52 protein-coding genes (2 of these 52 running past the window's edge) are annotated in these 55,997 nt (G+C 71.0%); 16 read left to right on the forward strand and 36 right to left on the reverse strand.

The window, feature by feature from the left end:
• Positions 1–690: the 3' portion of a UbiA family prenyltransferase gene (locus ACIG5F_RS37115; protein WP_396524685.1), read on the forward strand. It extends 63 nt beyond the left edge of the window; the window shows 690 of its 753 coding nt (coding positions 64–753); its start codon lies beyond the left edge, outside the window; the stop codon is at positions 688–690.
• Between the two features lie 391 nt (positions 691–1,081).
• Here the strand turns inward: ACIG5F_RS37115 and pafA are convergent, their stop codons facing one another.
• Positions 1,082–2,440, reverse strand: coding sequence for a Pup--protein ligase (gene pafA, locus ACIG5F_RS37120; RefSeq protein WP_396524686.1), 1,359 nt, complete (start codon positions 2,438–2,440; stop codon positions 1,082–1,084).
• A 115-nt stretch (positions 2,441–2,555) separates the two neighbouring features.
• Here pafA and ACIG5F_RS37125 point away from each other — a divergent pair, with 115 nt between their 5' ends.
• From ACIG5F_RS37125 to ACIG5F_RS37135, 3 genes are all read left to right on the forward strand, one after another.
• Positions 2,556–3,941, forward strand: a complete 1,386-nt coding sequence (locus ACIG5F_RS37125; protein ID WP_396524759.1) for a bifunctional phosphatase PAP2/diacylglycerol kinase family protein — start codon at positions 2,556–2,558, stop codon at positions 3,939–3,941.
• Positions 3,942–3,989: 48 nt separating this feature from the next.
• On the forward strand, positions 3,990–4,484 hold the full coding sequence (locus ACIG5F_RS37130) for a hypothetical protein (RefSeq protein ID WP_396524687.1): 495 nt from the start codon (positions 3,990–3,992) through the stop codon (positions 4,482–4,484).
• A 64-nt stretch (positions 4,485–4,548) separates the two neighbouring features.
• Complete coding sequence (locus tag ACIG5F_RS37135; RefSeq protein ID WP_396524688.1) at positions 4,549–5,355, forward strand: hypothetical protein; 807 nt, start codon at positions 4,549–4,551, stop codon at positions 5,353–5,355.
• Between the two features lie 9 nt (positions 5,356–5,364).
• Here ACIG5F_RS37135 and ACIG5F_RS37140 read toward each other — a convergent pair whose 3' ends face one another.
• From ACIG5F_RS37140 to ACIG5F_RS37175, 8 genes are all read right to left on the reverse strand, one after another.
• Positions 5,365–5,904, reverse strand: a complete 540-nt coding sequence (locus tag ACIG5F_RS37140; RefSeq protein WP_396524689.1) for a DUF1707 domain-containing protein — start codon at positions 5,902–5,904, stop codon at positions 5,365–5,367.
• Positions 5,905–5,977: 73 nt separating this feature from the next.
• Positions 5,978–6,721, reverse strand: coding sequence for a proteasome subunit alpha (prcA, locus tag ACIG5F_RS37145; RefSeq protein ID WP_396524690.1), 744 nt, complete (start codon positions 6,719–6,721; stop codon positions 5,978–5,980).
• A gap of 36 nt (positions 6,722–6,757) precedes the next feature.
• The gene (prcB, locus tag ACIG5F_RS37150) at positions 6,758–7,591 is read right to left on the reverse strand and encodes a proteasome subunit beta (protein ID WP_396524691.1); all 834 of its coding nucleotides are present in this window, start codon (positions 7,589–7,591) and stop codon (positions 6,758–6,760) included.
• Between the two features lie 55 nt (positions 7,592–7,646).
• Positions 7,647–7,841 carry a ubiquitin-like protein Pup gene (locus tag ACIG5F_RS37155; protein ID WP_184867474.1) on the reverse strand — a complete coding sequence of 65 codons (195 nt, stop codon included), beginning with the start codon at positions 7,839–7,841 and terminating at the stop codon, positions 7,647–7,649.
• A gap of 93 nt (positions 7,842–7,934) precedes the next feature.
• Complete coding sequence (dop, locus tag ACIG5F_RS37160) at positions 7,935–9,437, reverse strand: depupylase/deamidase Dop (protein ID WP_396524692.1); 1,503 nt, start codon at positions 9,435–9,437, stop codon at positions 7,935–7,937.
• A 48-nt stretch (positions 9,438–9,485) separates the two neighbouring features.
• Positions 9,486–11,990 (reverse strand): FtsX-like permease family protein, encoded by a 2,505-nt coding sequence (locus ACIG5F_RS37165; RefSeq protein WP_396524693.1) that lies wholly within the window; start codon positions 11,988–11,990, stop codon positions 9,486–9,488.
• 140 nt (positions 11,991–12,130) lie between these two features.
• Entirely contained in the window at positions 12,131–12,679 is a 549-nt protein-coding gene (locus tag ACIG5F_RS37170; protein WP_396524694.1) for a hypothetical protein, read from the reverse strand.
• Between the two features lie 32 nt (positions 12,680–12,711).
• The gene (locus ACIG5F_RS37175) at positions 12,712–16,791 is read right to left on the reverse strand and encodes a HAMP domain-containing protein (protein ID WP_396524695.1); all 4,080 of its coding nucleotides are present in this window, start codon (positions 16,789–16,791) and stop codon (positions 12,712–12,714) included.
• Positions 16,792–16,974: 183 nt separating this feature from the next.
• On the opposite strand from ACIG5F_RS37175, the gene ACIG5F_RS37180 reads away from it, so the two are divergent.
• Positions 16,975–18,546, forward strand: a complete 1,572-nt coding sequence (locus tag ACIG5F_RS37180) for a PP2C family protein-serine/threonine phosphatase (protein ID WP_396524696.1) — start codon at positions 16,975–16,977, stop codon at positions 18,544–18,546.
• Positions 18,547–18,556: 10 nt separating this feature from the next.
• Here ACIG5F_RS37180 and ACIG5F_RS37185 read toward each other — a convergent pair whose 3' ends face one another.
• The 4 genes from ACIG5F_RS37185 to ACIG5F_RS37200 all read right to left on the reverse strand — a co-directional run bounded on the left by ACIG5F_RS37185 (position 18,557) and on the right by ACIG5F_RS37200 (position 23,460).
• Positions 18,557–19,765: a D-alanyl-D-alanine carboxypeptidase family protein gene (locus tag ACIG5F_RS37185; RefSeq protein ID WP_396524697.1), complete on the reverse strand. Its 1,209-nt coding sequence runs from the start codon at positions 19,763–19,765 to the stop codon at positions 18,557–18,559.
• A 35-nt stretch (positions 19,766–19,800) separates the two neighbouring features.
• Positions 19,801–21,264 (reverse strand): hypothetical protein, encoded by a 1,464-nt coding sequence (locus tag ACIG5F_RS37190; RefSeq protein WP_396524698.1) that lies wholly within the window; start codon positions 21,262–21,264, stop codon positions 19,801–19,803.
• On the reverse strand, positions 21,261–22,316 hold the full coding sequence (locus ACIG5F_RS37195; RefSeq protein ID WP_396524699.1) for a DUF917 domain-containing protein: 1,056 nt from the start codon (positions 22,314–22,316) through the stop codon (positions 21,261–21,263). Before ACIG5F_RS37195 ends, ACIG5F_RS37190 begins: the two co-directional genes overlap by 4 nt.
• Before the next feature lie 100 nt (positions 22,317–22,416).
• Positions 22,417–23,460 (reverse strand): aldo/keto reductase, encoded by a 1,044-nt coding sequence (locus ACIG5F_RS37200; protein ID WP_396524700.1) that lies wholly within the window; start codon positions 23,458–23,460, stop codon positions 22,417–22,419.
• Positions 23,461–23,552: 92 nt separating this feature from the next.
• Here ACIG5F_RS37200 and ACIG5F_RS37205 point away from each other — a divergent pair, with 92 nt between their 5' ends.
• Together ACIG5F_RS37205 and ACIG5F_RS37210 are read left to right on the forward strand one after the other, a co-directional pair.
• The gene (locus ACIG5F_RS37205) at positions 23,553–24,107 is read left to right on the forward strand and encodes a TetR/AcrR family transcriptional regulator (RefSeq protein WP_396524701.1); all 555 of its coding nucleotides are present in this window, start codon (positions 23,553–23,555) and stop codon (positions 24,105–24,107) included.
• A 56-nt stretch (positions 24,108–24,163) separates the two neighbouring features.
• The gene (locus ACIG5F_RS37210) at positions 24,164–26,287 is read left to right on the forward strand and encodes a hypothetical protein (RefSeq protein WP_396524702.1); all 2,124 of its coding nucleotides are present in this window, start codon (positions 24,164–24,166) and stop codon (positions 26,285–26,287) included.
• Positions 26,288–26,406: 119 nt separating this feature from the next.
• Here the strand turns inward: ACIG5F_RS37210 and ACIG5F_RS37215 are convergent, their stop codons facing one another.
• Together ACIG5F_RS37215 and nudC are read right to left on the reverse strand one after the other, a co-directional pair.
• Positions 26,407–26,835, reverse strand: a complete 429-nt coding sequence (locus ACIG5F_RS37215; RefSeq protein ID WP_396524703.1) for a CBS domain-containing protein — start codon at positions 26,833–26,835, stop codon at positions 26,407–26,409.
• Between the two features lie 58 nt (positions 26,836–26,893).
• Positions 26,894–27,694: an NAD(+) diphosphatase gene (gene nudC, locus ACIG5F_RS37220; RefSeq protein WP_396524704.1), complete on the reverse strand. Its 801-nt coding sequence runs from the start codon at positions 27,692–27,694 to the stop codon at positions 26,894–26,896.
• A gap of 24 nt (positions 27,695–27,718) precedes the next feature.
• Between nudC and ACIG5F_RS37225 the strand changes: the two genes are divergently transcribed.
• Positions 27,719–28,726: a DUF2293 domain-containing protein gene (locus ACIG5F_RS37225; RefSeq protein ID WP_396524705.1), complete on the forward strand. Its 1,008-nt coding sequence runs from the start codon at positions 27,719–27,721 to the stop codon at positions 28,724–28,726.
• Here the strand turns inward: ACIG5F_RS37225 and ACIG5F_RS37230 are convergent.
• The 7 genes from ACIG5F_RS37230 to ACIG5F_RS37260 all read right to left on the reverse strand — a co-directional run bounded on the left by ACIG5F_RS37230 (position 28,710) and on the right by ACIG5F_RS37260 (position 33,889).
• Positions 28,710–29,507, reverse strand: coding sequence for a helix-turn-helix domain-containing protein (locus ACIG5F_RS37230; protein WP_396524706.1), 798 nt, complete (start codon positions 29,505–29,507; stop codon positions 28,710–28,712). The two genes, ACIG5F_RS37225 and ACIG5F_RS37230, sit on opposite strands and share 17 nt — an antisense overlap.
• Positions 29,508–29,517: 10 nt before the next feature.
• On the reverse strand, positions 29,518–30,006 hold the full coding sequence (locus ACIG5F_RS37235) for a GNAT family N-acetyltransferase (RefSeq protein ID WP_396524707.1): 489 nt from the start codon (positions 30,004–30,006) through the stop codon (positions 29,518–29,520).
• A complete protein-coding gene (locus ACIG5F_RS37240) occupies positions 30,006–31,076 on the reverse strand; it encodes a nucleotide disphospho-sugar-binding domain-containing protein (protein WP_396524708.1) in 1,071 nt (356 codons plus the stop codon). Before ACIG5F_RS37240 ends, ACIG5F_RS37235 begins: the two co-directional genes overlap by 1 nt.
• 146 nt (positions 31,077–31,222) lie before the next feature.
• Positions 31,223–32,086: an ADP-ribosylglycohydrolase family protein gene (locus ACIG5F_RS37245; RefSeq protein WP_396524709.1), complete on the reverse strand. Its 864-nt coding sequence runs from the start codon at positions 32,084–32,086 to the stop codon at positions 31,223–31,225.
• A complete protein-coding gene (locus ACIG5F_RS37250; protein WP_396524710.1) occupies positions 32,083–32,304 on the reverse strand; it encodes a hypothetical protein in 222 nt (73 codons plus the stop codon). The genes ACIG5F_RS37245 and ACIG5F_RS37250 overlap by 4 nt, the downstream gene beginning before the upstream one ends.
• Positions 32,305–32,416: 112 nt before the next feature.
• Positions 32,417–33,148 carry an SDR family oxidoreductase gene (locus tag ACIG5F_RS37255; protein WP_396524711.1) on the reverse strand — a complete coding sequence of 244 codons (732 nt, stop codon included), beginning with the start codon at positions 33,146–33,148 and terminating at the stop codon, positions 32,417–32,419.
• A 153-nt stretch (positions 33,149–33,301) separates the two neighbouring features.
• Positions 33,302–33,889, reverse strand: coding sequence for a TetR/AcrR family transcriptional regulator (locus ACIG5F_RS37260; protein ID WP_396524712.1), 588 nt, complete (start codon positions 33,887–33,889; stop codon positions 33,302–33,304).
• A gap of 94 nt (positions 33,890–33,983) precedes the next feature.
• Between ACIG5F_RS37260 and ACIG5F_RS37265 the strand changes: the two genes are divergently transcribed.
• The gene (locus tag ACIG5F_RS37265; protein WP_396524713.1) at positions 33,984–34,358 is read left to right on the forward strand and encodes a DUF4267 domain-containing protein; all 375 of its coding nucleotides are present in this window, start codon (positions 33,984–33,986) and stop codon (positions 34,356–34,358) included.
• 3 nt (positions 34,359–34,361) lie between these two features.
• On the opposite strand, the gene ACIG5F_RS37270 is transcribed toward ACIG5F_RS37265, so the two are convergent.
• Positions 34,362–35,522, reverse strand: coding sequence for an NAD-dependent formate dehydrogenase (locus ACIG5F_RS37270; protein WP_396524714.1), 1,161 nt, complete (start codon positions 35,520–35,522; stop codon positions 34,362–34,364).
• A 122-nt stretch (positions 35,523–35,644) separates the two neighbouring features.
• Positions 35,645–36,562 (reverse strand): LysR family transcriptional regulator, encoded by a 918-nt coding sequence (locus ACIG5F_RS37275; RefSeq protein ID WP_396524715.1) that lies wholly within the window; start codon positions 36,560–36,562, stop codon positions 35,645–35,647.
• 59 nt (positions 36,563–36,621) lie between these two features.
• Between ACIG5F_RS37275 and ACIG5F_RS37280 the strand changes: the two genes are divergently transcribed.
• Both ACIG5F_RS37280 and ACIG5F_RS37285 read left to right on the forward strand, forming a co-directional pair.
• Complete coding sequence (locus ACIG5F_RS37280) at positions 36,622–37,599, forward strand: aldo/keto reductase (protein WP_396524716.1); 978 nt, start codon at positions 36,622–36,624, stop codon at positions 37,597–37,599.
• A gap of 61 nt (positions 37,600–37,660) precedes the next feature.
• Complete coding sequence (locus ACIG5F_RS37285; RefSeq protein ID WP_396524717.1) at positions 37,661–38,653, forward strand: glutathione S-transferase family protein; 993 nt, start codon at positions 37,661–37,663, stop codon at positions 38,651–38,653.
• On the opposite strand, the gene ACIG5F_RS37290 is transcribed toward ACIG5F_RS37285, so the two are convergent.
• Both ACIG5F_RS37290 and ACIG5F_RS37295 read right to left on the reverse strand, forming a co-directional pair.
• A complete protein-coding gene (locus ACIG5F_RS37290) occupies positions 38,654–39,766 on the reverse strand; it encodes a phosphotransferase family protein (protein WP_396524718.1) in 1,113 nt (370 codons plus the stop codon). It abuts the gene before it with no gap.
• A 30-nt stretch (positions 39,767–39,796) separates the two neighbouring features.
• A complete protein-coding gene (locus ACIG5F_RS37295) occupies positions 39,797–40,987 on the reverse strand; it encodes an FAD-dependent monooxygenase (RefSeq protein WP_396524719.1) in 1,191 nt (396 codons plus the stop codon).
• Positions 40,988–41,101: 114 nt separating this feature from the next.
• Between ACIG5F_RS37295 and ACIG5F_RS37300 the strand changes: the two genes are divergently transcribed.
• Positions 41,102–41,578, forward strand: a complete 477-nt coding sequence (locus tag ACIG5F_RS37300; RefSeq protein ID WP_396524720.1) for a MarR family winged helix-turn-helix transcriptional regulator — start codon at positions 41,102–41,104, stop codon at positions 41,576–41,578.
• 7 nt (positions 41,579–41,585) lie between these two features.
• Here the strand turns inward: ACIG5F_RS37300 and ACIG5F_RS37305 are convergent, their stop codons facing one another.
• The 6 genes from ACIG5F_RS37305 to ACIG5F_RS37330 form a co-directional block, all read right to left on the reverse strand.
• Positions 41,586–42,572, reverse strand: coding sequence for an ADP-ribosylglycohydrolase family protein (locus ACIG5F_RS37305; RefSeq protein ID WP_396524721.1), 987 nt, complete (start codon positions 42,570–42,572; stop codon positions 41,586–41,588).
• A 40-nt stretch (positions 42,573–42,612) separates the two neighbouring features.
• Positions 42,613–43,161 (reverse strand): hypothetical protein, encoded by a 549-nt coding sequence (locus tag ACIG5F_RS37310; RefSeq protein ID WP_396524722.1) that lies wholly within the window; start codon positions 43,159–43,161, stop codon positions 42,613–42,615.
• The gene (locus tag ACIG5F_RS37315; RefSeq protein ID WP_396524723.1) at positions 43,158–44,249 is read right to left on the reverse strand and encodes a helix-turn-helix domain-containing protein; all 1,092 of its coding nucleotides are present in this window, start codon (positions 44,247–44,249) and stop codon (positions 43,158–43,160) included. The genes ACIG5F_RS37310 and ACIG5F_RS37315 overlap by 4 nt, the downstream gene beginning before the upstream one ends.
• Before the next feature lie 148 nt (positions 44,250–44,397).
• Positions 44,398–47,175, reverse strand: a complete 2,778-nt coding sequence (locus ACIG5F_RS37320; protein ID WP_396524724.1) for a vitamin B12-dependent ribonucleotide reductase — start codon at positions 47,173–47,175, stop codon at positions 44,398–44,400.
• 84 nt (positions 47,176–47,259) lie between these two features.
• The gene (nrdR, locus tag ACIG5F_RS37325) at positions 47,260–47,733 is read right to left on the reverse strand and encodes a transcriptional regulator NrdR (RefSeq protein WP_396524725.1); all 474 of its coding nucleotides are present in this window, start codon (positions 47,731–47,733) and stop codon (positions 47,260–47,262) included.
• 230 nt (positions 47,734–47,963) lie between these two features.
• Positions 47,964–48,389, reverse strand: coding sequence for a LysM peptidoglycan-binding domain-containing protein (locus ACIG5F_RS37330; RefSeq protein ID WP_396524726.1), 426 nt, complete (start codon positions 48,387–48,389; stop codon positions 47,964–47,966).
• Between the two features lie 204 nt (positions 48,390–48,593).
• Between ACIG5F_RS37330 and lexA the strand changes: the two genes are divergently transcribed.
• On the forward strand, positions 48,594–49,304 hold the full coding sequence (gene lexA, locus ACIG5F_RS37335; protein ID WP_396524727.1) for a transcriptional repressor LexA: 711 nt from the start codon (positions 48,594–48,596) through the stop codon (positions 49,302–49,304).
• A 157-nt stretch (positions 49,305–49,461) separates the two neighbouring features.
• Here the strand turns inward: lexA and tatA are convergent, their stop codons facing one another.
• The 3 genes from tatA to ACIG5F_RS37350 form a co-directional block, all read right to left on the reverse strand.
• Positions 49,462–49,740 carry a Sec-independent protein translocase subunit TatA gene (tatA, locus tag ACIG5F_RS37340; RefSeq protein ID WP_396524728.1) on the reverse strand — a complete coding sequence of 93 codons (279 nt, stop codon included), beginning with the start codon at positions 49,738–49,740 and terminating at the stop codon, positions 49,462–49,464.
• A gap of 66 nt (positions 49,741–49,806) precedes the next feature.
• The gene (hflX, locus tag ACIG5F_RS37345; protein ID WP_396524729.1) at positions 49,807–51,252 is read right to left on the reverse strand and encodes a GTPase HflX; all 1,446 of its coding nucleotides are present in this window, start codon (positions 51,250–51,252) and stop codon (positions 49,807–49,809) included.
• A 42-nt stretch (positions 51,253–51,294) separates the two neighbouring features.
• Positions 51,295–51,810: an ArsR/SmtB family transcription factor gene (locus tag ACIG5F_RS37350; RefSeq protein ID WP_396524730.1), complete on the reverse strand. Its 516-nt coding sequence runs from the start codon at positions 51,808–51,810 to the stop codon at positions 51,295–51,297.
• Positions 51,811–51,863: 53 nt separating this feature from the next.
• Here ACIG5F_RS37350 and ACIG5F_RS37355 point away from each other — a divergent pair, with 53 nt between their 5' ends.
• Complete coding sequence (locus tag ACIG5F_RS37355) at positions 51,864–53,093, forward strand: MFS transporter (RefSeq protein ID WP_396524731.1); 1,230 nt, start codon at positions 51,864–51,866, stop codon at positions 53,091–53,093.
• Between the two features lie 67 nt (positions 53,094–53,160).
• Here ACIG5F_RS37355 and ACIG5F_RS37360 read toward each other — a convergent pair whose 3' ends face one another.
• A complete protein-coding gene (locus ACIG5F_RS37360) occupies positions 53,161–53,748 on the reverse strand; it encodes a TetR/AcrR family transcriptional regulator (protein WP_396524732.1) in 588 nt (195 codons plus the stop codon).
• An 83-nt stretch (positions 53,749–53,831) separates the two neighbouring features.
• Here ACIG5F_RS37360 and ACIG5F_RS37365 point away from each other — a divergent pair, with 83 nt between their 5' ends.
• Both ACIG5F_RS37365 and ACIG5F_RS37370 read left to right on the forward strand, forming a co-directional pair.
• Complete coding sequence (locus ACIG5F_RS37365; RefSeq protein ID WP_396524733.1) at positions 53,832–54,686, forward strand: patatin-like phospholipase family protein; 855 nt, start codon at positions 53,832–53,834, stop codon at positions 54,684–54,686.
• Positions 54,683–55,997, forward strand: partial view of a flavin-containing monooxygenase gene (locus ACIG5F_RS37370; protein WP_396524734.1) — the 5' portion only. The gene runs 149 nt beyond the window's last position; 1,315 of the gene's 1,464 nt are visible here — the first part of the coding sequence; the start codon lies at positions 54,683–54,685; the stop codon falls past the right edge of the window. Before ACIG5F_RS37365 ends, ACIG5F_RS37370 begins: the two co-directional genes overlap by 4 nt.

The raw sequence follows: 55,997 nt of genomic DNA on the forward strand, positions 1-55,997 counted from the left end.
ATCGGTGTGGGCCTGGCCGTCGTGTGGGGCCGCTCGCCCGCGGGCATCGCCTCCGTCGGCGCCGCCGTGCTGGCCGGCCAGCTCTCCGTCGGCTGGCTCAACGACTACCTCGACCGGGACCGCGACGCGGCATCGGGCCGCACCGACAAGCCCATCCCCAACGGCCTCATCGCCGCGAAGGCGGTCTTGGTGGCGTATGCGCTGTCAGGGCTGGCCGTCATCCCACTGTCGTTCCTGTCCGGCGTGATCCCCGGCCTCGTGCACCTGCTGGCCGTAGGCAGCGCTTGGGCCTACAACCTGTGGCTGAAGGGCACCGTCGTCTCGGTGCTGCCCTACACCGTCGCCTTCTGCGCCGGGCCCGCCTTTGTCGTCCTCGGCGTCCCCGCGACTCCCCCGTGGTGGCTCCTCACCGCCGGCGCCCTGCTCGGCTCCGGCGCCCACTTCGCCAACGCCCTGCCCGACCTCTCCGCCGACCTCGCCACCGGCATCCGCGGCCTCCCCCAACGCCTCGGCCCCCGCCCCTCCTGGGCCGCCACGGTGGTGCTGCTCCTGGCCGCCGCCGCCGTCCTCAACCCCTACGCCGTCGCCGCCTCGGCCGTCATCCTGCTCTTCGGCCGCCGCCACCCCTTCCAGGCCGCCATCCTGGTGGCACTCCTGGACGTCGTCCTCCTGATCCTCACGACCCCATGACGGCCCTCCCGCTCATCGCGGGTGACTGTCACCGCAGATCGCCGTCACGGGTTGCTGTCCCACCTCACCTGTCGCGGGTCACTGTCACCGCGGCTCCCACCGCAGGCCGCTGTCCCCATCCCGCCCATCTGCCCCCATCCCGCCCATCGCGGATCGCCGTCCCCGCGGCTCCCCATCCCCATGAAGATCAACTTCTCCTGGGATCTCCCAAAATTCAATTCTACTCAGCGAACCTGGCAGCCTCGCCGATCCGCGAACCCGGCCGCCGCCGGAGTGGCCTCGCCGCACATGTCGATCTGTTTGGAGTGATTCGGGGCCTGCTCAGCACGGCCCCGGCGCAACGACAGAAGGCCCGCCCCAGGTCGGGGCGGGCCTTCGAGTCGTCACCCGGTCAGAGGCTGGAGATCAGCCGTTCGACCCGCTCGTCGACCGCGCGGAACGGGTCCTTGCACAGCACGGTGCGCTGGGCCTGGTCGTTGAGCTTGAGGTGCACCCAGTCGACCGTGAAGTCCCGGCCGGCGGCCTGGGCGGCGGCGATGAAGTCGCCGCGCAGCTTGGCCCGGGTGGTCTGGGGCGGGGTGTCCTTGGCCGCCTCGATCTCGCCGTCGTCGGTGACCCGGTGCACCAGGTCCTTGCGCTGCAGCAGGTCGAAGATGCCGCGGCCGCGCCGGATGTCGTGGTAGGCCAGGTCGAGCTGGGCGATGCGGGGGCTGGACAGCTCCAGGCCGTGCTTGGCCTGGTAGCGCTCGATCAGGCGGTGCTTGACCGCCCAGTCGATCTCCCGGTCGATCTTGGACAGGTCCTGCGCCTCGACCGCGTCGAGCACCTTGCCCCACAGGTCCACCACCCGCTGCGAGGTGGGGTCGTTGGTGCGCGAGGCGACGTGCTCGACGGCCTTGGCGTGGTACTCGCGCTGGATGTCCAGCGCCGAGGCCTCGCGGCCGCCGGCCAGCCGGACCAGCCGGCGGCCGGTCAGGTCGTGGCTGATCTCGCGGATGGCCCGGATCGGGTTGTCCAGGCTGAAGTCCCGGAACTGCACGCCCTGCTCGATCATCTCCAGCACCAGGTTGGCGCTGCCCACCTTGAGCAGCGTCGTCACCTCGGACATGTTCGAGTCGCCGACGATCACGTGCAGGCGCCGGTAGCGCTCGGCGTCGGCGTGCGGCTCGTCCCGGGTGTTGATGATCGGACGCGAACGGGTGGTCGCGCTGGACACGCCCTCCCAGATGTGCTCGGCCCGCTGCGACAGGCAGTACACCGCGCCGCGTGGGGTCTGCAGCACCTTGCCGGCGCCGCAGATCAGCTGCCTGGTCACCAGGAACGGCAGCAGCACGTCGGCGACGCGGGAGAACTCCCCGGCCCGGGCCACGCAGTAGTTCTCGTGGCAGCCGTAGGAGTTGCCGGCCGAGTCGGTGTTGTTCTTGAACAGGAAGATGTCCCCGCCGATGCCCTCGTCGGCCAGCCGCCGCTCGGCGTCGACGAGCAGGTCCTCCAGGATCCGCTCGCCGGCCTTGTCGTGCGTGACCAGCTGGGTGAGGTCGTCGCACTCGGCGGTCGCGTACTCGGGGTGGGAGCCGACGTCCAGGTACAGGCGCGAGCCGTTGCGCAGGAAGACGTTCGAGGAGCGTCCCCACGACACGACGCGCCGGAACAGGTACCGCGCCACCTCGTCGGGTGACAACCGACGCTGCCCGTGGAACGTGCAGGTCACCCCGAACTCGGTCTCGATTCCGAAGATCCGCCGCTGCATCCCTTCACATTAGGCGGTCCAGCGCCCGCTGACCGTGCGCCGTTCGGGGATCGGCGCGAAAATTCGGCTACCTTCGCATAACGTGCGCTCCGTGAACCGGCTCGACGAGGCCCTGATGCGCAGGTCGGCAGCCCTGCGCCCGTCCCGGCTCGACGTCTTCGCCAAGAAGCTGTCGACATCGGCGAATCACAGTCTGCTCTGGTTCGGCGCCGCCGCCGTGCTGGCCACCATCCGCGGCCGGGGCCGCCGGGCGGCGCTGCGCGGCGTCGTGGCGGTGGCCGGGGCCAGCTTCACCGCCAACGCCCTGGCCAAACAGGTGTTCCCGCGTCGGCGGCCGGCCGCCGACCTGGTGCCGGTCGCCCGCCGCCTCAGCCGGCGGCCCACCTCCTCCTCGTTCCCCTCCGGCCACTCCGCCTCGGCCGCCGCCTTCGCCACCGCCGTCGCGCTGGAGTCCCCCACCGCCGCCGCGATCGTGGCCCCGGTCGCCGCCGCCGTGGCGTACTCGCGGGTGCACACCGGCGTGCACTGGCCCTCCGACGTGGCCTGCGGCGCGGCCCTCGGGATCGGGGTCGGGCTGCTCACCCAGCGCTGGTGGCCGCTGGGCGTCGGCGAGCCGGCCGAGGTCGCCGTCCAGGTGCGGACGCCCGTGCTCCAGGACGGGGAGGGGCTGACCATCGTCGCCAACCCCAACTCCGGGCCCGACGACACCGACCCCGCCGTCGAGATCAAGGCCGCGTGGCCGCGGGCCACCGTGATCCGCATCGACGACCTCGCCGGCCAGGACCTCACGAACGTGCGGGCCCTCGGTGCCGCCGGCGGGGACGGCACCGTGGCCGCCGTCGCCGCCCACGCCAGCGCCGCCGACCTGCCGCTGGCCGTCGTGCCCGCCGGCACCCTCAACCACTTCGCCCGCGACGTCGGTGTGGCGAGCCTGGAGCACACCCGCACCGCCACCGAATCCGGCGACGGCATCCCCATCGGCCTCGGTTCCGTGTCCGTCGACGGCGCGGAGCCGTCGATCTTCCTGAACACCGCCAGCCTCGGCGGCTACCCCGATCTCGTGCGGCTACGAGACAAGCACGCCCGCCGCTGGGGCAAGTGGCCCGCCGGCGCCTACGCCCTGGTCCGCGTCCTGCACTCAGCCGAGCCCCTCGCCGTCACCCTCGACGGCCGCCGCCGGACCGTGTGGATGATCTTCGTCGGCAACAACCCGTACCTGCCCAAGGGCTTCGCCCCCGCCACCCGCCAGCGCCTCGACTCGGGCCTGCTCGACGTCCGCTACATCCGCGCCGACCTGCCCTTCTCCCGCACCCGCTTCGTCATCGCCGCCGTGGCCGGCGCCCTGCACCGCAGCCGCACCTACCACCAGCTCGACCTGCCCGCCTTCACCGTCCGCGTCCACGGCCGCCCCGTCGCCATCGCCACCGACGGCGAAGTCGGCCCCGACGGCACCACCTTCGCCTTCAAGGCCCGCCGCGCCGCCCTCACCGTGTATCGCTGACCAAGGTCGCCGCGGCGAGAGCGGCTCGACTCGACGGGAGTGCGCCTCATGCTGACGCCCTTCATCGCCGGCCTGTTCGCGCTGGCCGGCGTGCTGCTCGGAGTGTTCCTGGAGCCGGTCAAGGCCAAGGTGGCGGCCCGAACGCGGTTACGAGAGGACCGCGCGTCGCGGTGCGCGGAGCTGGTGGAGGCGGCGACCGCGTCCCGGGAGGAAGTGAAGTGGCTGCTCCGGACGATTCGCGAGGACGAGGAGCCCGTGCCGGCCACCGCGGAGATGACCGCCGCGGCAGAGCAGCGGTATTGGCAGGCCCGCAGCAGCCTCAAGAAGATGGTGATGCTGATCCGGCTCATCGGACCTGACCGGTTGATCGCGAGCGCGGAGGCGGTGAGCGACACGGATCGGGCCGTGCGCAAGCTGTGGTTCGGCCCCCGGCCCGCCGAGCGGCGGTCGCATTCCGCGGAGATCGCCGAGACGTTGCGGGCCAGCCGGCGGGCCCTGGAGGAGTTCACCGATCTGGCCCGCCGAATCACCACGTCACGGTGACAGCGCACGGAAGACCGACGCCAAAACGTCCACCCGCCGGGTGGAGATCACCTAGGCTCCGGCCGTGACCGTCAACGCGGCGCTCGCCGACATCCTCGACCGCCAGGCCGCCGAGGCGGAGCCGGAGCGGCTGCTGGGGGCATTGGTCGACGGCGGGGTGTTCGTTCCCGTGCTGGAGAACGGCTCGGTGCTGTTCCTCAAGGGCAAGGACGGCCGGCCCGACCTGCCCGGCTTCGTCAGCGAGGCGTGCTGCGCCGAGAAGCTGCCGGCGGCCGCCGCGGCGGTGCACTGCGATGCCTTGAGGCTGCTGGACATCGTCGGCAAGACCGGGGTCGAGGTCATGTCCGTGCACTCCGGCAACGGATGGGCCCGCGTGCCGGTGCCGCTGGTGCGGCAGACCCTGAGCGACCGGGGAGTCAAGGGCACGGGCCAGCGGCTCAAGCTGAGCTGGTCGACGCATCCGACGGCGATCGCGCTGCGCGACGCGCTGGTGCGGCGGATCCGGGAGTTCCCGGCGATCCAGGCGGTCTGGGTGTCGCAGGCGCGCTGGGTCGACACCGGCATGGAGAACCTGATGCTGCACGTCGCCGTGGACGAGCCGCTCCCTTCGTCCTCGGCCCAGCGGATGATGGAGGTCCTGCTGCGCGAGGAGGTGCGGCTCGGCGACGGGGACCCCAAGGTCAGCATGCTGGCCCTCGACCCCACCGCCCACGCCGCCACCATCGCCGAGCTGGAAACCAAGGGCCTGGACACGATTCGCCTGGACGCCGCGTCCGGGCGGGTCGAGGTGATCTCCCGCGAGTACGACGACCCCGCCGTGGCCGAGAACGCGGAGCAGGGCAAGCCGAAACGGTGGTGGCGGCGCTCCTGACCCGTCAGGTCAACGACGAGCCCGTTTGGCCAGCACTGTTCCGAACACGGCGCTCCCCCGAAGCGCTATCGAGATGAAATGCTCCGTTTCGGGATGCGCACGATTGACCATGTGACAGTACATCTTGTTGAGCTGCGCCAGATCGACGGCGACGTCATTGGGGACGATAATCTTCAGGCGCGTCGATTTCAGGTTGACATCCACCGCAACGGTCATCGAGCGAAACCTGGCCCGCGAGAAATCCAGCAGAACCCGGCCGTTCTCGCCGCTGAGGGCGATCTCGCCCGGCACCGCCCAGTCGCCGCGCCGCACCAGCGTGCGACCGGTGAGTTGCAGCGTCAACGGCCGATCGTCGAACGCCTTCGCCGAAATGCCAGGGACTTCTGCCAATAAGACCTCAAGGTCGTTCACCGTGGCGACGGAGAGGACACGGGTGCTGTTATCGGTGAACTCCGCCACGGATAACATGCCATGACCGACCGCCATCTCCAGCAACCGCAGCGCCCGCTCCCGTTCGGCGTCCGTGACCGGTCGATCCCCCTGATCCATGACCCCACCCTAGTGGTCCACGCAATGCGGAAGGCCCCGATCCGGGGATCGGGGCCTTCTACGGAACGAGAACCTATTCGGCCGGCTTTTCCGGTTCCTCGGTCGGCTCCGGCTCCGCCTCGGGGGCGGGCTTGGTGGCGGCCAGGAGCTGCTCCAGGGCGGCGCCCTGGATGCGGCGGAAGGCGCGGCGGGAGCGCTTGCGGTCCAGGACGGCGACCTCGAGGGAGCGGTCGCCGTTGCTGGCGGGGCTGCCGGCGTCGAAGGCGGCGACGGCGAAGCGCAGGGCGTCGGTCAGGGACGGGTTGTCCTGGTACGACTCCTTGAGGGCGTTGGAGATGGCCTCGGCCTGCCCGCCCATGACCACGTACTTGGGCTCGTCGAAGATGGAGCCGTCGTAGGTGAGCCGGTAGAGCTGGTCGGTGCCGTAGGTGGACCCGACCTCGGCCAGGCAGACCTCGACCTCGAACGGCTTGATCTGCTCGGTGAAGATCGAGCCGAGCAGGCCGGCGAAGGCGTTGGCCAGGGAGCGGGCGTTCACGTCCCGCCGGTCGTACTGGTAGCCCCGAAGGTCGGCATGGCGGACGCCGGCCACCCGCAGGCTCTCGAACTCGCTGTAGCGGCCGACGGCGGCGAAGCCGATGCGGTCGTAGATCTCGGAGACCTTGCGTAGCGTGGACGAGGTGTTCTCGGCGACGAACAGCACGCCGTCGGTGTAGGTGAGCACGACGACGCTGCGGCCCCTGGCGATCCCCTTGCGGGCGAGCTCCGAGCGGTCCCGCATCACCTGCTCGGCGGATGCGTACAACGGCAACGTCACTGTGCGGCTCCTGTGGTTCGTGGGGACGTCATCAGCTCACCCGCGGGTGCGGTCCGCGACGACCGCCTCGGACACGGCGGCGGTGGTCTCGTCGGCCACCCGCACGGCGCCGTTGACGCCGTCGACGGTGATGACGACCGGGAAGATCCGGCGAACCAGGTCGGGGCCGCTGGTGGCGGAGTCGTCGTCGGCGGCGTCGTAGAGCGCCTCGATGGCGGTGCGCACGGCGGCGTCCTGGTCGGCGTCCGGGTCGTACAGCTTCTTCAGCGAGCCCTTGGCGAACACCGAGCCGGAGCCGATCGAGTGGTAGCCAGCGTGCTCGTCGAAGCGGCCGCCGGTGACGTCGTAGGTGACGATGCGCCCGGCCCGGTCGGGGTCGGGGGCGTCGACGTCGTAGCCGACGAACAGGGGCAGCACGACCAGGCCGGCCATGGCCGCCTCGAGGTTGCCCTTGATCATCGCGCCGAGCCGGTTGGCCTTGCCGTCGAGCGTGATGGTCACGCCCTCGAGCTTCTCGTAGTGCTCCAGCTCCAGCTGGTAGAGCCGGACCATCTCCACCGCGAGCCCGGCGGTGCCGGCGATGCCGACCGCGGAGTACTCGTCGGTGACGTACACCTTGTCCATGTCCCGGTGCGCGATCACGTTGCCCGCGGTGGCCCGCCGGTCACCGGCGATCAGCACGCCGCCCTTGTAGGCGACGGCCACGATCGTGGTGCCGTGGGCCAGCTCCAGCGGCCGTGCGCCGGGCGCGACCCGGTTGAACGGCAGCAGTTCGGGCGCCTGTGCGCGCAGGAAGTCCACGAACGAGGACGTACCCGGCGAAAGGTAGGCCGCCGGCAGCGCCGCGCCCGTGTTCGAGTTGTGCTCCATGTAGTGCTGTTTCTCCTGCCGCCTCTGGAGTCCTGTCACGGGTTGGCCCGGGGGCCTACTCGCCGCCCTTCTGCACGTAGGCGCGCACGAAGTCCTCGGCGTTCTCCTCGAGCACGTCGTCGATCTCGTCGAGGATCGCGTCGACGTCCTCGCCGAGCTTCTCCCGGCGCTCCTGACCCGCGGCGGCGGCGCCGTCGGCGCCCTCGTCGCCGTCGCCCCCGCCCTGACGCTGTACCTGTTCCTGAGCCATTGCCGCCTCCCGGTGACTGGTTGGCCTGGTTCAACACTACCCAGCGGCACTGACATTCGTCCTTCAGCCACTCGGGTCGTGATCAACGTGTGTCTACCCCCTGGTGAGGGCGTCGACCAGTTCCTCGGCCGTGTTGGCCGCCTCCAGCAGGGCCCCGACGTGCGCCTTCGTGCCCCGCAGGGGCTCCAGGGTCGGGATCCGGACCAGGGACTCGCGGCCGATGTCGAAGATGACCGAGTCCCAGGACGCGGCGGCCACCGAGGTGGGGTAGCGCTCCAGGCAGCGGCCGCGGAAGTAGGCGCGGGTGTCCTCGGGCGGCGTGGTCACCGCGGCCAGCACCTCCTCCTCGCTGACCAGGCGCTGCATCGAGCCCCGCGTGACCAGCCGGTTGTACAGGCCCTTGTCCAGCCGCACGTCGGAGTACTGGAGGTCGACCAGCTGCAACCGGGGCGAGCCCCAGGCCAGGTTGTCGCGGTTGCGGTAGCCCTCCAGCAGGCGCAGCTTGGCCGGCCAGTCCAGCCGGTCGGCGCACTCCATGGGGTCGCGGCGCAGCGCGTCCAGGATCTCGCCCCAGGTCTTGAGCACGTGCGCGTCGACGCGGTCGCCGCTGCCCTCGGTCTCCAGGAACTGGGCGGCCCGCTCGTGGTAGGCGAACTGCAGGTCCAGGCCGGAGAACTTGCGGCCGCCGGACAGCTCGACGGTGGCCTTGAGGGTGGGGTCGTGGCTGATGGTGTGCACGGCCCGCACCGGGTCGGCCAGCCGCAGGTCGTCGAACCGCTTGCCGGCCTCGATCATGTCCAGCACGATCGAGGTGGTGCCCAGCTTCAGGTACGTGGAGTACTCGGCCAGGTTGGCGTCGCCGATGATGACGTGCAGCCGGCGGTACTTGTCGGCGTCGGCGTGTGGCTCGTCGCGGGTGTTGATGATGCCGCGCTTGAGCGTGGTCTCCAGGCCGACCTCGACCTCGATGTAGTCGGCCCGCTGGGACAGCTGGAAGCCGGCGTGGTCGCCGGTGGCCCCGATGCCGACCCGGCCGGAGCCGACGATCACCTGGCGTGAGGTGAAGAACGGCGTGAGCCCGCCGATCACCGCGGTGAACGGGGTGCTGCGGGACATCAGGTAGTTCTCGTGGGTGCCGTAGCTGGCGCCCTTGCCGTCGACGTTGTTCTTGTAGAGCTGGAGCCTCGGCTGGCCGGGCACGGAGGCGGCCTTCATGGCGGCCTCCTCCATGATCCGCTCGCCTGCCTTGTCCCAGATCACCGCGTCACGGGCGTTGGTGACCTCGGGCGCGGAGTACTCCGGGTGCGCGTGGTCGACGTAGAGGCGGGCGCCGTTGGTCAGGATGACGTTGGCCGCGCCGAGGTCCTCCACGTCGGGGTCGGACGGCGGCACGCCGGGCGCCCCGAGGTCGAAGCCGCGGGCGTCGCGCAGCGGCGACTCCACCTCGTAGTCCCAGCGCGCCCGGCGGGCGCGCGGGATCTCCGCCGCCGCCGCGTAGGCCAGGACTATCTGGGTCGAGGTCAACACCGGGTTGGCCGTCGGGTCGCCGGGTACGGTGATGGCGTACTCGACTTCGGTGCCCATGATCCGCCGCATGTCAGCAGCCTACGACCTTCCACCGACATGCGAGCACGGTGACCGGGTTCACGATCCGGCCAGTCCGGCCGCCGGCACCACCCGGGAGGCCGTCCGAGCAGGCATTACGGCGGCCAGCACGGCCAGCGCCACCACCACGAGTCCCCCGATTGCCAGCTGGCCCCACGGCAGGCTCGGCCAAGTGTGCACGCCCATGCCGGCAATCAGCAGCTCCGCGTACACCGCGCCGAGGACCGTGCCGCCGATCAGGCCGCTCAGCGCGAGCAGCACCGCCTCGGCCAGGATGCCGGCGGTGACCTCCATCCGGGTGACACCGAGGGCTCGTCGCAGCGCGACCTCCTTGCGGCGTTCCTGCACGGAGATGCTCATGGCGGTGCCGATGCCGGTGACCGCGACGGCGACGCTCAGGCCGAGCAGCACCATCAGCATGACGGCGGCGAGGTCGAGGTTGCGCTGGGTGTCCTCGTTGTTCTGCGCGGCGGTGTCCACGGTGACGGTCGGGGCGTCGGGCAGCGCGGCGAGCACGGCGCTGCGGTAGGCGGCCTGGTCGGAGCCGGGTTTGACGTCGACGAACACTGCGCTGACCGGCGCCAGCCCCGGATCGCCGACCAGCAGGTCCGAGTAGCCGATGTCGGCCTGCGGCGTGGTGCCGACGATGGTCACGGTGCGTGGCCCCCCGGTCAGGCCGCCCACGGTGACCTGCTGGCCGATCTTGAGCTTGTTGTCCTCCAGCCGCCACGAGTCGACCAGGGCGGTGTCCGGCCCGAGCTTGGGCGCTGCCGGCTGGTGCAGGGCCGTCAGGTAGGCGTCGAGCTTGGCCGGGTCGACGCCGGAGACCCGCATCCTGGTCCCGTTGACGGTGACGCCGTTGCCGGCCCCGCTGACCGGCAGCAGCTGCTGGACCTCGGGCTGCTGGGCCGCCTTGAGCACGTCCGGGCCGAGCGGCCGGTGGCCGGTGTCGCTGATCTGGGCGTCCGGGGTGAGCGGGTCGGGGCGGGACAGGGTGAGGTCATGGGCGGTGCCGATGAGCACGACCGCGCCGGCGACGATGGCGCTGGCCAGCACCAACGGTATGGCCACCGAGGCGGCCCGCTGCGGCACCCGGCCCAGTTCCACGCCGGCGAGCCGGACGTGCGGGCCGAACACCTTGCCGGCGACCCAGCCGATGCCACGGCCCAGGAACGGCACCACACGTGGCCCGAACGAGCCGAAGACGCCGGCGACCGCGGCGATCCCGGAGAACAGGGCGAAGAACGGGGAGCCGACGCTCCGCTGGGTGGCGAGTGCGCCGAGAGCGAACACCACGGCGGCACCCACGAACAGCCAGCCGCGCACGGTGCGGGCCCGCACCGTGCGGCGTTCCGGCGTCGCCTCGCCGGCCAGCCGCAGCGCCGCCAGCGGCGACACCCGGGCGGCGGCCAGCGACGGCCGCACGGCGGCGAACGCACTGAGCGCCGCCGCCACGAGGATGCCGGTGATGAGGTAGCCGATGGATGGCAGCACCGCCGGTTGCAGCTGGGTCGCGCCGATCATCGTCGACACGCCCGTGACGTCCAATATCCAGGCCAGCAGCCGGGCCACGCCCCCGGACAGCAACGCTCCGACCGCGCCGGCCATGGCCCCGGTGATCAGGGCCTCGATGAGGTTGGCCCACACGATCGGCGACCGCTCCGCGCCGACGCAGCGCAGCAGGGCCGTCTGCCGCTGTCGTTGCAGGTAGACGGCGCGGAAGGTGGCGCCGGCGACGAACATCGAGGTCGCCAGGGCCAGGATGCTGAACAGGAGCAGCAGCACCCGGACGGTGTTGTCGCCGCCCTGGATGGTCCGCTCGCCGTCGCCGGTGCGGACGCTGAAGCCGGTGCCCAGCTGCTGGGTGATATTGGCGCGGGCGGTGATGTCGCTGGTCCCGGGGGTCAGCAGCAGGTCCAGTTCACTGGTGTCGAACGTCGGGTCCAGCTTGGTCGCCAGGTCCTTGCCCACGACCAGGAACGGCATGTCGGCCTTGCCGCCCAGTTGCAGCACGCCGCTCACCGTGACCTGCACCGGACGTCCGCCCGCGTCGGCCAGGGTGATGTGCGTGCCCGGCGCCAGATGCCGTTGGTACGCCGTGACCTTGTCGATGGCCACCTCGCCGTCGGCCGCCGGTGTGCGGCCGGCCTGGAGGGCGAAGCGGTTCAGTGACGGGTCGCCCGAGTCGATCGCCGCCGACACCCGATAGGGCAGCGCCCGGCCGTCCACGCCGAGCACGTCCACGCCGACCTGCTGCACCGGCACGACCTTGGCCACGCCCGGGACGCCGGCCAACTGCTTGGCCACCTGGTCGAGGTCGGCCGGATTGCCGTCGCGGGACGGGTTCGGCGACACGACCACGCCCACCGACTGCGGCACCCGCTCCGCGCCCGCCTTCACCGCGTCGCTCATGGCGTCGCCGAGCATCATCGACGCGATCAGGCAGGCGACGCCGACCAGCAGCGCCAGCCCCGGCAGCAGGGTCCGGCCGGGATGGCCGCGCAGTTCCGACAGGGCGAGCCGGGTCACCATCACTGGATTCACGCTCGCAGACGCTAGGGATCGGCTGGATCACCGGTCGTCATCCTCCCGTCGCTCCCCGCCATCCCCCTTCGGTATGACCCCTCGGCGCTTGGAAGGGGGCCTTCCTCCACTCGGAGTGGAGGAAGGCCCCCTTCCAAGCGTCACGGGGGCCAGCGGGCCAGCGTGTCGAAGTCGTCGTCGCGGAGGCCTAGGCGGGGGTCGACCCAGTGCAGCAGGGCCGGCCCGGGGTGGTGGGCGGCGACAAACGCCCGGTCGGCCGGCCCCAGCTCGTCGTCGACCCAGGCGAACGGCCGCCCGTCGGCCCAGTCCACGATGTGCCGGGTCTTCCAGTGGATGCCGGCGGGATCGACCTCGTGCTCCCGCGGCCAGTCCAGCCACGGCAGCTCGGGCAGGTGCAGCGGCGGCCCGATCCACTCGTTGGCCTCGTCCTTCCAGGTCGTGGCCCACACGAGGTCGTAGGGCAGCGACAGCAGCCGGGCCCCGTGGTCGACGTTCAGCCACACCCGCAGCGGCCGCACGAAGGCGGCGGGCCGGTGCGGGTTGGCGGCGATCCACGATCTGGGTTTGGTCCGGTACGTGCTGTAACCGGCGGGTCGCCGGTGGGCCTTGGCCATGTACGGGTTCAGCGGCCCGTCCACGTCCAGCAGCAACACCGGCCGGCTGGCGCCCACTCCGACGACCCTAGGCATCCAGTCAGCGGATGCCTAGGGCCGAGCGTGGGTCACGCCTCGACCGGCTCCTCGCTGTCGTAGTCCAGGTAGGCGGCGATCAGGTTGAGCAGCAGGTCGGTGTCCACCGGCTTGGTGACGTAGTCGTTGGCCCCCGACGCGAGGCTCTTCTCCCGGTCCCCCTTCATGGCCTTGGCGGTCACGGCGATCACCGGCAGGTCGGCGTGGGCGGACATGTCCCGGATCGCGGCCATGGTGGCGTTGCCGTCGAGCTCCGGCATCATGATGTCCATCAGCACCAGGGCGATGTCGTCGTACTGCTCCAGCGCCCGGATGCCGGCCACGCCGTTGTCGGCGAACACCACGTGCAGGCCGTGCAGCTCCAGCACGGTGCTCAGGGCGAAGACGTTGCGCAGGTCGTCGTCGACGATGAGCACCTTCTCGCCGTGGAAGCGCGGCGCCGAGGAGCTGAGCGCGACCACGGCCGGCAGCGGCTCCTCGACCAGCACGGACTCCTCCAGCTCGTCGACCTCGGGCAGTTCGGGGGCGGCGGCCAGCAGGGCCGGCGGCGGCGTGACCGGCAGGCACAGCACGAAGGCGCTGCCCTGGCCGGGGGTGCTGCGCACCTGGAGCTCGCCGCCAAGCAGGTGGGTGAGCTCCCGGCTGATGGACAGGCCCAGGCCGGTGCCGCCGTACTTGCGGCTGGTGGTGCCGTCGGCCTGCTGGAACGCCTCGAAGATGACGCCGAGCTTGTCGGCGGGGATGCCGATGCCGGTGTCCTCGACCGAGAACGCGATCCGGGCCGGCGCGCCGCGCAGGGTGGCCCGGCGGACCTGCCCGGGCTCGACCTGCCGGATGGTCAGCCGGATGTTGCCCTCCTGGGTGAACTTCACCGCGTTGGACAGCAGGTTGCGCAGGATCTGCTGCAACCGCTGCACGTCGGTGTGCACCTCGTCGGGCACGTCGGCGTCGACCACGACCGAGAAGTCCAGGCCCTTCTGCCCGATCAGCGGCCGGCACAGCTTCTCCACGTAGTCCACGAGGTCGACCACCGACACCGTGGTCTGCTCCAGCTGGAGATGCCCGGCCTCGACCTTGGCCAGGTCGAGGATGTCGTTGATCAGCTGAAGCAGGTCGCTGCCGGCGGCGTGGATGGTGCGGGCGAACTCGACCTGCTTGTCGGAGAGGTTGCCCTCCAGGTTGTCGGCCATCAGCTTGGCCAGGATGAGCAGGCTGTTGAGCGGCGTGCGCAGCTCGTGGGACATGTTGGCCATGAACTCGGACTTGTAGCGCGAGGCCAGCGCCAGCTGCTGGGCCCGCTCCTCCAGCTCCTGCCGGCCCTGCTCGATCTCGGTGTTCTTGAGTTCGATGTCGCTGTTCTGCCGGGCCAGCAGCGCCGCCTTCTCGGCCAGCTCGGCGTTGGACCGCTGCAACTCCTCCTGCTGGGCCTGCAACTGCTCGGACCGGGCCCGCAGCTCCTGGGCCAGCCGCTGGGACTCGGCCAGCAGCGCGTCGGTGCGGGAGCTGGCCTGGATGGTGTTGACGGTGACGCCGATGGTCTCCCGCAGCTGCTCCAGCAGGTCGCGGTGGACCTCGGTGAAGCGGCCGACCGAGGCCAGCTCGATCACGCCCAGCACCTTGCCCTCGAACTGCACCGGCAGCACGATCACGTCCGACGGCGGCGCGTCGCCCAGGCCCGAGGTGATCTTGAGGTAGCCGGGCGGGGCGGCCGACATGCGGATGGTCTTCTTCTCCACGGCCGCCTGTCCGACCAGCGACTCGCCGAACCGGAACCGCGGGCCGCCCTCGTCGCCGCGCACGCCGTAGCCGGCGGCCATGGCCAGCTCCTCCTGGTCGATCAGGAAGAACAGCCCCTGCTGCGCGGAAACCAGCGGCGCCAGCTCGCTCATCATCAGCGACGCCAGCTCGACCACGTCACGCTGGCCCTGCATGAGGCCGGACAGCCGGGCCAGGTTGGTCTTGAGCCAGTCCTGTTCCCGGTTGGCGGTGGTGGTCTCCATCAGGTTGCCGATCATCCGGTTGATGTTGTCCTTCAGATCGGCCATCTCGCCGCGCGCCTGCACGGTGATCTGCCGGGTCAGGTCGCCCGCGGTCACCGCGGTGGCGACCGCGGCGATGGCCCGCACCTGCGTGGTCAGGTTGCCGGCCAGCTCGTTCACGCTCTCGGTGAGCCGCTTCCACGCGCCGGTCACGCCGACGACCTCGGCCTGGCCGCCGAGCTGGCCCTCGGTGCCGACCTCGCGGGCGACCCGGGTCACCTCGTCGGCGAAGCCGGACAGCTGGTCCACCATGGTGTTGACGGTGTTCTTCAGCTCCAGGATCTCGCCCCGGGCGTCGACGTCGATCTTCTTCGACAGGTCGCCGCGGGCCACCGCGGTGGTGACCTGGGCGATGTTGCGGACCTGGGACGTCAGGTTGTCGGCCATGAAGTTGACGTTGTCGGTCAGGTCCTTCCACGTGCCGGCCACGCCGGGCACCCGGGCCTGACCGCCGAGCATTCCTTCCGTGCCGACCTCTCGGGCGACCCGGGTCACCTCGTCGGCGAACGCGCGCAGCGTGTCCACCATGCCGTTGATCGTCGCGGCCAGCGCCGCGACCTCGCCGGCCGCCTCGACCACGATCTTCTTCGACAGGTCGCCGTCGGCCACCGCCGTGGCCACCCGGGCGATGGAGCGCACCTGGCCGGTCAGGTTGTGGGCCATGACGTTGACGTTGTCGGTCAGGTCCTTCCACGTGCCGGCCACGCCGCGCACGGTCGCCTGGCCGCCGAGCTTGCCCTCGGTGCCGACCTCGCGGGCGACCCGGGTCACCTCGTCGGCGAACGCCGAGAGCTGGTCGACCATCGTGTTGATGGTGTTCTTCAGCTCCAGGATCTCGCCGCGCGCGTCGACGGTGATCTTCTGCGACAGGTCGCCCTTGGCCACCGCCGTGGTCACCTGGGCGATCGACCGCACCTGCGAAGTCAGGTTGCCGGCCATGAAGTTCACCGAGTCGGTGAGGTCGCGCCAGGTGCCGGCGACGCCGGGAACCGTTGCCTGGCCGCCCAATCGGCCTTCGCCGCCGACCTCGCGGGCGACCAGGGTGACCTCCGCCGCGAACGAGGAAAGCTGGTCCACCATGGTGTTCACGGTGTTCTTCAGCTCCAGGATCTCGCCCCGGGCGTCCACATTGATCTTCTGCGACAGGTCGCCGCGGGCCACCGCCGTGGTCACCTGGGCGATGGCCCGAACCTGCGAAGTCAGGTTGGCGGCCATGAAGTTCACGTTCGCCGTGAGGTCGCGCCAGATGCCCGCGACGCCGGGAACCGTTGCCTGGCCGCCGAGAATGCCCTCGGTGCCGACCTCCCTCGCCATCCGGGTGACCTCGTCGGCCAGCGCGGAAAGCTGGTCCACCATGGTGTTCACGGTGTTCTTGAGGCCGAGCATCTCCCCGGAGACCTCGACCGTGATCTTCCGGCTCAGATCGCCGTCGGCCACCGCCGTGGTCACCTGCGCGATGTCTCGAACCTGGGCGGTGAGGTTGCCCGCCATCAGGTTCACGTTGTCGGTCAGATCCCTCCAGATGCCGGCGACTCCGGGCACGACGGCCTGGCCACCGAGCTTGCCCTCGGTGCCCACTTCACGGGCTACCCGCGTCACCTGCTCGGCAAACACCGAAAGTTGTTCGAGCAGTCCGTTGACCGTGCCGCACAGCTGCGCCGCCTCGCCGCGCAGCGGTTGGCCGTTGCGGTGCGAGGCCATTCGCGGCGACAGGTCGCCCTCGGCCACCGCGGCCAGCACCCGGCTCAGCTCGGTGGTGGGGTGCAACAGGTCCTCGAGCACCAGGTTCACCGACTGCCGGGCCACCGCCCAACCGCCGGTGAACGCCTCGGTGGACAGCCGTTCGCCCACGCCGCCGCGCAGCGAGGACAGCTCGCCGACCAGGTCCTGGTTGCGTTCCACGATCTCGTTGAACACCTCGGCGACGCGCGCCGCGGTGCCGTCGCCGCGCGGGGTCAGCCGTCGCCGGAAATTGCCGTCCCGCACATCGCGCATGGCGCTGAGCAGGCGGTCTAGGAACGCGTCTTCGCCGGTGGACTGCCTGGTCCCGACCGGCAGCGAGGTTGCGTCCATGTCGGCCTCCCTCGAATCGGCTGCCATCGAATAGCGTGTCGGTGACAGTTAGCCTGCCACGACACGAGTGATGGTGAGCAGTCGAGTGTGCCGGGCTAGTCTGGAACCTCATCCGGCCGGGAGTCTGGAGGTGCCGCGGTGGTCGACCGACGCTCCGCACCTGGGATTTCCGACTCGACCAGAGTGAGCGCGACCGGAACGGAGTTGAGCGGAATACCGCTGAGCAGGCAGGAAACCGTCGGCGCCGCCGTGTGGCAGGCGCTGTTGGACGCCGCCGACCGGGCGGTCGTGGTGCAGGACGGGCGGGGCGTGGCGCGGGTGGTGAGCCGGCGCGCCGCCGAGCTGTTCCCCGAGCTGCGGCCCGGCGGCCACCTCACCGGTGTGGCCGGATTCACCGGTTCGGAGCAGGGCCCGGTCGAGACCACCTGCCAGGGCCTGCCGTGGACGTGGTCACCCACCCGTTTGGACGCCGACCATGTGGCATGGCATGGTGATCCGACCGAGCCGGAGCAGCCGTGGTGCGAGAAGTGCGCGCAGGCGCGGTTTCTGGCCAACAGCAGCCGTCTGCTGGGCAGTTCGCTGCGCCGTGAGGAGACTTTGCGCAGCATCGTCCAGCTGGCCGTGCCGACGCTGGCCGACTGCTGTGCCGTGGTGCTGCCCTCGCGGCGGGGCCGGGTCGAGTGGTGGCGGTACACCCGCGGCGGCGACACCGAGCACGGCCGGGTCGGCCAGCACATGCTCCGGTCGGTGACCGAACTAGCCGAGGCTTTCTCGGGTTCGGCCACGAAGCCGTTGTCCGGGCGGCCGGTCCCCGGCGCGCGGCTGGAGTGGTTGACGGGGGCCGACTCCGCCGTTCCCGACGCGGTGACCGTGGTGCCGCTGCGGCACGAGGGCCTGGACGCCGGCGTGTTGGTGTTGGCCGGCAACGATTCCCGCGGTTCCGATGCCCATGGGGATCAGCTCGACGTCGTGCGCGACTACGCCGGCCGGGCGGCGGCCGCGCTGAGCTCCGCCCATTCGTACAGCGAGCAGGCCCGGGCCACCGAGGTGCTGGAGGCCAGCCTGCTGCCGGCCGAGCTGCCCGAGGCGCCCGGCGTGGCCTGGGCCGCCTGCTACCGGCCGGCGCAGAGCAGCATCCGCGTCGGCGGCGATTTCTACGACGTGTACCAGGAATCCGACGGCCGGGCCCTGTTCCTGCTCGGCGACGTCTGCGGCAACGGCGTCGAGGCCGCCACCCTGGCCGGCCGCATCCGGCACACCGTGGAGGCGCTGCGGCTGGTGGAGACCGAGCCGACCAAGCTGCTGCACCTGTTGAACCGGGCCATACTCACCAGCGCCGACAACCGCTTCGCCACCCTTGTCGTCGGGGCCATGGAACGCCTCGACTCCGGGGCCGTGCGCATCCGCCTGGCCTCCGGCGGCCATCCCCCGCCGCTGGTGCTGCGGGCCTCCGGCGCCGTCGAGGAGATCGCCGTGCCCGGCACCCTCGTCGGCGTGCTGCCCGATCCCCACTTCGGCGAGGCCACCGTCACCCTCTCCGCCGGCGACGTCTGCCTGCTCTACAGCGACGGCGTCACCGAGGCCCGCGGCGGCGACGGCGAGCAGTTCGGCGGCCACCGCCTCACCGAGGCCCTCGGCTCCGGCGCCGGCCTGCTGGCCGACGACCTCACCCGCCACGTCGAGCAGCGCCTCGACACCTGGCTCGACGGCCGCGACCACGACGACGTGGCCCTCCTCGCCCTCCAAGCCGTCTGAACCCCCGGGTTCAGCTGGTGCGGCGGCGGCGGATGCCTAGGTAGAGGACACCGGCGAGAACGGCCAGCAGGGCGACGACGGCCAGGGCGGTGGACAGGGAGAAGCCTTCGGCGGACTGGCCGGAGGCGAGGACGTGCTGGGCCTCGGCGGGCGGCACGGGGGCAGTGGTGAGCGAGGGCCTCACGGCGTTGGGGTCGGCTTCGACGAGTTGGCCGACGGGCTGGGCGCCGGTGGCCTTGAGGGCGAAGCCGTAGTCCATCATCGGCTCCGACTGGGAGTACATCTGGGTCACGGGGCTCATGGTGCCGCGCATGCCCACGAAAACCAGGCGGGTGCCGTTGCGTTGGGCGGCGTTGATGTACGTGTGCAGGGCATCGTCGGTGTAGCCGGTCTTGCCGCCGATGTCGCCGGGGTAGTTGTACAGCAACGGATTGTCGTTGGCGACGATGAAGCCGGGCTTGTCGCCCCAACCGGGGAACTGCAATTGCTCGGTGGCCACGGCGTCGGCGAAATGCTTGTCCTGCATGGCAATGCGGAACAGCACGGCCAGGTCGTACGCGGAGGAGACCATGCCGGGACCGTCGAGCCCGGCGGGGCTGGCGGTGCGGGTGTCGAGGGCGCCGACGCTCTTGGCGAAGGCGTTCATCTTGGCCACGGTCTGGTCGACGCCGCCGAGCTGCATGGCCAGCGCGTGCGCGCAGTCGTTGCCGGAGTGCATGAGCAGGGCGTGGAAGATCTGGTCGTTGGTGTACTTGCCGTCGGGCCCGAGGCCGACCCGGGTGCCGTCCTGGTTGGCGTCCTCCCAGGTGCCGGTGACGACGGTGTCCATCTTCAGCTCACGCATGGCCACCAGCGCCAGCAGCACCTTGATCAGCGACGCCGGGCGCTGCCGGGCGTGCGGGTCCTGCGCGGCCAGCACCTTGCCGGTGTCGAGGTCGGCCAGCACCCACGACTCGAACTGGTTGGCCGGCGGATGCCCGGCCCCGGTCGGGATCACCGGCCCGCACTCGGCCATCCGCGCCCCGCCGATGGGGGTGGCCGGCACGGGCAGCGGGGCCGGCGGCTGCTGGCCCGGAGCCGGATTTTCGGACGAGTCGACGGGCGGCGGGGGCGCGTCGCGGAAGGTGCAGCCGGCCGGGTCGGCGGCCGCGACCGGGGCGCCTACCGTGCAGATGAGCACGAACAGGGCAACCAGCAAGCGCAGCAGTCGTCGAGGCACACAGCAGGGTAGCCGGAAATCTGGTCGGCTCGGTGTCAAGAACGCTCGTACGTGCGCCGCCAGCCGACGCGCGGCGGGCCCTCGGCGCGCACGCGCAGAAGCACGGTCGGATCGTTGACGCGGGGAACCGTGGACTCCTCGACGTCGGTCACGGCCACGGTGGCCGGATCGGCTCCGGCGTGCACGGCCGCGGCCCGCGCCTGCTCCTTCACCCGATGGCGGATGTCGTCGCCGTGTGGACTGGTGGCGCTGAACATCCGCACCGCCTCGCCGCCGACCGGAGCGACGGCGACGCCGACCGCCGCGGCGGCGTCGGCCCGCGGCGGGCAGCACACCAGCGTGGTGCCGGGCAGCGGCCCGGGCAGGGTGTCCACGAGTTTCTCCGCGCCCGGCCCGATCACCAGCAGCGGCAGGTCCCGCGGCGAGCCCTTGGCCCGGTCCACCGCCTCGGCCAGCTGCGGCAGACCGTGCCCGACGCCGCCGATCGGCGGAGTGGTCGGCACGAGGGCGACCGTGCGCAGTCCGGTCCGCACGCCGGCGATCACCGTGGATCCGGCGGCCAGCTGGGCCGAGCCACCGGTCACCGAGCACACGGCGGTCGGGGCGCCGTCGACGTCGGTGAACGCGACCAGCGCCTCCGGCTCGCCGGCCAGCAGCGCCGCGCCCCGGGCGCCGGTCGCCGCGGCGGCGCCGTGCAGCAGCAGCGGGCGGGTCAGCGCGTAGTCGACGGTCATGATCGTGCCGTCGTTGCGGGCCAGGAACGGCTCGGCGTGGTCCAGGCCGCAGTCGACCAGCGAGCGGCGCATCCGGTGCGCCGCTCCCCAGGCCCGGCGGATCAGCGCGGCCTGCAACACGGTGGCGTTCTCCCGCTCCAGCAGCCCGGTGCCGCCCATCTCGTGGGAGAGCAGGATCGGCACGGAGTCGCCGAGCTCGGCCCGCAGCAGCCCGGCGGCGGCCAGCTCGTGACCGGGGGCGACGGTGGCGAACACGCTGCTGACCGCGACGGCGTTGACCCGGCCGGCGATCTTGCGCGCGAACGCCACCAGCCCGGCGGTGTCCAGCGGCTCGAAGTCGCTGCCGTCCAGGCGGGCCCCGCCGGGCACGCAGGTCTCGGCGATCGACACCGTGGCCCGCAGCGAGTCGGGCCAGCCGGCCAGCGGCGGCAGCGAGGTCGTCGCCGCCCCGAGCCGCACCACCGCGACCGGCCCGAGCTGCCCGGGCCAGCGCCGCCAGCTGGGGTCGGAGCCGGGCAGGCCGGCCAGGCCGTCGACCTCGCTGACGCCGACCATCACCTGCTGGACGTGCTCCAGGGTGACGCCGCGCGGCCCGGCCTGGGCCATCAGCTCCTCGATCAGCACCGGCAGCACGACGGTGACGGCCGCGGTCGGCGTCGGCCGCTCGACGGAGGCCAGCACCGAGCCGTCGCTGTCCACCAGGGCGGCGGCGTACCGGTCGCGCTCCATGGAGATGCCGATGCGGCAGCTGCGTTCCGGGTTCACGGCGCGACCACCGGTCGATACGGCAGGTCCAGCCCGAACGCGGCCGGGCCGGCCAGGTCCAGCCCTTCCGGCGTGCGCCACACCGGCGGGCACGGCAGCGCCAGCATCACGATCCGCTGGCCGTAGCGCAGTTCGCCGGCGCCGAGCGCCTCGCCGGTGTAGGTGTCGAAGACGGTGATGATGTCCGGCACGGTGGCGATGGCCCGGCCGTCCTCGACGACGGCGAGATACTCGTCGCCGACCTCGAGCCGCAGTGTGCGGCCGCGGTCGGGGCCGGTGCCCTCGATGGTCGCGGAGGTGTGCCGGCCCGGTTCCGGCAGCGCGGCGGCGACCTTGCCCTCGGCGATCAGCACGCCGTCGAACTCGGCGACGATCGCCCGGGCCGCGTCGGCGACCGAGGCGGCCCGGCCGATCAGGTCACCGATGCGCAGGGCCTTGGCGACGGAGCCCTCGATCACCGCGCCGGCGACCTGGTCCACCGTCATCACGTACTCGCTGCTCACGCCGCGATCACCGAAGCCGACCACCACCGTGCGGGCCATCCGCTCCGCCCACACGCCGCCGGCGTGCACGGCGACCACCCGGTCGTGTTCGTCGGCCAGCACCACCGGCTCCGGGGCGACCCCGGCCAGGTGCATCGACACCAGGGACATGCCGGGGAAGGCCCGCCCCATGCCGTCGGCGTCCAGCATGGGCAGCCCGGCGTGGGCGGCCAGCGCGACCGAGGCGACCCCGTGGAAGCCGCCGATCTCGGTGCACAGCATGGCCACGACCGGCTGGCCGAAGTGCCGCTCCAGATGCCCGCGGAGGGTGGCGGCCTCGCGGCCGGTGCCGATCCGCTCCTCCCCGATCGCCGGCGCGCCGAGGAAGGAGCACGGCATCACCAGGCCGTCGGACGGCAGTTCCGCGATCGCGAGCACCTCGACCGGGCCGCCCCGTTCGACGGCGTGGGCGGCCAGCGGCAGCGCGTGTCGCGCCTGCCCGCCGCCCCCGCCGCCGAGCACGTCGCAGCCCCGCGCGAAGTCGCGCAGGAGTCCCCCGGCCAGGTGCATGCCGCGATGGTAATCACCCGGCGACCCAGCGCCAGCGTCAGGCGGGAAGAACGCAGCGTCTGGCGGGAAGAACGCAGCGTCAGGCGACAAGAACGCAGTGTCAGGCGGCCGATCGGGTGGCGATCGGTCGGCGCCGCAACGAGGTCTCGCTGATCTCCCGCGGCACGTAGTGCGAGTCGCCGGCGTTGAGCACGGTGCCCGGCGCGACCACCTGGTCGATCCGGTCCAGGGTGTCGTCGTCCAGCACGACCTCGGCCCCGGCCAGCAGGTCGTCGAGCTGCTCGCGGGTGCGCGGGCCGATGATCGACGAGGTGACGCCCGGGTGGGCGACGCTGAAGGCCATCGACAGGTGGGTCAGCGAGACGCCGGCGTCCGAGGCGATCTTGGCCAGCTCCTCGACCGCCTCGACCTTGCGCTTGTTGTCGGGCAGCGTCGGGTCGAACATGCCCGGCAGCATCGAGGCCCGGCCGGTGCTCAGGTCGACCTCGCCGCGGTACTTGCCGGCCAGCCAGCCGCCCGACAGCGGGCTCCAGACCAGCGTGCCCATGCCGTAGCGCTGGGTCGTGGGCAGCACCGCCGCCTCGATGCTCCGGTTGAGGATCGAGTACGGCGGCTGCTCGGTGCGCAGCCGCTCGTAGCCGCGCTTCTGCGAGGCCCAGTGCGCCTCGACGATCTGCTCGGCCGGGAAGGTGGAGGAGCCGAATGCCCGGATCTTGCCGGCCCGAACCAGGTCGGTCAGCGCGGACAGGGTCTCCTCGATGTCGGTGTCCGGGTCCGGCCGGTGGATCTGGTAGAGGTCGATGTGGTCGGTGTCCAGCCGCTGGAGGCTGTCCTCGACCGCGCGGGCGATCCAGCGGCGGGAGTTGCCCTGCCGGTTGACGCCCTCGCCCATCTGGCCGTGGAACTTGGTGGCCAGCACGACCTCGTCGCGCCGGCCCTTGATCGCCTTGCCGACGATCCGCTCCGAGTCGCCGGCCGAATAGACGTCGGCGGTGTCCAGGAAGTTGATGCCCGCGTCCAGCGCGGCGTTGATGATGCCGGCCGCGTCGTCGTGGTCGGTGTTGGTCCAGCTGCCGAAGTTCATGGCGCCGAAGCAGTACGCACTGACCTTGATGCCAGTGCCGCCCAATACCCGCATCTGCATCGTTTACGTCCCCACTATGGTTTGAGTTGCAACATCAATGTAGCAACTTTGACGAGATGTGCAACCACGATGTCGCGAACTACCATGAGGCGGTGACCCGACCGCTCCGTGCCGACTCCGAACGGACGATGCGCGCCATCCTCGACGCCGCCGACCGGGTGCTGGCGCGCGATCCGGCGGCCACGCTCCAGCAGATCGCCGACGAGGCCGGCGTCGCCCGCACCACCGTGCACCGGCGCTTCGCCAGCCGGGAGGCGCTGCTGGAGGCTCTCGGGCAGGACATGCTGGAGCAGATGGAAGCGGTCATCGACGACAGCCGGCCGGAGACCGCGCCGCCGCTGGTCGCCCTGCACGAGATGAGCGCCGGCTACATCCGGGTGAAGAGCCGCTGGCGGTTCCACGACCTCGGGCCGACGCCCGCGCACGGGTGCGTGCTCGCGCGGATCACGGCCAAGAACAAGGCGATGTTCCAGCGGCTGGCCGACGCCGGCATCATCGCCCCGGACACCGACCTGGACTGGGCCATCAGGGTCTACTTCGCGCTGCTGCACGAGGCGATCCTGCGACGGGCCGACACCGGCGCCGAGCCCGACGTGCTGGCCGCGCTGGTGACGCGGACTTTGCTCGGGGGCCTGCGGGGAACGTGACCGCCGCCGTACAGTGCACCCAGGTCGGGGGACGATTTCTGGTCTAGGGGGCTTGTGTGCGGATCATCTCCGTTGTCGCCTGCGCGCTGTTAGCGGGCCTGGCGCTCACGCCGGCGACGGCCTCGGCGGCGCCGACATCCGGCGCCGGCAACGGTTTCACCGCCGTGACGCTGGCTCGGGTGCTCGACACCCGCACCTCCGGCGGCGCGGTGCAGTCCGACGGGACACGGGTGCTGGACCTGACCGGCAGCGTGCCGGCGGACGCCACCGCCGTGCTGCTGAACGTGACGGCGACCAACGTCACCGCCAACACCTACGTCACCGTGTGGCCGGACGGCGCGGACCGGCCGGTCACCTCGAACCTGAACCTGGTGCCGGGGCGGGACATCCCCAACGCCGTCACCGTCGAGCTGCGGCCCGGGCAGAAGATCGATCTGTACAACCACTTCGGCTCGGTCGACCTCATCGCCGACATCGAGGGCTACTACTCGCCGTCGGCCACCGTCGGCCTGTCCGCGCAGAGCCCGGCCCGGGTGCTCGACACCCGCAACGGCATCGGCGCCATCGGCAACAACGCGACGTTCACGCTGGACCTGTCGGGCAGCGTGCCGGCCAACGCCACCGCTGTGGTGCTGAACCTGACCGGCACCAACGCCTCCAGCAACACCTTCGTCACCGCCTGGCCGCACGGCGCGACGCGGCCGAACACCTCCAGCCTCAACCTCACGCCCGGCGTCGACACGCCCAACGGCGTCACCGTTCCGCTCAGCGCCGACCGCAAGATCGACCTCTACAACGCGCACGGCACCGTCGACCTCATCGCCGATCTCGCCGGCTACTACGCCCCGACCTCGACCGCTACGTTCAGCACGGTCGCCGCCTCCCGGGCCGTCGACACCCGTTCGTCCTCCCCCGTCGGCTCCGCCGCCCGGGTGGTCGACCTGTCCGGCCTGATCCCGCCCACCGCCACCGCTGTCGTGCTGAACCTGACCGGCACCAACGCCTCCAGCAACACCTTCGTCACCGTCGCACCCCACGGTTCGCCGCAGCCCAACGCCTCCACCCTCAACCTGGTGGCCGGCCAGACCGTGTCCAACTCCGCCACCGTCGCCGTCAGCCCCGACGCCAAGATCGACCTCTACAACGCCCACGGCACTGCGGATGTCATCGTGGACGTCTTCGCCTACTTCGCCCCGCCCTTCACCTGCACCCAGGGCTGCGTCTACGGCTGGGGCTCGGGCTACCTCGGCACCCGCCGCAACGCCACGACTGCCGCGCCGACCCCGACCCCGGTCTTCGGCCTGAGCAACATCACCGCGATCGACAGCATCGGCTCGGGCAACGGCGTGGGCGGCCCCACCTACGCGGTGCGCGCCGACGGCACACTGTGGACCTGGGGCGACGTGCCGGTGCACGTCCTCGGCATCGACCATGTCACGGCAATCACCGCCGACTGGTTCGCCGCATACGCGCTGCGCGACGACGGCACCGTGTGGAAGGTCGGGCCGACCGCGCCGACCCAGGTGCCCGGTCTCTCCGGTGTGACCGCGATCGCCGCGGGCCCGTCGACCGACTACGCGCTCAAGTCCGACGGCACGGTCTGGGCCTGGGGCACGAACTTCCAGGGCGAGCTGGGCATCGGCAACACCTCGGTCGACGTCGCGACGACCCCGGTCCAGGTGCACAACCTGACCCAGGTCAAGGCGATCAGCGGCGGCGAGGCGCTGCGCACCGACGGGACCGTGTGGGTGTGGGGCCCGAACGCCTTGGCGTACAACACCGGCACCCCGACCGCCGGCGACTCCAGCCTGCCGGTGCAGGTGACCGGCCTGACCGGTATCGCCGCCATCTCCGGCTCGCACGCCCTCAAGGCCGACGGCACGGTCTGGTCGTGGGGCTACAACGGCCAGGGCCAACTCGGCAACGGCACCCGCACCTTCGACCTCCAGGCCACCCCCGTGCAGACCACCATCGCCGGGGTCGCCGCGCTCGGCCGGCACCTCGACGGCGCCGTGCTCGCCGACGGCACCGCCCGAACCTGGGGCGACAACCTGTTCGGTCAGCTCGGCACCGGCGCCACCGGAGATGAGGCCGACTCACCCGTCCAGGTCGCCGGCCTCACCGGAGTCACCGCGCTGGCCGGCAACCAGTCCCAGGGCTACGCCCTCACCACGCACTGATCCCCTGCTTGGAAAGGCCCGATACTGGCGCTGGCGCGGTGAACGGACCTCTCCAAGCATTGAACGCAGTGAAGGGGCCTTCCTGGCGTCCAGCGCCAGGAAGGCCCCTTCCACGCATCTCAGCCCTGGGTGATGTACTGCTCCAACTGGGCCTGCTCCTCGCGGAGCTTGTCGATCTGGCGCTTGACCACGTCGCCGATGCTGACGATGCCGGCCAGCCGGCCGTTGTCGAGCACGGGCACGTGCCGGATGCGGCGTTCGGTCATGACCACCGAGAGGCTTTCGACGGTGTCGTCGGGTGTGCAGGTGGCCACGACGGTGGTCATGATCTCCGACACCGGCCGGTCCAGCAGCTCGGCGCCGCGCTCGGCCAGCTTGCGCACGACGTCGCGTTCGGACGCGATGCCGACCACGCCTTCCGGTGTCAGCACCACCACCGCGCCGATGTTGTGTTTGGCCAGCTCGGCGACGAGTTCGGTGATCGTGGTCCATGGTGGCACGGTGGCCACGCTCGACCCTTTGCTCCGCAGGACGTCCGCGATACGCATCGTGCTCGCCTCCGATCGGCGCAGGGGCAGCCTGAAAGGTCCAGGCTAGTGGCACGGGTCACAAATCGCGCGGGGCCGCTAGCCATGTTTCGATCAAGTGAGCGCCGATCGAGTCCCGGAACCGCGGCAGGTGATGGGCCCTGACCTGCTCCGGAGTCAGCCAGACGGCCTCGGTCAGCTCATCCCCGTCGACATCGATGACATCGGACAGCGCCCACGCCCGGAACGCCACCATCAGCCCAGCCGGGAACGGCCACGGCTGCGAGCCGACGTAGCGCACCTCGCCGACGGCCACGCCGGCCTCCTCGGCGACCTCCCGTCGCACGGCGTCCTCCAGGCTCTCCCCGAGTTCGACGAAGCCGGCCAGCGTGGAGAACCGGCCCGACCGGGCGTGCCGGCCGAACAGCGCCCGGCCCTCGTGCTCGACCAGCACGATCACCGCCGGCTCGATCCGCGGGAACAGCTCCCGCCCGCAGCCCAGGCAGTCCCGCACGGTGCCGCCGTGCCGCGGCCGGGTGGCGCCGCCGCACGTGCCGCAGAACCGCTGGTTGCGGTTCCAGTGCAGCAAGGCCTTGGCGTACACCAAGGTGGCCGATTCCTGGGCGCTGACGTCATCGAAAAGCGACCGCACGTCCACAGTGGACTCCGGCTCCTCGGCCAGCTCCACCGCGAACACGCCCTCGCCCTCGGCCACGCCCAGCAGCACCTCGTCGCCGACCGGTTCGCTGTCCGGGGCGTAGCGGTCCTGCCAGAACGGCAGCACCCGCGCGCCCGGCCGGGCCCGCAGCCCGGCGATCCAGTCCGGATCGGAGCGACGGTCACCGGCACGGTCGAGCCGTAGCCCGCTGTAAGGGATCACCCGTGCGATCGTATGGTCAAGGGCATGCAGTTGCGGACGAAAGTGCGGACCATCGCGGAAATGCTGATCAACCGGCGCGGCCAGGTCTGCTTCCTCGACGTTCTGCTCCAGCTCGGCTGGGTGCACCAGCGCAACGTCGACCGGTGGCAGCGCGGGGAGCTCGACCCGCTGGCCACGGCCGTCTCCGTGGACGACGACAAGCTGCTGGAGGCGGTGGAGGCCTTTCGGCTGTGGGGCGGCCAGCGGTTCATGTCGAAGACCGATCCGCACCGGTCGGCCACCCGCGACCGCCGCGCGCTGCGCTTCACCGCCGACCGCGACACCCGGTGGGTCCACCTCAGCTTCACCAAGATCGGTCTCGACCGGACCAAGCTCGACACCAAGGTGCCGGACCTGGTCGTGGTCGAGGCGCGCGACGAGTTCGAGTGCGAGGAATGCGGCCAGGCCGACGAATGGCTGATGGTGGACGCCGGCTCGGCGATCTGCATGAGCTGCGCCGACCTGGACCACCTGGTGTTCCTCAAGGCCGGCAACGCGACGCTGAGCCGGCGGGCCCGCAAGGAAAGCAGTCTCACCGCGATCGCCGTGCGACCGGATCCGGGTCGCGGCGGCCGGAGCTGGCGGCTGGGCATGCTGGTCGAGCCGGACGCGCTGGAGCGGGCCGAGCAGCAGTGCTTCGACGACGAGGAGCTGCGGGCCCGCCGCCGGATCAAGGACGCCGCCCACCGAGAACTGTGGGACGAGAACTTCACGCGGCAGTTCACGACCGAGATCCGCCTGCTGTTCCCCAAGATCCCGGCCGAGCGGGCCGAGGCCATCGCCCGGCACACGGCCGTGCGGGGCAGCGGCCGGGTCGGTCGGTCGGCCGCCGGCCGGTCCCTGGACGAGCGGGCGGTGCGGCACGCGGTCGTCGCTTCCGTACGCCACGAGGACACCGACTACGACGCCCTGCTGATGAAGGGCGTGCCGCGCCAGGAGGCCCGGGACCAGATCTGGCGGCGCATCGACGAGGTGCTCACAAGCTGGTCATGAACGCCCTGGTGACCTCGTCGGCCGGGAAGAACGACTCGATGACCAGCTCGGCCACGGTCACGTCCAGCGGTGTGCCGAAGGTGGCGATGGTGCTGAAGAACGACAGCTCCACGTCGCAGCGCCGGATCCGCAGCGGCACGATCAGGTTGTTGGGGCCGGGCATCAGCTCGATGTCCGGCTCCTCGTCGGCGCACGGGTACGCCGAGAGTTCCCGGTACAGCTGCGCCAACTCCGGGTCGGCCACCGCCTCCACCTGCCGCCGCAGCTGGCTGAGCAGATGCGCCCGCCACTCCCCGAGGTTGACGATGTTCGGCGCCATGCCGTCCGGGTGCAGCGCCAGCCGCAGCACGTTCGTGCCCGGGCCGACCAGGTGCTCGGCCGCGCCCGTAGTGAGGAACGACGCGCTTGCGTTGGCGTCCAACAGGTTCCAGTAGCGGTCGACCACCACCGCCGGGTACGGGTCGTGCCCGGTCAGGATCTGGCGCACCGCGTGCCGCACCTGGGTCATCTCCGGCGACTCCAGCGAAGTCCTGGTGTAGACCGGGGCGTAGCCGGCGGCCACCAGCAGCGTGTTCCGCTCCCGCAGCGGCACGTCCAGGCGGTCGGCCAGGTGCAGCACCATGTCCCGGCTCGGCGCCGAGCGTCCGGTCTCCAGGAAACTCAGGTGCCGCGTCGACACCTCGGCCTGGTTGGACAGCTCCAGCTGGCTCAGCCGGCGATGCTCCCGCCACTGCCGCAGCAGCTCGCCGACCGGCCGCTGCCTGATCTCCGCCGTGGTCATGCCCCCGACGCTACCCACGCCGCGACGGCCACTCCATTACCTCGCACGTAAGGGTCACGCGCTCCCCCAGCTCGGACAGCCACGCCTCGCCTTCGACGAGACGCCTGAGCTGCGGGCCGGGATCGGTCACCGCGGTGAAGCCGCGCGCCCGGTACCAGGGCTCGTTCCAGGGGATGTGCCGGAAGGTGGTGAGCGTGACCGCCCTGCCGGCGGCCCGTGCGAACACGGCCGACAGCAGGGCGGTCCCCAGGCCTTGCCGCCCGTGATCCGGGTGCACGGCCAGTTGGTGCAGGTGCAGGCCGTCGTCGACCTCGCCCACGTAGGCGAACCCGACCGGCGGCCGGCCGACGACCAGCACGTCGTTCGGGTCCGTTCCGTGCGCGACGCTCGGGCTGGGCGGGAACACGATCCCGTAGGCCCCGAACATCTGGTCGGCCGCGTCCTCGACGGCCTCGATGCCGGCCAGTTCGCCGGCATCGGCCACCCGCACCTCGGTCATCAACCCTCCACTTGGGACTCCACGAGGTCGGCCGCCCGCCGAACCCCACCGCTGGCCGCGATCTCCTCACGGATCTTGGCCAGGTTGGCGGCGATCTCGGCGTCCGTGCTGACGTGGCGCAGCGCGGCCCGCAGCCGGTCGACCGTGACCTCGTCACGGGGAATGCTCTGTCCCAGGCCGAGTTCCTCGATCCGGGGACCGGTGACCAGTTGGTCGACGGCCTGCGGCACGGCGATCATCGGCACCCCCTGGGCCAGCGCCTCCATGACGCCGCCCATGCCGGCGTGGGTGATGAAGGCGTCGGCCCGGGTGAGGATCGACGCCTGCGGAACCCAGCGGCTCACGGTGACGTTGTCCGGGACCGGCCCGAGATCGGCCGGGTCGACGAACTTCCCGATCGCCAGCTCCACGTGCCAGCCGTTGTCCGCGAACGCCGTCAGGCAGTCCCGGTAGAAGTCCGGCCGGTCGGTGTAGGAGGAGCCGAGGGAGATCAGCAGCACCGGCCGCTCGTCCGGCGCCTCCCACGGCCGCGGGCGGCCCATCGGCCCGACGAAGGCGTAGTTGTCGGGGATGGGCCCCAGGTCGAACTGGAACGAGCGCGGCATCGTCACCAGGCACGGCCGCGGCGTGAGAATCTCCTTCGGAATCCCGTACTCCGCAACGAACATCGGGAAGTGCTCGGGGTCGACGCCGGGCAGCATGATGTAGCTGGGCGACAGCTGCACCACCGGAATGCCCCACCGGTCGGCCAGCACCGGCCCGGGGAAGGCGCCGATGTCACAGACGATCACGTCCGGCCGGTCGGTGTCGTAGAGCGCCTCGATCTGCGGCATGGCCGCGTGGTGCTCGGCGACGAACATCCGCGTGCCGGCGTCGCCGTCCTCGGGCATGCGCTCCGGGAAGGACGTGGTGTAGAGCCCGGGGGTCGCGCCAGCCTCGGCGACCAGGTCGGCGAACTGCTCGGTGGTCGCGTAGCTGACCCGGTGGCCACGGTCGACCAGCTCGGTCACCAGGGGCAGCCCAGAGTTGGTGTGGCCGTGCTCGGGCACGGCCATGAACAGGATGTGCATGGCAGAACTCCTGATGAGTCAAACGAGTGGGTACGCGAAGACCACTCGGGACTCAGAGGTACAGGGGCAGGTGTGCGAAGCACATGCTCGGGACGCTAGCAGTGACAGGAGTGCTGTCGCGAGCAGTTTTCACAACCCCGGTGTGCTCAGGACACCCAGTCCGGCAGCGGCTCCCGCGCCGCCAGCCAGTCCGCCGGCACCGCCGCGACCAGCGACACGATGCCGCCGACGATGGCGCCCGTGGTGTCGACGTCGCCGCCGACCTCGACACACGTCAACACGGCCTGCCGGTAGTCGTCCAGGTGGGTGGCCGCCGCCCACAGCGCGAACGGCACCGTGTCCTGGGCCAGCACCCGCGAGCCGTTGCCGAGCTCGAAGGCGACCTCGGCGGCGGACCGGCCCAGCAGCTCGCGGGCCCGCTCCACCCGGCGGCGGACCTCGCTGTCCGGCAACCGATCCAGCACGAAGCCGAACAGCCCGTCGGCGTCCGGCGGCTCGGTCGCCAGCCGGCGGTTGCCGGTGTAGGCGGCGGCCAGCGCGACCGCGACCCCGCCGGCGACACCCTCCGGATGCAGGTGCGTCACCTGGCAGGCCCGTGTGGCCTGGTCGACGACCCGCTCCGGGTCGTCGGCGAAGAACGCGCCGAGCGGCGCGATCCGCATCGCGCCGCCGTTGCCGCACGAACCCGTGCCGCCGAAAGCCGCGCCGGCCGCGGTCTGCCACGGCACCCCGTCGCGGATCCGGTGCAGGATCACCACCGCGCCGGGGCCGTAGCCCCGGTACGGCTCGCACCGGTCCGCGAACCGACGGGCCAGCTCGTCCTGGTCGATCTCGCCGCGATCCCGCAGTTCGGTGACCACCGTGCAGGCCATCTCGGTGTCGTCCGTCCATTCCCAGCGCCCCGCCGGTATGCGCGGCAGGGCGTTGCCGGGAACGAAGTACTGCGCGCCGAGGGCGTCCCCGACCGACAGGCCGGCCAGGGCGTCACGGGCGAGGTCGAGCCGCGTCATCCCCCGCTGCGACGGTTGGAGTACTGGCGCTGGTGGCCGGTGCTCGCCGTCTTGATGTGCGGGTTGTACGCCACTCCGTTGGTCTTGGCGACGCCCTTGCCCTTGTTCCGGCGCTCGGCGCGGTTGGGGCGGACGGCGGCCTCGTCGCCGGCGGCCTCGGTGAGACCCGCTTCGGCGGCCTGGTCGGCCGGGTTCTGGTCGGCATTCTGCTCGGGCATGGCTGTCCTCCTGAGGGTTCGTCACGTACCTGGGGATGAAGTCGCACGAAGGCGCGCTCAGAGGATCATGCCGACGACGGTACCAGCCACAACCGCTCCCGGCACCTGCTTTTTATCCGGCCAGGAACTCCTCGAAGGTGCGCGTGCCGACCGCGTGGTCCGGGGCCAGGTGGTGGCCCTCCCGGTAGCCGCGGGCGATCGCCCCCGGGACCGGCACCGACAGCAGCGGCCGCCGCTTGCCCGTCAGCATCAGATACGTGCTGGCCAGCTGGCGGACGTCCAGCACCTGCGGCCCGCCCATGTCGGCCACCCGGCCCGCCGGCGACCCCAGCGCCAGCCCCGCCAGCCGGTCGGCCACGTCCCCGGTGTCGATCGGCTGGAACCGGAACTCGCTGGGCAGCGGCATCACCGGCAGCCGGGCCGCCAGGCCCAGGATCTGCGCCACCAGCTCGTGGAACTGGGTCGTGCGCAGGATCGTCCACGGCAGGCCCGACTCGGCGATCTCCCGCTCGGCCCGCAGCTTCGCCTTGTAGTACGGCATCGGCACCCGCTCGATGCCCACGATCGAGATGTACACCAGGTGCGGGCCACCGGCGCGCTTCGCCGCCTCGATCAGGTTCCGCGTCGCCTCGACATCCCCGCGCCCGTTCGTCGTCGCGCAGTGCACGATCGCCCTCGCCCCAGCGACGGCCTGGTCGATGTTCGTGCCCTTCCGCAGATCCACCGACACGGTGGTGTTGCGCCGGCTGATCGACTGCACCTCACAGCCCCGCTCCGCCAGCCGCTCCACCACCACCTGCCCCAGCCGCCCGGTCCCACCGGTGACCGCGATCCTGGCCCTCATACCCCACTCCTCACCCAGCCGGACTCGTTCACCAGCACCGCCCCATCCACCAGGATCCCGCTGGCGCCGTCCCTACCGACAGCGGCCCTGCCCGATCCATCAGCAGCACCACGACCACCCCCGACATCCCGCGGGCTGCGGCCGCATGCGGTGTCAGGGCGCGGTTTCGGACTGGAGCAGCCGGACAAACAGGTCGACCCGGGCGGCGTGGTTGCCGTCGGAGAGGCGGCCGGCGCGGGTGAGGGTGGCCAGGCCGTGCAGCGCGGCCCAGGCGACCTCGGTGAAGGCGCCGATCTCGGCGGGGTCCTCGACCAGGGCCTCGAAGGTGGCGACGAGCTGGCCGAACCCCTCGCGCAGCGGGGCGGGCGAGTCTGGTTGCGCGAAGCGCAGGCCGCTGTCGAGGGTGAACATGGCGTCGTAGAGGGCGGGGTTGGCCTCGGCGAAGCCCAGGTAGGCGTCGGCGACGGCGCGGAGCAGGCCGTACCGCTCGACCTCCTTGCGCCGGGCGACGGCCAAGGCCTCGGCCAGCTCCACGAAGCCCTGCTCGGCCACGGCGGCCACGATGGCGTCCTTGTTGGCGAAGTGGCTGTACAGCACCGGCTGGCTGTACTCGATCCGCTCCGACAACCGTCGCGTGGTCACCGCGTCCCAGCCCTCGGCCTCGGCCAGCTCCCGGGCCGTCCGGACGATCAGTTCCTGTCGCTTCGCGCGGTCCCGCTCGCGCCGCTGCTGCACGGTCACGCTCGGAATTCTAGCACCGCTAGCTTTTCGAGCACGGCCCTGCTAGCGTCGACACGAAAGCTAGCAGCGCTAGATTCCCGAGAGGTGGCAGCAGATGTACACAGCGACAGTGATCCTGGCGGCGGTGCTCGGCGTGGCGGTGATCGCCATGGGCGCCCTCTACCTGTTCGGACCGGCCGCCAACGCCAGGGGCTTCGGCCTGCCCGAATGGCCGGCGGGCGCCCTTGCGGCGTGGCTGAACGTCAAGGGCGCCAGGGACCTGGCCATGGGGGTTGCCGTCCTGGTCGTGCTGGCCACAGCCGGCCCGCACGCCTTGGGCTGGTACCTGCTGGTCTCCGCCCTGGTTCCCGTCGGTGACGCCATCATCGTGCTTCGCCACGGCGGTTCGAAGGTGCTGGCCCTGGCCATGCACGGCGGCACCGCGGCCGTAGTCCTCGCGGTGTCCGCCGTGCTGCTGTCAGCCGGGTGACGCCTACTTGTTCGTCGAGTACGAGTGGGCGCCGGTGCCGGCGAGCTTGCCGCCGTCGACGATCAGGTATTCGTCGCGGATGGCCTCACCGGCGAACCAGTTCTCCAGGATCTCGCGGGCGCCGGCGGCGTAGCGGGCCTGGGCGGACAGGGTGGAGCCGGAGATGTGCGGGGTCATGCCGTGGTGGGGCATGGCGCGCCACGGGTGGTCGGCCGGCGCTGGCTGCGGGAACCAGACGTCGCCGGCGTAGCCGGCCAGCTGCCCGGACTCCAGGGCCCGCACCACGGCGTCCCGGTCGGCGATCTTGCCACGGGCGGTGTTGATCAGGTAGGCCCCACGCTTCATGCTGCCGATGAGCTTGTCGCCGAACAGGCCCTCGGTCTCGGGGTGCAGCGGGGCGTTGATCGTCACGACGTCGCAGAACGGGACCATGTCGGCGGCGCTGGCGTGGAACGTGAGCCCGAGCTCCTCCTCCACCTCCCGCGGCAGCCGGTGCCGGTCGGTGTAGTGCAGGTGCACGTCGAACGGCTTGAGCCGGCGCAGCACCGCGGCGCCGATGCGCCCGGCGGCGACGGTGCCCACGTGCATGCCCTCGACGTCGTAGGCCCGGGCCACGCAGTCGGCGATGTTCCAGCCGCCGTCCAGCACCACCTGGTGCGACGGCAAGTAGTTGCGCACCAACGACAGGATCATCATCACCACGTGCTCGGCGACGCTGATGCTGTTGCAGTAGGTGACCTCGGCGACGGTGACGCCGTGCTCGATGGCGGCGTCCAGGTCGACGTGGTCGGATCCGATGCCGGCGGTGACCGCGAGCTTGAGCTCGGGGGCCCGGGCGAAACGCTCGGCGGTCAGGTAGGCCGGCCAGAACGGTTGGGAGATCACGATGTCGGCGTCGGCCAGCTCGCGGTCGAATGCCGAGTCCTCCCCGTCCTTGTCCGAGGTGACGACCAGCGTGTGCCCCTGGCTCTCCAGGTAGGCCCGCAGCCCGAGCTCGCCGGTAACGCTGCCGAGCAGGCGCCCGGGCGTGAAGTCGACGCCACGCGGCGTCGGCAGGGTCTGGCCGCCGGGATAGCCGTCCAGGTGCGGCAGGTCGTCCCTGGCATAGGAGGTCGGGTACCCGGTGGTCGGGTCGTCGTACAGCACGCACAGCACCTTTGCCATGGCAGACCCCGAATTCTCACGTCGCGAGTGGGTTCCTCAAGACCATGCGCGCGTCGGCCGGGCGCCGTCAAAACGTTGTTTCCTATCCCGGGATAGCCCGCTTCTATCGCAGGCTGTGCTCATCACAGATGGCGAGCCAGCACCCCGTCCAGCACGCCGCGCACGTCCACGTCACGGGCGATGTCGACCAGCGCCCGGGCCAGCATCGACTCCGGGTCGTGGCCGGCCACCACCAGGCCGATCCGGGGCGAGCGCGGCGGATCGTCCAGCCGGACGACGCGCATCCCTTGCGGCACACCGAACATGTGCAGCCACGCGTGCGAGATCACGCTCGACCACTGGCGCGAGGCCACATGCGCGTACAGCGCCGACACGGTGTCGGTCTCGATCGCCGGCACCACGGTCGCGCCGACCGAGGCGAACGTCTCGTCCAGGATCCGCCGGTTGCGCATCTGCCGCGACAGCAGGCACAACGGCACCGTCGCCGCCTCGGCCCAGCGCAGGCTGTCCCGGTCGGCGAACTTGCCGTCGTTCGGCGTCAGCAGCAGATACCGTTCCTGGTAAAGGGGAATCACCAGTCGCCCGGGCTCGTCACCGTCCACATAGGTCATCGCGATGTCCAGTTCGAACTCCGCCAGCCGGCGGGTGATCTCCGTGGACGGCAACGACTCCAGCGTGATCCGGGCGTGCGGGTGCCGTTGGCAGAACGGCGTGGTCAGCAGCGGCGCCACCGTCAGCGCGGTCGGGATCGCGCCGACCCGCAGCACCCCCGACAGGCTGCCGCGCATGGTCGACAGGTCCTGGCGCAGCGCGTCGCACTCGGCCAGGATCCGGTTGGCCCACAGCAGCACCCGCTCCCCCTCCGGGGTCAGGCCCTCGTAGCGCCGGCCCCGCTGCACGATGGGCACGTCCAGCTCGTGCTCCAGCTTGCGGATCGCCGCCGACAGCGACGGCTGCGACACATGGCACGCCGCCGCGGCCCGGGCGAAGTGCCGCTCCCGGGCCAGCGCGACCAGATATTCCAACTGACGCAACAGCACGGCACAGCATGCCCCGGATCGGCGAGCTCGTGCTACTCCAGGGGAGTAGCGTCGCCGGCATGGATTACCTCCGCCTCGGCCGGAGCGGGCTGTCGGTCTCCAAGGTCGTGCTCGGCTGCATGAGCTTCGGCGACCCCGCCCGCGGCACCCACCAGTGGTCCTTCGGCATCGACGAGTCCCGGCCGTACTTCAAGCAGGCCATCGAATCCGGCATCACCACCTTCGACACCGCCAACGTCTACAGCCTGGGCGCCAGCGAGGAGATCACCGGCGCGCTGCTGCGCGAGTTCGCCAAACGCGACGAAGTGGTCATCGCCACCAAGGTCCGCGGCCTGATGGGCCCCGGCCCCAAGGGCGTCGGCCTGTCCCGCGCCGCGATCATGACCCAGGTCGACGAGAGCCTGCGCCGGCTGGGCACCGACTACATCGACCTCTACCAGATCCACCGCTACGACAACGACGTGCCCATCGAAGAGACCATGGAGGCCCTGCACGACGTGGTCAAGGCCGGCAAGGCCCGCTACATCGGCGCCTCCTCGATGTGGACCTGGCAGTTCGCCCAGATGCAACACGCCGCCGACCGGCACGGCTGGACCCGCTTCGTGTCCATGCAGAACCAGTACAACCTGCTCCAACGCGAGGAGGAGCGGGAAATGCTGCCGTACTGCCAGGACCAGGGCGTCGGCGTGATCCCGTGGAGCCCGCTGGCCCGCGGCCGCCTGACCCGCGACCCCGAGGAGCAGACCACGCGCAGCGGCAGCGACGGCTTCAGCAAGATCCTCTACGACCAGACCGCCGAGGCCGACCGGGCGATCATCGACGCGGTCGCGGCCATCGCCACCGATCGCGGCGTGCCGCGGGCGCAGGTGGCGCTGGCGTGGATGATGGGCAAGCCGTCGGTCACCGCGCCGATCGTCGGCACGACCAAGCCGCATCACCTCACCGACGCGGTCGCCGCCGTCGACCTCAAGCTCACCGCCGACGAGGTGCAGCGGCTGGAGGAGCACTACACCGCGCGTCCGGCCTCCGGGTTCTGACCTGTGGCTGTCCGGGATTCCGAGGCCGGCGGACGGGATTCCGGACAGCCATAATGGCGTCATGTCGGAGTACAGCCGCGATTCGCGGTACATCACCACCCGGATCACCGCCGACGGCCGGGACGGCTACCCGGTCGAACCCGGCCGCTACCGACTCGTGGTCGCGCGGGCCTGCCCGTGGGCCAACCGGATGATCATCGTGCGGCGGCTGCTTGGCCTGGAGGACGTGCTGTCCATGGGCATCTGCGGGCCGACCCACGACGAGCGCAGCTGGACGTTCGACCTCGACCCGGACGGCCGGGACCCGGTGCTGGGCATCGAACGGCTCCAGGAGGCCTACTTCAAGCGGTTCCCCGGCTACGAGCGGGGCATCACCGTGCCGGCCATCGTGGAGATCGCCACCGGCGAGGTCGTCACCAACGACTTCGCGCAGATGACCATCGACCTGTCCCTGGAGTGGACGGCGTATCACCGCGAGGGCGCCCCGCAGCTGTACCCCGAGGCCCTGCGGGAGGAGATCGACGAGGTCAACGACCTCGTGTACCGGGACGTCAACAACGGCGTCTACCGGGCCGGTTTCGCCAGCGACCAGGACGCGTACGAGAAGGCCTACCGGCGGCTGTTCGACCGGCTGGACTGGCTCAGCGACCGGCTGGCCGGGCAGCGCTACCTGGTCGGCGACACCGTCACCGAGGCCGACGTGCGGCTGTTCACCACGCTGGCCCGGTTCGATTCCGTGTACCACAACCACTTCAAGTGCAACCGGAGCAAGCTGTCGGAGATGCCGGTGCTGTGGGCGTACGCGCGGGACCTGTTCCAGACGCCGGGTTTCGGCGACACCACCGACTTCGTGCAGATCAAGCGGCACTACTACGAGGTGCACCGCATGATCAATCCCACCGGCGTGGTGCCGGCCGGCCCTGACCTGCGCAACTGGCTCACGCCGCACGGCCGGGAAGCCCTGGGCGGCCGCCCGTTCGGCGACGGCGCCCCGCCCGGGCCGCCGTCGGCCGCCGAGACCGTGCCGCCGGCCAACGGTCCGGTCGCCGCGTGATCAGCTGATCGCCGACCGCAGGTGGTTCAGCGGGTCCGCCACGTGGAACGGCCGCTCCGTCGGTTCGATGCCGACCAGGAAGTCGTGGTAGACCGCCGCACCTCGCAGCGCGACGAGCGGGCGCTTGACCGCGAGCGCCCGCTCCGGCTCGCAGCCGGGAATCTCCTTGCGCCACAAGGCACTCCAGCGCTCGTCCAGCTCAGGGCCGCGCAGGTCCAGCACCGGGTGCCCGATCACGCTGTCCGGCCAGTCGAGGATCACCCGGCGCGTGCCGTCGGATCGCACATTGCCCGGGTGGAAGTCCCCGTGCACCAGGCTGTCCGGGATGCCGCAGTCGGCCAACTGTTCGAACCGCTGCGGCAGGCCGTCCACCAGCTTCGCCAGCCGCTGCCGCTCATCGGCCGCCAGCTGCTCCGCGTACGCGTCGATGGTCGCGGAAACCCTTTCGATGAACGGATTTTCGCGCCAGTCTGGCACGCCCAGCGCTATCAGCTCGTCGACGTGGCCGGCGGCCAGCGCCTGGATCTCGACCAGGTCGACCGCCATCTCGACCACTTCCGCCGGCTCGGCATCGTACTGGTCGATGCCCGGCACATGGGCCATGAGCAGCCTCGACCCGTCCGCCTTGAGCACTCGTGGCACCAGATCCGGCACGTGCTTTCCCAGCCATTCCAACACGATCGCCTCATGCTTCAAGAATGGTGGAGCTTCCTTCAGCCAGGCCCCGTCCAACCGCCACACCGAGGACAGGTGCCAGGTCCGTTGCTGCACACCGGTTTCCGCCCCGGCCCACCGCAGTGACGCCGCCGGGCCACCGGGTTGCGCCCACGTCATCCGCAGCGGATGCGGCTTGATCCAGTCCGGGTCGAACGGCCCCAGATCCAGGGCCGGGCCGTCATATTCGGCCAGATACGTGATTCCCCCACCGTGCGGCAACGGATTCTCCGACGCCACCAGCCGCAGCACCACCACGTCGATGCCGAGTTCGTCGCGCGCCCCCTCGACCACCGGCTGGACTTCCTGCCACCACTGCGGTTCCACGTCGTAGGGACGCGTCGTGCCCAGCGGTTCCCCGTTCGGTTTCACCAACGCCAGCGTGACTCTGCGCCCCATGGGCCGATTCTCACATCCGGCGACAACCGATTATCGGCTGAGAACGGGCTCGAAGTCGGGGAGCACCAGCGCCGAGTAGGCGGGCTTGTCCGCCTCGGTCGGCATTGTGGTGGCCGCGCGCAGCGCCTCGTTGCGCGCGGCCAGGATCTCAGCGGTGGCCGGCAGAAGGCCGGCGCTTCCCTCGGTGGCCAGCGCCTGGTTCAGCTCCGCGAACTCCCGGGTGTCGCGCTCGTAGGCGGCGAACGCGCTGGTGTGGTCGGGATTGGTGGCCAGCGCGCCGGCCAGCATGTACGCGCCGACGAGGGCGATGCTCGTGCCCTGTCCGGACAGGAACGACGGGGCGTGGGCGGCGTCGCCGGTGAGGGCGACCCGGCCGCTCGACCAGCGCGGCAGGTGGATCTGGCTGACGATGTCGAAGAACAGGTCGTCGGCGGTGCGCATTTCGGCGACCAGGCGCGGAATCTCCCACTGCTGCTCGGGAAACATCGAGGCGACCAGCTCGCGCTGCGCGGCCGGGTCGCGGAAGGCCTCGAACGGCGGCTCCGGGCGGGCGAAGCTCAGGAACCCGTGCAGCTGGTCCTCGTCCCGGACGGCGTAGAGGATGCCGGCCCGGCCCGGCGTGTTCCAGATGACCCCCTCGTGGGAGAGGCCGAGGTCGTTGGGCACGGTGAAGCCGGCGAAGCAGTAGCCGAGGTAGCGGTGGAACTGCTCCTCTGGACCGAACACGAGGTTGCGGACCCCGGAGTGCAGGCCGTCGGCGCCGATGACGAGGTCGAAGGTGCGGCGGGCGCCACTGTGGAACGTGACGTCGACCCGATCCTCGTGCTGGTCAAGAGTCGCGATGGAGTCGTTGAAGACGAACTCGACGTCGTCGCGGACGGTGTTGTACAGGGCCGAGGTGAGGTCGCCGCGGCGAATCTCCAGGTCACGGCCGACCACGCCGCCGGCGATGACCTCGTTCCGGACGGTCGCGACCCGGCTGCCGTCGGCGTTGAGGAAGGTGAGCGTGCGGGTGTCCACGTTGGCCGCCCGGAGCTCGGGCAGGATGCCCATGCGCTCGACCACGCCCAGCGCCGTGCCGCGGATGTCGATCGGGTAGCCGCCACTGCGCACCGTCGCGGCCTTCTCCACCACCGTGACCTCGAAGCCGTAGCGGTGCAGCCAGTAGGCCAGCACCGGGCCGGCGACACTGGCCCCGGAGATCAGGATCTTGCCCCTCATCGTCACTCCTAGATAGGTAAGTTAGGTATGCTTTCCGAACGCGGCGGCGACCCCTCGTCGCCGGCGTGCCCTGCCGCAACTATATACCTAACTTAGGTATCTAACGAGGGTGTGATGGACAACACTGCCGACGGCCCGCTCGACCTGGCCGCCCTGCTGCCCCGCCTGGCCCAGCTCGGAGCCCTGGCCAGCCGCAGCCACCTGGTGGAACGCGTCATGGAGCGGGCCGGCATCACCCTCGACCGGCCGGCCGTGACCGTCCTGGTCACCGTCGAGAACGCCGGCCACCCCCTGCGCGTCGGCGAGATCGCCAAACGCATGCAGGTCGTCGGCCCCCACGTCACCCGCGTCCTGCACGACCTCGAACGCCTCGACCTGGCCCGCCGCGTCCCCGACCCCGACGACCGCCGCGCCCAGCTCATCGAGCTCACCCCCGCCGGCGCCGACACCGCCCGCCGCTACATCGACACCGTCTTCGCCTGGCTCACCGAGGCCCTCGCCGACTGGCCCGACACCGACCGCCAGACCCTCAGCCGCCTGCTCACCCGCTTCCTCGACGACCTAGCCACCCACCTGGCCGCCACCGAGTGACCTGCCTTCAGTCCCAATGCCGTCCGAACTCGGCCAGCTCCCGACCGTGCTCGATGCGCCGCGACCACTCGGCCGGCCACCAGTCGAAGCCGTGCGCCGCACCACCGAAAGCGCCGGCCAGACAGGCGATGGAGTCCGAGTCGCCGACCGTGGTCGCGGCACGGGCGAGCATCCCGATCGGGTCCTCCGGGAACAGCAGGAAGCAGTGCACGGCAGTGGCCAGGGCCTCCTCGGCGATCCAGCCCTCGCCGGTCCGCAGACACGGATCGGCCTCGCGGTCGGGTGACACGAGGGCGGCCTTGAGTGCGCCCAGCGCCACCAGGCACTCATCCCAGCCCCGGGCGATGAACTCCGCCGGGCTGTCCACCCCCGGCCGCATCCACAGGTCGGCCAGCCAGTCCTCGTGATAGACCGTCCGCTGCTCCCGGCACCGGTCGATCAACGCGTCCGGCAGCTCCGCCGGCCGCATTCCGTTACGCAGCCAGTGAATCGCCAGCGCCGTCAGCTCGCTCGCCGCCAACGCCGTCGGATGCCCGTGCGTCAGCGCCGCCTGGAACTGCGCCGCCGCCACCCGCTCCACCTCGCCCAGCCCCGGCATCAGCCCCATCGGCGCCACCCTCATGTTCGCGCCGCACCCCTTCGAGGTCTCCCCCGTCGCCCTCCGCCACGGCACCCCCGCCGCCAACAGCTCACATGCCCGCAGACACGTCATCCCCGGCGCTCGGTTGTTCTCCGGGCTGTCCACCCACTCCACGAACTCCCGCCGCAACGCCCGCTCCAACGCCCCCGGCTCCAGCCGCCCCCGCACCGGCATCGCCCGCGCCACCGCCAGCGTCATCTGCGTGTCGTCCGTGACCAACGCCGGCTCCCCCACCAGCTCCCTCGGTCCGCCCTCCCCGTACCGCCGCACGATCTCCCCCACCGACAAGAACTCCGTCGGCGCCCCCATCGCGTCCCCGTACGCCAACCCGAACAGACTCCCCGTCGCCCTCACCGACCGATTCTCACACCGTCGTGATCACGGGACCACCGACTCAGAGCAACCCGTGCTGACATGCCCAGGACGGGAATTCCGGCCCGGTGCACGGCAAGCGCATGCCGGTCGCACTGAGCATGTCGACCAGGTTGCCGGCCGCCGTCACCGTCAGTTTCCCGTCTCGGCAAGCCCTGGCGAGCAGCCAGACCGTGCCGTGCACCTCGACCCCGAATGTGCGCGCTACGCGGGTGGCGGTTCGATCGTCAGTGATCGCGGTCGCCCGGCGCAGCTCCGCCACGGCGAACACACTGGCTTCCCCCACATTGTGTTCGCCCGCACCGATCCTGTCCGCCCACGCGACGAAGCACTCCAGTTCCGTGATGGACTCAAGCCGGACGGGACTGATCCACTCCAGTTCGAGCGCGGCCTGAAGATCGGGATGAGTTGCCACTCCCGCACGAATCTCGTCCAGCACCACGTAGGTCGTGCAGCACTCGTCGCCGACCAACAGGTCGCGCAGCACGTCGAGCCGGTCGATCCGAGCGAAGTGGTTCAGACACATGGCATCCAGGACCAGCACGGAACGCGGCGCGTCCGAGGCACTCACGGCTCGAATCCCAGGTCCGCCTTGGCCGGCAGGTCGTCGATCGTGATCTGGCCGTGCATCAGTTCGACGGCACGATCGGACGTGATGAAATCGTCCCGCCACGCCTGCATCACGGCATGGGCGTAACTCGGTGGAACCCGCACCGCTGCCAGGTCGGCCTGCGGCGCCCATCCCACTGCTTCACGCAATTCGGCGCGGGTCGGCGCGACCGAGGACCACTTGCCGACGAGACCTGGTTCGATGACTCCCGCACGACAGGCCTGGCGCACGGCGAGTGACCACGAGGTTCGATAGGTCGCCGCAAGTCTGGTCAGAGCGTCCCGCAGGTCACCGGCGGAGGTCTCCTTCGCGACAACATCGGTCGGCAGAAGGAACTCCGCGGCGAACGCGTCCACCACACTCTCACGGTCGGCGCGAGACATGCCCACGGCGAGGTCGCTGGAGTACTCGTCGCCCAGAACCATGTGGCCGAGCTCGTGCGCGGCGGTCGTCCGCCGCCTGCCTGGATCTGGCTGCTGGCTGACCACCGCGACCGCGACGTCGCCGTCGATCAGTGAGGCTCCCTCGCCGGGGAGGTCCGTCACGAGCACCAACTGGCCGGCGCGCTCGCAGGCCGACATCAAGGTTTCAACGGGTTCGAGCTGAAGATCGAGACGCTGACGAGTCCAGAGCGCGACTTCCCGTGCGGCGTCCGTGTCTCGCACCGTGCCCGTGTACGTCAGCATGGGCTCCGGTCGCAACTGGCCAGACTCGATCAACTGGCGCACATCGCGCAGCCAGGCCAACAGCTTGGCTTCGATCTGATACGCCTGGCGGGCAGCTCCCGTGTCGGTGTCATCCACGAGCTGCGCGCGCCTGGACAGCACCTGTGGCCGTCGATGCAGGAAGTGACTCATCGGCAGGCCCAAGGCGGACGACAGACGGGCCAGTTCGAGCGCGTCCACTCGTCGATCGCCTGCTTCGATCTTCGCGATCTTGGTGCGCTCCAGACGTACCGCGCGAGCAAGGTCGTCCTGGGACAAGCCCGCGGCCAGGCGACTCTCCCGCACGCGCTCGCCGATGTCAGACCACTCCACGTCCTCCACCATCGTGCGATTATCGCACACGTCAGGCGCCTATCGCGAGCAGTGGGCCGGACAGCCCGGTCGGTCCTTGCCGGAGAGCCGCCAAGCGGGGTGTCGATCACACGTCGACACCCCGCCTGAACAGGAATCTCAGCTCGGAACAGCGCTCACATCAGCTGCAGCCGGAGGTGCTGCCGCAGCCTTCGCAGACGTAGCAGGAGCCGGCGGGACGCATCTTGGTGCCGCAGGTCATGCAGAGCGGGGCGTCGGCGGCCTTGCCGAGGGTGAGCTCGATGAGCTCGGTGGAGCTGTGGGCCTGGGCGGCGGGCTTGGCCTTCTCCACGGCCTTGTCGGCGGCGGGGGCCTCGACGCCGACCTGGAGGGCCTCCAGGTCGACCTGGCCGTAGTCGGAGCTGACCTGGGCGGTGCGCTCGTCGGCGGTGAAGATGCCGAGCTCGGCCCGCTTGTCGTAGGGCAGGTAGTCCAGGGCCAGGCGCCGGAACAGGTAGTCGACGACGCTGGTGGCGATGCGCACGTCGGGGTCGTCGGTCATGCCGTTGGGCTCGAAGCGCTGGTTCTGGAACTTGGAGACGTAGAACTCCAGCGGGATGCCGTATTGCAGACCCACCGAGATGGACATGGAGAAGGCGTCCATGACACCGGCGAGGGTGGAGCCCTGCTTGCCGAGCTTGATGAAGATCTCGCCCAGGCCGTCGTCGGGGTAGGAGCCGGCGTGCAGGTAGCCCTCGGCCCCGCCGACGGTGAACGAAACGGTCTGCGACGGGCGCTTCTTGGGCAGGCGCTTGCGGACCGGGCGGTACTCGATGACGGTCTCGGCGGCCTTGGCCTCCGAGGAGGACGAGTTGCCCTTGCCGGCGGACAGCGGCTGGCCGACCTTGCAGTTGTCGCGGTAGATGGCCAGCGCCTTCAGACCCAGCTTCCAGCCCTGGAAGTAGATCTCCTGCACGTCCTCGACGGTCGCCGACTCCGGCATGTTGACGGTCTTGGAGATGGCGCCGGAGATGAACGGCTGCACGGCGGCCATCATCCGGACGTGGCCCATGGGCGCGATGGAGCGCTCGCCCATGGCGCAGTCGAACACCTCGTAGTGCTCGGGCCGCAGGCCGGGGGCGTCGATGACGTGGCCGTGCTCGCCGATGAACTCGACGATGGCCTCGATCTGCTCCTGCTGGTAGCCCAGGGCCTTCAGCGCGCGCGGCACGGTCTGGTTGACGATCTGCATGGAGCCGCCGCCGACCAGCTTCTTGAACTTGACCAGGGCCAGGTCGGGCTCGATGCCGGTGGTGTCGCAGTCCATCATCAGGCCGATGGTGCCGGTGGGCGCGAGCACGCTGGCCTGCGCGTTGCGCCAGCCGTTGCGGGCGCCGACCTCGAGGCCCTTCTGCCACTCGCCGGTGGCCAGCTTCTGGACGGCGGCGTCGTTCGAGTGGTACGTGCGGATGAGGTCGTTGGCGGCGGCGTGCTTGCGCATGACCCGCTGGTGGGCCTCGGCGTTCTGCTTGTAGCCCTCGTACGCGCCGACGACGCCGGCCAGCTCGGCGGAGCGCCGGTAGGCGGTGCCGGTCATCAGCGAGGTGATGGCCGCGGCCAGCGCCCGGCCGCCTTCGGAGTCGTAGGCGTGGCCGGTGGCCATCAGCAGCGCGCCCAGGTTGGCGTAGCCGATGCCCAGCTGGCGGAACTTGCGCGTGGTGTCGGCGATCGGCTCGGTCGGGAAGTCCGCGAAGCAGATGGAGATGTCCATCGCGGTGATGACCAGCTCGACGGCCTTGGCGAAGCGCGGCGCGTCGAAGGTGCCGTCCTCGCGCAGGAACTTCATCAGGTTCAGCGACGCCAGGTTGCAGCTGGAGTTGTCCAGGTGCATGTACTCGCTGCACGGGTTGGACGCGGTGATCCGGCCCGACTCGGGGCAGGTGTGCCAGTCGTTGATGGTGCCGTCGTACTGGATGCCCGGGTCGGCGCAGGCCCACGCGGCCTGGGAGAGCTTGCCCCACAACGACTTCGCGTCGACGTGCTCGATGACCTCGCCGGTCTGCCGGGCCCGCAGCCCGAACTGGCCGCCGGCCTCGACGGCGTGCATGAACTCGTCGGACACGCGCACCGAGTTGTTGGCGTTCTGGTACTGCACGGACACGATGTCCTTGCCGCCCAGGTCCATGTCGAACCCGGCGTCCCGCAGCGCGCGGACCTTGTCCTCCTCGCGCATCTTGGTCTCGATGAACTCCTCGACGTCCGGGTGGTCCACGTCGAGCACGACCATCTTGGCCGCGCGCCGGGTGGCGCCGCCGGACTTGATGGTGCCGGCCGAGGCGTCGGCCCCGCGCATGAAGGAGACCGGGCCGGACGCGGTGCCGCCGGAGGACAGCAGCTCCTTGGACGAGCGGATACGGGACAGGTTCAGGCCGGCGCCCGAGCCGCCCTTGAAGATCAGGCCCTCTTCCCGGTACCAGTTGAGGATCGACTCCATGGTGTCGTCCACGGCCAGGATGAAGCAGGCGCTGACCTGCTGCGGCGAGGCGGTGCCGACGTTGAACCACACCGGCGAGTTGAAGCTGAACACCTGGTGCAGAAGCATCCAGGTCAGCTCGTGCTCGAAGATCTCGGCGGCCTTGTCGTCGGCGAAGTAGTCGTGCTCGACGCCGGCCTTCACATACTTGTGCACGACCCGGTCGATCAGCGTGCGCAGGCTGCGCTCGCGCACGTCGGTGCCGACCGCGCCACGGAAGTACTTGCTGGTCACGATGTTGGTCGCGTTGACCGACCAGAAGTCGGGGAACTCCACGCCGCGCTGCTCGAAGTTGACCGAGCCGTCGCGCCAGTTCGTCATGACGACGTCGCGGTGCTCCCAGGTCACCTCGTCATAGGGATGGACGCCCTCGGTCGTGTAGACCCGCTGCACGTTCAGCCCCGACTTACTGACGGCCTTCGTCATGACCGTGCCCTCTCGTTCCGTTTTGGTGCGCGTCAACATGGCCGTCCCGCGCGCGGGACGGCGAAACCTTCGTCTGGTCATCGGTTAGGTCGCAGGCTCCCGGTCTGCGTCGAACTCGGCGCGCTTGAGCTCGGCGATCTCCTTCTCGAAGTCCTCGACCGAGGAGAACGAGCGGTAGACGCTGGCGAAGCGCAGGTAGGCGACCCCGTCCAGGTCACGCAGCGGGCCGAGGATGGCCAACCCGACCTCGTGACTGGGAATCTCGGCGCAGCCGGTGGAGCGGATCGACTCCTCGACCCGCTGCGCGAGTTGCTGCAGGGCGTCCTCGTCGACGGGCCGGCCCTGGCAGGCGCGTCGAACGCCGGTGACGACCTTGTCCCGGCTGAACGGCTCGGTGACCCCGGACCGCTTGACCACGGCCAGCACCGCCTCCTCGACGGTGGTGAACCGACGGCTGCACTGGGAGCACGAGCGGCGCCGGCGGATCGCCTGGCCCTCCTCGACCTCCCGCGAATCCACCACCCGGGAGTCCGGATGCCGACAGAACGGGCATCGCACGGCGCCAACCCCTCCCCGACCTGCAGCGGTCGCAGTAGTCCACAGGTTGGGGGCGGTTACCCACAACTTGTGGATGACGACGACGCTGCTACCCACTAGATGTAGGGGTAGAAGGTATGCCTCGCGGAGCCCGGAAGCAAACCGCGACACGCCGTCCGACCACGTCGTGAGAGAGATGATGCGCCGAATGTCACTCGGGCACTCGGGTGAAACAACGATCGGGTGATGTGCTAGGCGGGAACCACGAGCGGCTGGCCGGCGTGCAGAGCGCGATCGGCCAGGTGGTTGAGCGCGACGATACGGTCCACGACGTCGCCGACGGGGCTGTTCGGGGCGACCCGGTGGGCCAGCTGGGGCAGCGTCTCACCGGCCTGGGCCTGCACGGTGGCCACACCCGAGGGCACCGGCTGCGAGCCGGCGGAGGACAGGCCGTTCACGGCGGCCAGGCCGAGGCAGGTGACGAAGGTCAGCACGCCGACCAGAGCCAGCTGAAGGCCGCCGGACATGCGTCGGGGAGCGCAGTTGGCGGCGGCGGCGACACCGGGGGCGACGACCGGGCGGGGGCGGCCGGGAGGGCGGCGGAAGTCGCCCGCACCGGTGCGCAGCACCCGGGTGCGGCGGGTTCCGGGCCTGATCAGCAGCTCCTGGGTCGCCATTTCGCCTCCCATGATCGAACAGGCGTTCTATCGAACGTCCGTGCGAAGATGTACCACACCGGGGCCGCCGGGTCGAGACTTGCGCGGCGTGTCCTTCGAACAGGTGTTTGATCGAATCGGCCCGGCGGGCTACCGTGGAGCCTGAAGATCACCGGGTGGTGGGGCGTCGACAGGGAGGTCGGCGTCGATGAGGAGGGCAGCGTGATGGCACGCAAGAGCGCCGATGGCGACGTAGGAGGTCCCGTGGCCGAGGTCGAGGTGATGGACGAGGGGGAGGACTCGCCGTCCCAGGACCCGCGGCTGACCCCGCGTCAGCGCAAGGTGCTGCGCGTGATCCAGGAGTCGGTCGAGCGGCGCGGCTACCCGCCGAGCATCCGCGAGATCGGCGACGCGGTCGGCCTGACCTCGACCTCCTCGGTGTCGCACCAGCTGAAGATGCTGCAGCGCAAGGGTTACCTGCACCGCGACGCCAACCGGCCGCGCGCGGTCGGCATGCTGTCCGGCGACGGGCCGGCCGAGGCCGCGCCGGTGACCGGGGCGCAGCCGGTCTACGTGCCGCTGGTCGGCCGGATCGCCGCCGGTGGGCCGATCCTGGCCGAGCAGTCCTTCGAGGACGTGTTCCCGCTGCCGAAGGAGATCGTCGGCGAGGGCTCGCTGTTCCTGCTCAAGGTGGTCGGCGACTCGATGGTCGACGCCGCCATCACCGACGGCGACTGGGTGGCGGTGCGCCAGCAGCCGACCGCCGAGAACGGCGACGTGGTGGCCGCGATGATCGACGGCGAGGCCACCGTGAAGACGTTCAAGCGGCGCGAGGACCACGTCTGGCTGATGCCGCACAACGAGGCCTACCAGCCCATTCTCGGTGACGAGGCCGAGATCCTGGGCAAGGTCGTCGCGGTCCTGCGCCGCCTCTGACCCCCGTCTTAAGTGTAGGAAGGGGGCTTTCCTCCACTCTGAGTGGAGGAAAGCCCCCTTCCTACACTTCGGGTGGCGATATGTTCGGGCGGCGATATGAAGGGGCCCTTCCTGACGTTGAGCGTCAGGAAGGGCCCCTTCATATCGTTCCGGCGCGTCAGCTCGTGGTCGGCTGCTGCACGGGACTCGTCACGGGGTTGGTCGCCACGGTGGGCTGCGCCGCCGGGAGCGGCTCGGCCACCTGGGCCGTCGACGCCGGCTGGGCCGGAGTCTCGGCCGGCGTCGGCTCGCCGTCGATGCCCGCCTTCATCTCGGCCTTGAAGATGCGCAGCGACTGTCCGATGCCGCGAGCCGCGTCAGGCAGCTTCCGCGCGCCGAACAGCACGACGAACACCAGCGCCACGATCGCCAGGTGCCAGGGGCTGAACTCGCCCATAGCCGATCCTCCTCACCGCATGAACCTCGTCCCCCTACAGTAACCGCCGCGGAACCCGGTTGGTACTCAGGCAGGTGAGCCGTTCACGGCATACGCCTCCAATGCACCGGCGAGATCGGCGCGGACCCGGGCCTTGAGCACGGTGCCCTCCGGCGTGTGGTCCTCGGCCAGCACCTCGCCCTGCGCGTGCACCCGGGCCACCAGCTCGCCCCGCGTGTACGGCACGAGCACCTCGACCACCATGTTCGGGGCCGGGATCCGGCCCGCGATCTCGTCCCGCAGGCCGTCGACCCCGTCGCCGGTGCGGGCCGACACGAAGACCGCCCCCGGCAGCAGGTTGCGCAGCCGGGCCAGGGCCACCTCGTCGGCGGCGTCGGTCTTGTTGACCACGACCAGCTCGGCCGGCATGGACCGGTTGAGCTTGCCGCCGATCTCGCCGAGCACCTCGCGCACGGCGTTGACCTGCCACTCCGGCCGCGGGTCGGAGCCGTCGACCACGTGCAGCAGCAGGTCGGCGTCGGCGGCCTCCTCCAGGGTGGAGCGGAACGCCTCGACGATCTGGTGCGGCAGGTGCCGGACGAAGCCGACGGTGTCGGTCAGCGTGTAGGACAGGCCGTCCGGGGTCTGCGAGCGCCGGGTGGTCGGGTCCAGGGTGGCGAACAGGGCGTCCTCCACCAGCACACCGGCCTGCGTGATGGCGTTGAGCAGGCTGGACTTGCCGGCGTTGGTGTAGCCGACGATCGCCACGTTGGGCACGTCGTTGGCCACCCGCCGGCCGCGCTTGGTCTCCCGCACCACGCCCATCGCGGCGATCTCCTTGCGCAGCTTGGAGATCCGCTTGTGGATGCGGCGGCGGTCGGTCTCCAGCTTGGTCTCACCGGGACCGCGCAGACCCACACCGCCGGTCGCGCCGCCGGCGCGGCCGCCGGCCTGCCGGGACATGGCCGAGCCCCAGCCGCGCAGCCGCGGCAGCAGGTACTGCAGCTGGGCCAGCTCGACCTGGGCCTTGCCCTCCTTGGACTGGGCGTGCTGGGCGAAAATGTCCAGGATCAGGGCGGTCCGGTCGACCACCTTGACCTTGAGCTTCTCCTCCAGGTTGCGCAGCTGGCCCGAGGACAGCTCACCGTCGCAGATGACCGTGTCGGCGCCGGTGGCGACGACCACGTCCCGCACCTCGCGCACCTTGCCCGAGCCGACGTAGGTGGCCGGGTCCGGGCGGTCACGCCGCTGGATCAGGCCCTCCAGCACCTGGGAGCCCGCCGTCTCGGCGAGCCGGGCCAGTTCGGCCAGCGAGGCCTCGGAGTCTGCGGCGCTGCCCTCGGTCCACACCCCGACGAGCACGACCCGCTCCAGGCGGAGCCGGCGGTACTCGACTTCGGTGATGTCCTCGAGTTCGGTGGACAGCCCCACGATGCGGCGCAGCGCCGCGCGGTCGGCGAGTTCAAGGTCGCCTGTCGACAGCAGCTCGTCGTCGGCCACGTCGTCAGGATCGAATGCGTAGGTATCCGTCATCTTGACATCTATTCTCCCACGTGCTGTCCACTCCGTTACGCGTCAGGCGCTGTGGTAGCTGGCCAGGAAGATCGCGGTGCGCTCGCCGGCCGGGTCGTAGGGCAGCGCGACGTACTCGACGAGCACCGCGTGCAGCCGTTCGAGCAGCTGTTTCGTCTGGTCAGGGGGCAGCTGGACGACGATCCGGGTCAGGTCGGCGGCGCCCACCCCGACGTCGGCCACCTCGCCGAGGAACGCGCCCAGCGCGGCCTCGCTGACCGCCGCCCGGTCCTCGGTCTCGTCGAAGGTGAGGGCGAAGGACAGCCGGGTGCCCAGGTACGGCTTCTCGCGCGAGCCGCGGGTGCCGCGGCGGGGCGGCTGCTCGACCAGGAAGCCGGTGTCCACCAGCTTGCGGACGTGGTGGAGCGTGGTGGCGGGGTCCTTGCCCAGCGCCGCCGCCAGCTCCTTGTTGGTCATCGCACGGCCCTGCGTGAGCCGGATGATGCGCAGGCGCGTGTCCGAGGCCAGCGCGGCGGCTTCGGCCCTGGTCGCGGGGCGTTTCTGGACGGCGGGCGGCACCCGTCCAGAATAACTGATTGACAGTTTCCAATCAGTCGGGCCACCCTGTGGCCATGTCCCTGCTGCGCCACCGCGACTTCGTACGGCTGTGGACGGGCGACACCCTGAGCCAGTTCGGCGCGTCCATCGGGCAGTTCGCCGTGCCGGCGCTGGCCGTCACCCAGCTCGCCGCGACGCCGTTCGAGGTCGGCGCCCTGACCGCCGCCGAGACCGCCGCGTTCCTGCTGGTCGGACTGCCGGCCGGGGTACTGGTCGACCGGCTGCGCCGGCGGCCCCTGATGCTGCGGACCGACTTCTGCCGGTTCGCGCTGCTGCTGACCATTCCCGTCGCCTGGTGGCTGCACGTGCTGACCGTCGGGCAGCTGATCGTGGTCGCCCTGCTGGTCGGGCTGCTCACCGTGTTCTTCGACGTCGCGTACCAGTCCTACCTGCCGTCGCTGGTCGGGCGGGAGCACATCGTCGAGGGCAACGCCAAGCTCCAGGTCAGCCAGTCCGCCGCCCAGGTCTCCGGGCCCGCCCTGTCCGGCCTGCTGGTCCAGGCCGTCGGGGCCGCCACCTCGGTGCTGGCCACCGCCTTCGGCTTCCTGGCCTCCGCCCTGTTCCTGCTGCGGATCCGCACCGCCGAGCCCGAGCCCGTGCGCGGCGAACGGCGGGGCATGCGGGCCGAGATCGCCGAGGGGCTGCGGTTCGTGCTGCACCAGCCGACGCTGCGCGGCATCACCTTCTGCACCGGGACGTCCAACCTGTTCTCCAGCATCTCCGGCGCCGCCATGCTGCTGTTCCTCATCCGGCAGCTCGGCGTGTCCACCGGCCTCGCCGGCCTGCTGATGAGCGCCGCCGGCGTCGGCGCGACGCTCGGCGGGCTCATCGCCACCCGGCTGGCCCGCCTCTTCGGCCAGGCCCGGATCATCTGGCTCTCCCAGCTCGCCGCCGCGCCGTTCGGCATCCTCATGCCGCTGGCCCAGCCCGGCTGGGCCGTCTGCCTGTTCGCCCTGTCCGGGCTGGGCTGGGGCTTCGGGGCCATCGTCTACAACGTCGCCCAGGTCAGCTACCGCCAGGCCATCTGCCCCGACCACCTGCTGGGCCGGATGAACGCCTCCGTCCGCTTCCTGGTCTGGGGCACCCTGCCCATCGGCGGCCTCATCGGCGGCGGCCTCGCGACCTGGCTCACCCCGCGCGGCGCCCTCTGGGTCGGCGCCGTCGGCGGCATCCTCGCCGTCGGCTGGCTGCTGGCCTCCCCGTTGCGCACCATGCGCGACCTCCCGACCACGCAGGCCGCTTAGCCTGCGCGGAAGGCCCGTGCGGGTTCCGTCGTCCTAGCACACGCCGGAACCCGCACGCGGCTCTCGCTCAGACCTCGAAGGCGAGGGTGGCGCGGAGCAGGGATTCCACCCGATCGAGTGACGCAGCGGGGTCGATGAGGCGGCGGATGGCGAAGCCGATGAGCAGGTCGATCACGGCGTCGGCGATGGAGTCCAGGGGCAGCACGGCGACCAGGTCCGCGGGCAGCCGCTCGCGGATGATCTCGGCGACCAGGGCGGCGCCGTAGCGCTGGCGTTCGACGAAGGCCTCGACGATGCGGGGATCGGCGCGGGTGTCGAGGGCGAACTCCAGCTCGAACCGGGGCCAGCCGGAGGCGAACGCGTCCTCGGCCCAGTCCCGCAGGCCCCGGGCCAGCTCCCCCGGCGTGCGCGTGTGGTCGAGCACGGCCCGCAGCGAGGCGGTGTGCTCGGCCTGGATTCCTTGCACCACAAGCAATGCCAGCTCGGGCTTGCCGCTGAAGTTGGAGTACACGACCCCGGTGGAGAAGCCGGCGGCGTCGGCCACGGCGGCCAGCGAGGTGGCGCGGTAGCCGTCGCGCAGGAACAGCTCCCGGGCGGCCGCGAGGACCTGGTCACGGTTGCGGGTCTGGGTCTCGGCCCGGGTCAGTCGCGGCACGGTCTCGATCCTAGCCGGTTGACGCTATCGGGATATCGTGCTTATCTGGATATTGTCGTTATCTCGACTGGCCGGGAGGCTCCATGGAGCGGGGACTGGTGCTGGGCTGCGGGGGCACGGTCGGCGGCGCCTGGCAGGTCGGCGCGCTGGCGGCGATCGCCCGGGCCTGGGACTGGGACCCGCGGACGGCCTCGGTGATCATGGGCACCTCGTGCGGCGCGAGCCTGGCGGCGATGCTCGGCGCGGGCGTCGGCGTGGACGAACTGCTGGCCGCCCATCACGACGACCCCGCCGCCCGCCCGTCGGTCCGTCGGTTCTGCACGCGACCGCCGGCGGCGCGCCCGGCAATTCCTTACGGCCGGCCCTCCTTGCGGCTGGCGACGCGGGGGCGGGGCAGCCTGATGACGTGGGCAGGCTTGGCCCCGGCCGGGCGCAGCGACCCGACCTTCCTCGACGAGCTCGCGGACGACCTGACACCGAATCCGGCGGTGCGGGTGATCGCCGTCGACGCCGACACCGGCGAGCGGGCGGTGTTGAGGGCACCGGAAGTGCGGCTGCGGGACGCGGTTCGCGCGTCATGGGCGGTCCCCGGCTGGTATCCGCCGGTCACGATCAACGGCCGGCGCTACCTGGACGGCGGCGTCGCCTCCACCGCCTCCGCCGACCTGATGGCCGGCCTCGGCCTGGACGAGGTCGTGGTGATCGCGCCGATGGCGTCCACCGACGGCGCTCGGGTCGGCGGGCTCGGCGGCCGTCTGGAGTCGTTGCTACGCAAGCCGATGAGCCGAGGCCTGGCCCGTGAGACCGCTCTGCTGGCGTCGACCGGCGTGCGGGTCACCGTGCTGTGTCCGTCGGCCGCCGACCTGGCCGGGATGGGCCCGAACTTCATGGATCCGCGACGACGGTTGACCGCCCTGCGACTGGGAGAACAGCGATGACAACACCGGAGCACGAGGTCGTGGTGATCGGCGCCGGGGCGTCCGGGATCGGCGCGGCGGTGCGGCTGCTCGACCAGGGCATACGGGACTTTGTGGTGCTGGAGAAGGGAAACGCCGTCGGCGGCACGTGGCGGGACAACACGTATCCGGGCTGCGGATGCGACGTGCCGTCCCGGCTGTACTCCTACACGTTCGCGCCGAACCCGGAGTGGAGTCGGGTTTTCGCCAAGCAGCGGGAGATCCTGGCCTACCTGGGCGACACGGCGACCCGGTTCGGCGTGGACGAGCACCTGCGGCTCGGCGTCGAGGTGCACGCGGCCCGTTGGGACGCAACGGCTCTGCGGTGGCGATTGTCCACAAGCGACGGTGATCTCACGGCCCGGGCGATCATCGCCGCCGCCGGCCCGTGGCACACGCCCAACCTGCCCGACATCCCCGGCCTGCAAGGCTTTGACGGGCCGGTGTTCCACTCCTCGCGCTGGGACCACGACGTCGACCTGGCCGGCAGGCGAGTCGCGGTGGTCGGCAGCGGCGCGTCGGCCGTGCAGTTCGTGCCGGCGATCGCTCCCGTTGTGCGGCAACTGCATCTGTTCCAACGCACGCCGCAATGGGTGCTGCCCAAGCCTGATCACCACATTCCCCGGGTGGAACGGCGGCTGCTGCGCTGGCATCGGGCGTTGGCCGCGCTGCGCGGCCTGGAGTACCGGGCATTGGAGAGCCTCGGCTTCGCCTTCCGCCGGCCACGCGCGCAGCCGTTGCTGCGGGCGGTCGCCAAGGCGCACATCAGGCGGGCCATCAGCGACTCTTCCTTGCGGCGCAAGGTGACCCCGGACTACCCGGTGGGCTGCACGCGCCCGCTGGTCTCCAACGACTACTACCCGGCGCTGACCCGTCCCAACGTCCAGGTGCACGCGACCGGGGTGGCCGAGGTGCGCGGCAACACCGTGGTCGCCGCCGACGGCACGACCGCCGAGGTGGACGCGATCGTGCTCGGCACCGGGTTCCGCATCCTCGACCTGCCCATCGCCGAACGGGTTTTCGACGCCGACGGGGCCAGCCTGGCCGACCACTGGCAGGGCAGCCCCCAGGCGTATCTCGGCACCACCGTCGCCGGTTTTCCCAACCTGTTCCTGGTTCTCGGCCCGAGCGTGGGCATCATCAACTCCGCGTTCGTGCTCATCGAGGCCCAGCTGACGTACATCATGAGCGCGCTGCGGCACCTGCGGACCAGCCTGGAGGTGCGGCGGCCGGTGCAGGACGCCTTCAACGCCCGGGTGCAGGCCGCGCTGCCCGGCACCGCGTACAACGCCG

Origin of the sequence: Kutzneria sp. NPDC052558, from assembly GCF_044547355.1 — a bacterium.
Taxonomy (GTDB): Bacteria; Actinomycetota; Actinomycetes; order Mycobacteriales; family Pseudonocardiaceae; genus Kutzneria.

Excerpts from the sequence above, each read along its gene's own strand:
- ACIG5F_RS37300 (WP_396524720.1), top strand. The coding sequence starts at position 41,102 with ATGGACAACACTGCCGACGGCCCGCTCGACCTGGCCGCCCTGCTGCCC.
- ACIG5F_RS37175 (WP_396524695.1), bottom strand. The coding sequence starts at position 16,791 with ATGGACGCAACCTCGCTGCCGGTCGGGACCAGGCAGTCCACCGGCGAA.
- ACIG5F_RS37140 (WP_396524689.1), bottom strand. The coding sequence starts at position 5,904 with ATGGATCAGGGGGATCGACCGGTCACGGACGCCGAACGGGAGCGGGCG.
- ACIG5F_RS37280 (WP_396524716.1), top strand. The coding sequence starts at position 36,622 with ATGGATTACCTCCGCCTCGGCCGGAGCGGGCTGTCGGTCTCCAAGGTC.
- ACIG5F_RS37295 (WP_396524719.1), bottom strand. The coding sequence starts at position 40,987 with ATGAGGGGCAAGATCCTGATCTCCGGGGCCAGTGTCGCCGGCCCGGTG.
- ACIG5F_RS37245 (WP_396524709.1), bottom strand. The coding sequence starts at position 32,086 with ATGACGCGGCTCGACCTCGCCCGTGACGCCCTGGCCGGCCTGTCGGTC.
- ACIG5F_RS37315 (WP_396524723.1), bottom strand. The coding sequence starts at position 44,249 with ATGGTGGAGGACGTGGAGTGGTCTGACATCGGCGAGCGCGTGCGGGAG.
- ACIG5F_RS37225 (WP_396524705.1), top strand. The coding sequence starts at position 27,719 with ATGCAGTTGCGGACGAAAGTGCGGACCATCGCGGAAATGCTGATCAAC.
- ACIG5F_RS37230 (WP_396524706.1), bottom strand. The coding sequence starts at position 29,507 with ATGACCACGGCGGAGATCAGGCAGCGGCCGGTCGGCGAGCTGCTGCGG.
- ACIG5F_RS37320 (WP_396524724.1), bottom strand. The coding sequence starts at position 47,175 with ATGACGAAGGCCGTCAGTAAGTCGGGGCTGAACGTGCAGCGGGTCTAC.
- ACIG5F_RS37255 (WP_396524711.1), bottom strand. The coding sequence starts at position 33,148 with ATGAGGGCCAGGATCGCGGTCACCGGTGGGACCGGGCGGCTGGGGCAG.
- ACIG5F_RS37235 (WP_396524707.1), bottom strand. The coding sequence starts at position 30,006 with ATGACCGAGGTGCGGGTGGCCGATGCCGGCGAACTGGCCGGCATCGAG.
- lexA (WP_396524727.1), top strand. The coding sequence starts at position 48,594 with ATGGCACGCAAGAGCGCCGATGGCGACGTAGGAGGTCCCGTGGCCGAG.
- ACIG5F_RS37270 (WP_396524714.1), bottom strand. The coding sequence starts at position 35,522 with ATGGCAAAGGTGCTGTGCGTGCTGTACGACGACCCGACCACCGGGTAC.
- ACIG5F_RS37125 (WP_396524759.1), top strand. The coding sequence starts at position 2,556 with ATGCGCAGGTCGGCAGCCCTGCGCCCGTCCCGGCTCGACGTCTTCGCC.
- ACIG5F_RS37290 (WP_396524718.1), bottom strand. The coding sequence starts at position 39,766 with ATGGGGCGCAGAGTCACGCTGGCGTTGGTGAAACCGAACGGGGAACCG.
- ACIG5F_RS37240 (WP_396524708.1), bottom strand. The coding sequence starts at position 31,076 with ATGCACATCCTGTTCATGGCCGTGCCCGAGCACGGCCACACCAACTCT.
- ACIG5F_RS37200 (WP_396524700.1), bottom strand. The coding sequence starts at position 23,460 with ATGCAGATGCGGGTATTGGGCGGCACTGGCATCAAGGTCAGTGCGTAC.
- ACIG5F_RS37215 (WP_396524703.1), bottom strand. The coding sequence starts at position 26,835 with ATGCGTATCGCGGACGTCCTGCGGAGCAAAGGGTCGAGCGTGGCCACC.
- tatA (WP_396524728.1), bottom strand. The coding sequence starts at position 49,740 with ATGGGCGAGTTCAGCCCCTGGCACCTGGCGATCGTGGCGCTGGTGTTC.
- ACIG5F_RS37155 (WP_184867474.1), bottom strand. The coding sequence starts at position 7,841 with ATGGCTCAGGAACAGGTACAGCGTCAGGGCGGGGGCGACGGCGACGAG.
- ACIG5F_RS37265 (WP_396524713.1), top strand. The coding sequence starts at position 33,984 with ATGTACACAGCGACAGTGATCCTGGCGGCGGTGCTCGGCGTGGCGGTG.
- dop (WP_396524692.1), bottom strand. The coding sequence starts at position 9,437 with ATGCGGCGGATCATGGGCACCGAAGTCGAGTACGCCATCACCGTACCC.
- prcB (WP_396524691.1), bottom strand. The coding sequence starts at position 7,591 with ATGGAGCACAACTCGAACACGGGCGCGGCGCTGCCGGCGGCCTACCTT.
- ACIG5F_RS37355 (WP_396524731.1), top strand. The coding sequence starts at position 51,864 with ATGTCCCTGCTGCGCCACCGCGACTTCGTACGGCTGTGGACGGGCGAC.
- ACIG5F_RS37330 (WP_396524726.1), bottom strand. The coding sequence starts at position 48,389 with ATGGCGACCCAGGAGCTGCTGATCAGGCCCGGAACCCGCCGCACCCGG.
- pafA (WP_396524686.1), bottom strand. The coding sequence starts at position 2,440 with ATGCAGCGGCGGATCTTCGGAATCGAGACCGAGTTCGGGGTGACCTGC.
- ACIG5F_RS37365 (WP_396524733.1), top strand. The coding sequence starts at position 53,832 with ATGGAGCGGGGACTGGTGCTGGGCTGCGGGGGCACGGTCGGCGGCGCC.
- ACIG5F_RS37250 (WP_396524710.1), bottom strand. The coding sequence starts at position 32,304 with ATGCCCGAGCAGAATGCCGACCAGAACCCGGCCGACCAGGCCGCCGAA.
- hflX (WP_396524729.1), bottom strand. The coding sequence starts at position 51,252 with ATGACGGATACCTACGCATTCGATCCTGACGACGTGGCCGACGACGAG.
- ACIG5F_RS37195 (WP_396524699.1), bottom strand. The coding sequence starts at position 22,316 with ATGCACCTGGCCGGGGGACTCCTGCGCGACTTCGCGCGGGGCTGCGAC.
- ACIG5F_RS37130 (WP_396524687.1), top strand. The coding sequence starts at position 3,990 with ATGCTGACGCCCTTCATCGCCGGCCTGTTCGCGCTGGCCGGCGTGCTG.
- ACIG5F_RS37170 (WP_396524694.1), bottom strand. The coding sequence starts at position 12,679 with ATGCCTAGGGTCGTCGGAGTGGGCGCCAGCCGGCCGGTGTTGCTGCTG.
- ACIG5F_RS37285 (WP_396524717.1), top strand. The coding sequence starts at position 37,661 with ATGTCGGAGTACAGCCGCGATTCGCGGTACATCACCACCCGGATCACC.